We start from the raw sequence: 57,671 nt of genomic DNA on the forward strand, positions 1-57,671 counted from the left end.
TTTTTTTTTTTTTCTTGTTTTTTTTCTTTCTTTCCTTCCCTGGCCCTCACCGGGTGGCCCGCCGGGCCCCCCCCCCCCCCCCCCCCCCCCCACCGGTGTATCCGCTTGAGTTCTCCCGCGGCGGGTCACCGGGCCTACGGCGACCGCCAGGAACGGGAGAACGGGGGTGCCACTCGTGCGGATCGGACTGCTCACCGAAGGTGGTTATCCGTATGCGGCCGGAGAGGCGGGGCTCTGGTGCGACCGGCTCGTGCGCGGACTCCCGCAGCACGAGTTCGAGCTCTACGCGCTGAGCCGCAGCGCCGAACAGGAGGAGCGCGGCCGGGTCCCGCTCCCCCCGCACGTCACACGCGTGCGCACCGCCCCGCTGTGGGCCCCCGCGGACGACGGCCGGACCCACTCCCGGCGCGAGCGGCGGCGCTTCGCCGACTGCTTCCGGGAGCTGGTGCGCGGCATCTGCGACGGGGGCGCGCCCCCCGCCGGCCCCGCGCCGGCCGAAGCCTTCGCGGCCGGGCTGTACGGGCTCGCCGAACTCGCCCGCGAACAGGGCGGGATGTACGCGGCCCTGCGCTCGGAGACGGCGGTACGGGCCCTGGAGGCCGGCTGCCGGGCCCCCGGCGCGGGCCGGACCCTACGGCAGGCGCGGGTCCCCGACCTGCTGGAGTTCGCCGACGGACTGGAGCGGCTGCTGCGCCCCCTGTCCCTCGACTGGTACGGGGAGCCCGGGCTCGGCGCCGTCGACGTCTGCCACGCCGCCGCCGGCGGGGTGGCCGCCCTGCCCGGGCTGGTGGCCAAACGCTTCTGCGGGGTCCCGCTGCTGGTCACCGAGTACGGGGTGCGGCTGCGCGCCCACTACCTCGGCCAGGGGCCCGACGCCAGGCCCGCCGTCCGGGCCCTGCTCGCGGCCTTCCACGTCCGGCTGGCCGGGGAGATCTACGCCCGCGCCGACCTGCTGACCCCCGGCAACGCGCACGCCCGCCGCTGGCAGGAGCGCTGCGGGGCGCCCCGGGAGCGGGTGCGGACCGTGTACCCCGGGATGGAGGCGGACCGATTCGCCGCCGTCGGCGAGGACACCGGCTGCGGGGACCCCGACACCCTGGTGTGGGTCGGGCGGGTGGAGCCGGCCAAGGACCTGATCGGCCTGCTGCACGCCTTCGCGGAGGTCCGCCGGGCCGCCCCGCGCACCCGGCTGCGGATCTTCGCCACGGCCGCCGCGCCCGGCTACCTGGCCGACTGCCGCTCGCTGGCGGCGCAGCTCTTCCCCGACGAGGCCGCCGACGCGCGGACGGTGGGGGAGAACCCCGTCGGCTTCGACGAGGTCGGCGGGCCCGAGGCGCCCTCGGTGGCCGACGCGTACGCCGCCGGGCGGATCGTGCTGCTGTCGTCGGTGATCGAGGGGTTCCCCATCACCCTCGTCGAGGCGATGCTGTGCGGCCGGGCCACGGTGTCCACGGACGTCGGGGCCGTCTGCGAGGTCATCGGCGGCACCGGTCTCGTCGTACCCCCGCGCAACCCGCGTGCCCTGGCCGACGCGTGCGTGGCCCTGCTGGGGGACCCGGAGCGGGCCCAGCGGCTGGGGGCGGCGGCGCGGGCGCGGGCGCTGGAGCTGTTCACGGTGGAGCAGAACGTGTCCGCCTTCCGGGAGAGCTATCTATGGCTGCTGGCCAGGGGCTCCGCCCGGGCGGATGGGGAGGTTCCGTTCGCCCGGCCGGCGGAGGCCGTGGTGCCGGGGCACTGGACGACGCCGACCTGGACCGCCGCCGAGCCGTCCCGAGCCGACCGTGCCGGGGCCGAGGGGGCGACGGTATGACGACGTCGGACGTCGCGGGTGCGGCGCCGTTGCCGGGGGTGCTGCCCCCGGACCCTCCGCCGGCCACCGCTGGGGGTGCCCCCGGCGCCTCGGTCGCCGGCGGGGCCGGAGCCGGCGGAGCCGGTGCGGCGCCGCTGCCCCCGGGCGCCTCGGTCGCCGGCGGGGCCGGGTCCGGGCCGGCTGCGGACGCGGGTGCCCCGAGGGCGGTGGCCGTCGGCCGGCGGGGTGGGGATCCGGTGAAAGCACTGCTGCACCGGCACCGGGAGCTCTGTGAGCGGGCCGTCGACGCGCTGGAGGTCGCCGCCGGGCTGGAGGCGTGCGGGATCAGTGACCGGACCGCCGCGCGGTTCCGGCACCGGGACGTGTTCTCGCTCGCCGAGGAGCTCTACGCGCGGACCCCGCGCGGCGAGGAGCCGGCCGACGGGCCCGCCCCCGCCGCCACGGGGGGCCGGGCGGTGGTGCGCCGGTTCGGGTGCGCGCTGCTGCCCGGCGCCCTCGGCTGCGCGGCGGCCGCCACCGGGATGCCGGGGGCCGGGCTCCTCGCGGGGCTGCTCGCCGCCGCCGCGCTCGTGTGGCCCGGGCGGGCCGCCGGGGGCCGGTTCCCCCTCACCGCCCACCTGCTCGCGGCGGCCGCCGCCGGCTGGGCCGCTCACCGGCACGGCCCCGCCCTCGGCGCGGCCCTCGCCCTGGCCGTGGCCCCCGGCCACCTCACCGCCGTCCTCTACGCCGCCCGCGCCCGGCGCCGGCTCGCCGGGAGCCGGGCCCTCGACGAGTTCGCCGCCCGGGCCCGGCCCCCGCTGGCCGGAGCGGTCCTGCTGTCCACCGCGGCCGCCACGGGGGCCGCCGCGCTCGTCGGAGCCGCCCCGGCCACGGCCGTACCGCTCGCGGTGCTGCTGTTCCTGGCCCGGCTCCTCCTCGGCCACGGCGCCCACCGCGCGCCGGTGGCCGCGGCCCTGGCGCTCGCCCTGGTCCCCGTCCCGGCCGCGGTGTACGCGGCCGTCGCGGGACTCCTCGTACACGCCTTCCTCGCGCTGTCCCGTGCCTCCGCACACGCGCGCACCTGAGCGCCGTACCCCTATGACCGACCCCACCCACCCAAGGAGAAACAGGATGACCGGCCAGCCAGCCAACCGAGGGGCCGCACGATGAGGGTGCTGCTGATCGGAGCCAACGGTTACCTCGGCCGCTACGTCGCGGACCGCCTGCTCGCCGACCCCGCCGTCCAGCTCACCGCGCTGGGCCGGGGCGACGACGCCGACGTCCGCTTCGACCTCGCCACCGGCAGTCCCGGCGCCCTCACCCGGTTCCTGGACGCCGTCCACCCCGGCGTCGTCATCAACTGCGCGGGCGCCACCCGGGGCGGGGCCCGCGAACTCACCCGCCACAACACCGTCGCCGTCGCCACCATCTGCGAGTCCCTGCGCCGCAGCGGCTGCGGGGCCCGGCTCGTCCAGCTCGGCTGCGCCGCCGAGTACGGGCCCAGCCAGCCCGGATCGTCCACGGCCGAGGACGCCGTCCCGAGACCCGGCGGACCGTACGGGGTCAGCAAGCTCGCCGCCACCGAGCTGGTGCTCGGCTCCGGGCTGGACGCCGTCGTCCTGCGGGTGTTCTCACCCGTCGGCCCCGGCACCCCCGCCGGATCCCCGCTCGGCCGGCTCGCCGAGGCCATGCGGCGGGCCATGCAGTCCGGGGACGGGGAGCTCAAGCTCAGCGGGCTCGGCGTACAGCGCGACTTCGTCGACGTACGTGACGTGGCCCGCGCCGTGCACGCCGCCTCCCTGTCCGCCGCCCAGGGCGTCGTCAACATCGGCACCGGCCGCGCGGTCCGGCTGCGCGACGCGGCGGCCGTCCTCGCCCGGGTCGCCGGGTACGGGGGCGCCCTGAACGAGCTCGACGTCCCGCACGGCGGACCGCACAACACCCCCCAGCACGGCCACCCCGGCCGCCCGCAGGGCCTCGCCGGCATCGGCTCGCCCCGCTCCGAGGCCACCGCCGAGCAGCTGACCGGCGGGGCCCCGCAGCCCTACCCGTACCCCGACGGCTGCGGCGCCTGGCAGCAGGCCGACGTCCGCACCGCCCGGGACCGGCTCGGCTGGCGGCCCCGGATCAACCTGGAGGAGTCCCTCGCGGACATCTGGATGGAGGCCGCGTGCCGTATCTGACCACCCCGCCCGGGGCCACGGCGCCCGCCGCCACCGAGTCCGGCCGCCTCGGCCTGGGCATCCCCGGCTACGCGCACCCGCTGCTCGCGCCGGTCGAGTGGGCCGAGCTGACCCGCCCCGGCACCCCGCTGCACTGGGCCGTGCTCAACGTCGCCGACGGCCCCGGCGGGCGCCCCGACCCGCACTGCACCGAGGCGGCCGGGAAGCTGCGCGGCGCGGGCGGCACCGTCCTCGGCCACCTCGCCCTGCGGCGCGGCCACCGGCCCTTCGGCGAGCTGGTCTCCGACGCCCACCGCTTCCGCGACTGGTACGGGGTCGGCGGCTTCTACCTGGCCGAGGCCCCCTCGGACCGCGCCGACCTCGCCGCGGTCCGCCGGCTCACCGACGCCCTGCGCGGGCTCGGCGAGGACCTGCGGATCGTGCTCGGCCACGGCACCCACCCCTGCGAGGGCTACCTGGAGGCGGCCGACCAGCTGGTCACCTTCTCCGGGGCCTGGGCCGACTACCGCTGGTCGCAGGTGGCGGAGTGGACGGCCGACCATCCGCCCGAGCGGTTCTGCCACCTCGTCCACGGCGTGCCCCGCACGCACCTGGAGGAGGCGGTGCGCATCGCCCGCTGGCAGGGGGCCGGAACCATCTGGTTCACCGACCGGCGGGCCACCCCCGACCGGGACCCCTGGGAGTCGATGCCCGGGTACTGGGACGAATTCGTCTCACGGATCGGACCGGGTGTCTCGGAATGAAGAAGGGCGTGGCAGTGTTACGGGAAGAACCACCGTTCAGACTTACCCATCTACGGAGTCCCCGTGTCGCTGCCACCCCTGGTCGAGCCAGCTGCTGAGCTCACCGTTGACGAGGTCCGTCGGTACTCCCGCCACCTGATCATCCCGGATGTCGGGATGGACGGCCAGAAGCGCCTGAAGAACGCCAAGGTGCTGGCCGTGGGCGCGGGCGGCCTCGGCTCGCCCGCCCTCATGTACCTGGCAGCGGCCGGCGTCGGCACGCTGGGCATCGTGGAGTTCGACGAGGTCGACGAGTCGAACCTGCAGCGCCAGATCATCCACAGCCAGTCGGACATCGGCCGCTCCAAGGCCGAGTCCGCCCGCGACAGCGTGCTGGGCATCAACCCGTACGTCAACGTGGTCCTTCACGAAGAGCGGCTCGAGGCCGAGAACGTGATGGAGATCTTCAGCCAGTACGACCTCATCGTCGACGGCACGGACAACTTCGCCACGCGCTACCTGGTCAACGACGCCTGCGTGCTGCTGAACAAGCCGTACGTCTGGGGCTCGATCTACCGCTTCGACGGCCAGGCCTCCGTCTTCTGGTCCGAGCACGGTCCCTGCTACCGCTGCCTCTACCCGGAGCCCCCGCCGCCGGGCATGGTCCCGAGCTGCGCCGAGGGCGGCGTCCTGGGCGTGCTCTGCGCGTCCATCGGCTCCATCCAGGTCACCGAGGCCATCAAGGTCCTCACCGGCGTCGGCGAGCCGCTCGTCGGCCGCCTGATGATCTACGACGCCCTGGAGATGCAGTACCGCCAGGTCAAGGTCCGCAAGGACCCCGACTGCGCGGTCTGCGGTCCGAACGCGACCGTCAAGGAGCTCATCGACTACGAGGCCTTCTGCGGCGTCGTCTCGGAGGAGGCCCAGGAGGCCGCCGCCGGCTCCACGATCACTCCCAAGCAGCTCAAGGAGTGGATCGACGCCGACGAGCCGATCGAGATCATCGACGTCCGTGAGGTCAACGAGTACGAGATCGTCTCGATCCCCGGCGCGAAGCTGATCCCCAAGGGCGAGTTCCTGATGGGCACCGCCCTCCAGGACCTCCCGCAGGACAAGCGGATCGTCTTGCACTGCAAGACGGGTGTCCGCAGTGCGGAAGTCCTCGCGGTCCTCAAGAGCGCGGGCTTCTCCGACGCCGTCCACGTCGGCGGCGGCGTGATCGGCTGGGTCCACCAGATCGAGCCCGAGAAGCCGGTCTACTAGGCCTGCCCCGGAGGGGTCGTACCGCTCGGCGGTACGGCCCCTTCGTCGTTCCCCGTCCCGGGGGTGCACACCGTGTTCGCCGCCGGCACCTTCCCGTCCAGCAGGTAGGCGTTCACCACCCGCTGCACGCAGGGGTCGCCGCTGTTGTAGGCGCCGTGTCCCTGCCCCTTGAACGTGAGCTCCACGCCCACGCCCTTGCCCAGCCGCTCCACCATCTTCCGCGCGCCCTCGTACGGGGTCGCCGGGTCGCCGGTGTTGCCGACCACCAGGATCGGCGCCGACCCGGGCGCGGAGACGTCCGGGGTCTGCCAGGCTCCGGCCACCGGCCAGCCCGTGCAGCTCATCAGCGCCCAGCCCAGGAAGTCCCCGAAGACCGGGGAGGCCTTGCGGAACTCCGGCAGCTTCGCCTTGGTCTCCTCCAGGCTGTAGCGGTCCTTGGAGTCGGCGCAGTTGATGGCCGTGTTGGCGGCGCCGATGTTGCTGTAACGGCCCTGCTGGTCCCGTCCGTTGAGGAGGTCGGACAGGGCCATCAGCAGCTGCCCCTGCCCGCCCTCGGCCTCGTCCAGGCCCTGCTCCAGCAGCGGCCACAGCTCCTTGGAGTACAGGGCCTGCGCGATGCCGTTCGTCGCCATCGTCTCGGTCAGCATCCGGTCGCCCGTGCCGGGGATGGGCTTGGCCGCCAGCTGCTTCTGGAGCTTGACGATGTTCTCCTCGATCTCCTTGGCCGTACTGCCCTGGAGCCGGCACTGGTCACCCCGGTTCACGCAGTCCTGCGCCCAGTTGCCGAGGGCCAGCTGGAAGCCCTTCGCCTGGCCGAGCGCACCCTGCTCGGAGTCCTTGGTCGGGTCCACGACCGCGTCGAAGACGGCCCGGCCGACGTTCTTCGGGAACAGGTGCGCGTAGACCCCGCCGAGTTCGGTGCCGTAGGAGATGCCGAAGTAGTGGAGCTTCGGGTCGCCGAGGGCCTGGCGGATCCGGTCGAGGTCCCGGGCGGCGTTCTCGGTGCCCACGTACGGCAGCACCTTGCCGGATCTGGTCCGGCAGGCCTGTTGGTAGGTGCGCAGGCCGTCGGTGAACGCCTTCTCCTGCTCGGGGGTGGCGGGGGAGGAGTCCTGGGCGTAGTACGCGTCCAGCTGCTTGTCGTTCTCGCACAGCACGGGGGCGCTGCGGCCGACCCCGCGCGGGTCGAAGCTCACCAGGTCGTACCGGGTGCGCAGGGTCGCGTAGTCCTTCGCGGCGCCGGGCAGGGTGGTGATCCCGGAGCCGCCCGGGCCGCCGAAGTTGAAGACGAGGGACCCGAGCCGTTCCTTCGGGTTCCTCGCCTTCGCCCGGATCAGGGCGAGGGGGATCGTCTCCCCCTCGGGCTCGGCGTAGTCGAGCGGGACGTCGAGGGTGGCGCACTGCCAGTCCGCGGGCGGGGCCTGCCCGCCGCCCTCGGCGGCGTCGGGCGCGGCGCACTCCCCCCACTTCAGGGGTTTCGCCTCCACGGCGCCCCCGGCCGGGGCCTTCTTCGTACCGCCGCCGGCGGAACAGGCGCTGCTGGTGAGCAGCGCGGCGGCGAGGGCGGCGGCAGCGGCGGTCCGCAGGGCGATCGTCGGCATACCCCCATCGTGTGCGCCCGGCCCGCCCTCCGCCCGCTGACGGTCCAGGCGGGTGACCCGGCGGCTCAGACGGCCGCCAGGACCTCGCGGGCCGCCGCGCGGCCCGTGGCGACGCAGGCGGCCACGCCGACGCCCTCGTAGGCGGCCCCGCACAGGCCGAGACGGGGGAGCTTCGCGGCGGCCTCGCGGATGCGGGCGACGCGGTCCCGGTGGCCGACGCCGTACTGGGGCAGGCCCCGGTCCCAGCGGGTCACCCGGGCCGCGACCGGTTCGCCCAGCGGGCCCGCCGCCCGGTGCAGTTCGCCGACGGCGCGGCGGACCAGGTCGCGGTCGGACAGCCGCAGCGGGGCCTCCTCGCCGATCCGGCCGACGGAGGCGCGCAGGACGAACAGGTCCGGGGCGGCGGCCCCGAGCCAGGCCCATTTGTTCGACAGGAAGGAGGCCGCCTTCAGCGTCCGTCCGTCCACGGGCGGGACGAGGAAGCCGTTCCCCTCCGGGAGGTGCTGCGCGTGGGCGCGGGAGAAGGCCAGGGTGATCACGGCCGTGGAGGCGTGCGGGATCCCCGCGAGCTCCTCCCCGGCGAGCGGCGCGTGCGGGAGCAGCAGTTCGGCCGCGGCGAACGCGGGCAGAGCCAGGACGACCGCGTCGGCGGTCAGCGTCAGCGGCCCGTCTGCGGTGTCGGCCCGTACGCGCCAGCGGCCGGACGGGCCGGGGGACAACGCCCGCACCGTGGTCCGGGTGAGGATCCGCGCCCCCGACGCCGCCGCGACGGCCTGCGCGAAGCGCCCGGTCCCGCCGACGACGCCCTGCACGGCGACGGCCGGTCCCGCCGGGGGCGTCGTGCCGGCCGGCCCGGCGGCGGGGGCGTCAGCCGCCGGCCGCGCCGGGCCGGCCGGTCCGGCCGACCGCAGGCGGGCCAGGGTTGGGAGGAGGGGGGTGCCGTGTTCGGCGATCGCCGCCAGGCGGGGCATCGTGGCGCGCAGCGAGAGGAGGTCGGCGCGGCCCGCGTAGACCCCGCCGAGCAGGGGTTCGACCAGCCGGTCCACCACCTCCCGGCCGAACCGGTCCGTGAGGTACGCGGCGACCGAGCAGTCCCCGGCCAGGGGCGCGGCGGGCAGCTCCGCCTCCCGGGCCGCCCGCTCCACCCCCTCCGGCGAGAGCAGCCCCGTACCGGCCAGCGCGGCCGGGTCGGCGGGCACGCCCATGACGTGCCCGGCGGGCAGCGGGCGCAGCGCGCCGCCGCTCCACAGGGTGGTGGGGGAGGCCGCGGGATCGCACAGCTCCCCGCCCAGCCCCACCTCCCGCGCCAGCCGGACCGCCTCGGGGCGCAGCGCCATCAGGGACTCGGCGCCCTCGTCCACCGGGACCCCGGCGAAGGCGGTGGTGCGGAGCTTGCCGCCGACCCGGGAGCCGCTCTCCAGGACGGTCACGTCCGCCTCGTCGCGCAGCTCCCAGGCGGCCGCCAGACCGCTGATCCCGCCGCCGACCACGATCACCGAAGGCTTCACAGCTCCCTCTCCGCTTCGTTCCCGGCCCCCGTCAGGGACCGCAGTTCCTCCTGGTACGGGAAGGAGCCCGGCTCGTACCCGCAGTACGGGTCCTCCCCGAGCACGTCCCCGCCTGCCCCGTACGCCCGCGCCCGCGACCCCCCGCACACCGGCTTGAACTCGCACGCCCCGCACCGGCCGCCCAGCAGCGAGGTGTCCCGCAGGGCGGTGAACAGCGGGGAGCCCCGGTAGATCTCCGTCAGCGGGCGGTTCTTGACGTTCCCCGCCGGCACCGGCAGGAAGCCGCTGGGGTGGACCTCACCGGTGTGGGACACGAACACGAACCCGCGCCCCGACGAGACGTCCAGCGGCGGCCGGCGCGCCGCCCGCCGCTCCCCCTCGAAGAGCCGGGCCGACGCGGCGCGGGCGTGCAGCCGCCCGTACAGCGGTCCCAGGACGGGGTGCTCCCCGCGCGCGTCGAGGACGGCGCGCTGGAGTGCGACCCGGCGGAAGTGGTGGCCCTCGGTGGTCTTGACGGCCAGGACCGCGCCGCAGTCGTGGAGGAAGTGCAGGACGTCCTCGATCGCCGCGGGGGTCAGCGGGTCCAGCCGCCGCGCGCGGCCCGTGGGGACCAGGAGGAAGGCCGACCACAGCATGGCGCCCTCGCGGCGCACCAGCGCGGCGATGTCGGCCAGGTCCTCCAGGCCGTCCCGGCTGGCCGTGGTGTTGATCTGCACCTTGAGGCCGAGCGCGCGGGCGGCCCGCCAGCCCTCCAGGGTCCGTTCGAAGACCCCGGGCACGCCCCGGAAGGCGTCGTGCCGGGCGGCCGTGGAGCCGTCCAGGGAGAGGGAGACGGCCACCGCCCCGGCGTCGCGGACCGCGCGCAGGCTCTCCGGGGTGAGGGTGGGGGTGCCCGAGGGGGAGACGGCGACGCGCAGGCCCAGGGCGGTCCCGTACGCGATGAGCTCGGTGAGGTCGGCCCGCTGGAAGGGGTCCCCGCCGGTGATCACGAACAGTGGTGCGGGCCGGCCGAAGTCGGCCACCTGGTCCATCACCCGGCGGGCGCCGGCCCCGTCGAGCTCCTCGGGGTGCCGGGCGGTCCGCGCCTCGGCACGGCAGTGCAGGCAGGCCAGCGGACAGGCCCGGGTGGCCTCCCAGATGACGAGGAAGGGCCGCTCGGAGACGGGGTGCCGGGGCCGGCGCAGGACCCTGGCCGGCTTCACGAGACCCGCTCCCAGCCGCGCCGGTCCGGACGGTTGGACGTCAGCCGGGGGTCACGCCGGCGGTAGACCACGAACGGGCGGAAGAGGTACTTCAGCGGCGCGGAGAACATGTGCACCAGCCGCGAGTACGGGATCAGCGCGAACAGGGTGAACCCGAAGAGGACGTGCAGCCGGAAGGCGAGCGGGGCGGCGGCCATCAGCCGGTAGTCGGGGGAGAGGGCGAACAGGCCGCGGAACCAGACCGAGACGCCCTCGCGGTAGTTGTAGCCGTCCGTCTGCCCGGTCGAGTTGAGGACCGTCGCGGTCAGGCCGAGTGCCAGCGCGCCGAGCAGGACCGCGTACATCAGCCGGTCGCCGCGGACGCGGGCCTTGCGGACGGCGGGGGTGCGCAGGCGGCGCCAGACGAGGACGCCGATCCCGGCGGCGGCGGCCACGCCGGCGACGGCGCCGGTGGAGACGGCCATCAGGTGGTAGGCGTGGTCGTCGAGGCCGACGGCGTCGGTCCAGCTCATCGGGATCAGCAGGCCGACGACGTGCCCCGCGACGACGAAGGCCATGCCGAAGTGGAACAGCGGTGAGCCGATGCGCAGCAGCCGGGACTCGTGCAGCTGGGAGGAGTGGGTGGTCCAGCCGAAGGCGTCGTAGCGGGCGCGCCAGACGAGGCCGGCGAGCAGCAGGGCGACGGAGACGTACGGGAACACGCCCCACAGGAGGAGGTCCATCAGGCCGTCTGCCTTTCGGGGAGGGTGGCCGGCCAGGGGAGGTCGACCGGTACGTCCACCCCGGGACCGCGGGGTTCGAGGGGGTCGAAGGGTTCGAGGGGGGAGCCGAAGCCCACCAGTTCCTGCGGCGGGCCGCCGCGCGCGAGGGCCTTGGCCTCCGCCTTCGTCCGCGGGGAGGCGCCGGGCAGGGTGGTGCAGACCGCCTCCAGCACCCGCGCGTACGGGGATCCGTACTCGGTGAGCGCGAGCCTCAGCAGCTCCAGCCCGGCCCGGTGCTCCTGGAGCAGCTCGGTGCCCGCCTCCTCGCGCAGCGCGGCGAACTCCAGGGCGACGGGCAGGAAGTCGGGCAGTTCCTCGCCGGTGAACTCCAGCCCGAAGTCGCGGTAGATCCGCTTGAGCCGGACCAGCGACAGGCCACGGCGGCGGGTGTCCCCGTCCGCCCACCACGTGAGGTAGAGGCAGCGGCGGTTGCGGGTGTCGAAGGTGGAGGTGTACTCGGCGCACAGCTCGACCGGGCCCAGCGTCTCGGTGTGGTCGAGGAAGGCGCCGAGCAGCGCGGCCGGTTCGGCGGGGGCGCCGGCCAGGGCCCCGCGCAGGCGCGGGAGTTCGTCGTGGAAGCGGTCTCCGGGGTACTGCAGTACGCAGCCCGCGACCAGCCGCACCAGGGCCTCGGGGGTCATGCGCTCCTCCTCGTGGGGCTGATGTTGAGCATGACGCGGGACGGGCCGCCCTCGGCCCCGGCGACGGGGCAGCCGTCCTCCAGCGGGTGCGACGCGGCGAGGGCGTCGGCCTCGGAGCGGGCGGCCGAGGGGATCACGAACCGGTCCTCCTGCTTGGCGACGGCCAGCAGCCGGAACATGTCGTCCAGCTCGGCGCCGGTGAGCCCGACGGCCGCCGCGACGGACTCGTCCGCCGGCTCGCCGAGGTTGATCCGGCGCATGTAGGCGCGCATCGCGGCCATCCGGCGCAGTACGGCCTCGACGGCGTAGGTGTCGCCGGCGGTGAGGATCTCCGCGAGGTACTCGACGGGGATGCGCAGCGCGTCGACGGCCCCGAACAGGTTGCCCGCGTCCTCGCCGTCCCTGCCGGTGGCGGCGACCGCCTCGACGACGGGGGAGAGCGGGGGCACGTACCAGACCATGGGCATCGTCCGGTACTCCGGGTGGAGCGGGAGGGCGACCTGGTAGGTGGCGATCAGGTCGTACACGGGGGAGCGGCGGGCGGCGTCGAGCCACTCGTCGGTGATCCCGGACGCGCGGGCCGCCGCGATCACGGCGGGGTCGGCCGGGTCGAGGAAGCATTCGAGCTGGGCGGGGTAGAGGTCCTGCTCGTCGGCGACGGCGGCGGCCCCGGCGACCCGGTCGGCGTCGTAGAGCATCACGCCGAGGTAGCGCATGCGGCCGACGCAGGTCTCCGAGCAGACGGTCGGCATGCCGACCTCGACGCGCGGGAAGCAGAAGGTGCACTTCTCGGCCTTGCCGGTCTTGTGGTTGAAGTACACCTTCTTGTACGGGCAGCCGGTCACGCACATCCGCCAGCCCCGGCAGCGGTCCTGGTCGACGAGGACGATGCCGTCCTCCTCCCGCTTGTACATCGCGCCGGACGGACAGGAGGAGACGCAGGCCGGGTTGAGGCAGTGCTCGCAGATCCGGGGGAGGTAGAACATGAAGCTCTGCTCGAACTCGAAGCGGATCCGCTCCCCGACCTCCTCGCGGATCTTCTCCACGACGGGGTCCTTCGCGGCGTGCTCGGGGGCGCCGCCGAGGTTGTCGTCCCAGTTCGGACCCCACTCGACGGTGTCGAGGGGTTCGCCGGTGAGTTGGGAGACGGGGCGGGCGGTGGGCAGGTCCTCGCCCGCCGGGGCCTCGGTGAGGTTCTTGTACTCGTAGGTCCAGGGCTGGTAGTAGTCGCCGATCTCGGGGAGGTGGGGGTTGGCGAAGATCCCGCCGAGCTTCTGGAGCCGGCCGCCGGCCCGCAGCCGCAGCCGGCCCGAGCGGGTGCGCTCCCAGCCGCCCTTCCACTTGTCCTGGTCCTCCCAGCGGCGGGGGTAGCCCTGGCCGGGGAGGGTCTCGACGTTGTTGAACCAGACGTACTCGGTGCCCTGCCGGTTGGTCCACGCCTGCTTGCAGGTGACCGAGCAGGTGTGGCAGCCGATGCACTTGTCGAGGTTCATGACCATCGCGACCTGTGCCATGACGCGCATCTGTCTAGTACTCCACCTTCTGGTCGCGGCGGCGGATGACCGTCACCTCGTCGCGCTGGTTGCCGGTCGGGCCGAGGTAGTTGAAGGCCCAGGTCAGCTGGGCGTAGCCGCCGATGAGGTGGGTGGGCTTGAGCATCACCCGGGTCAGCGAGTTGTGGATGCCGCCGCGGCGGCCCGTCTTCTCGGTCTTCGGGACGCCGACCGTGCGCTCCTGCGCGTGGTTCATGTAGACCGTGCCGGGCGGCATCTTGTGGGAGACGATCGCGCGGGCGGTGACCACGCCGTTGCGGTTGACGGCCTCGATCCAGTCGTTGTCGCGGACGCCGATCGCCTCGGCGTCCTGCGGGGACATCCACACCGTCTGGCCGCCGCGCCCCAGCGTCATCATGTACAGGTTGTCCTGGTACTGGCTGTGGATGGCCCACTTGTTGTGCGGGGTGAGGTAGCGGACGGCGACGGTCTTCTCGTCCACCGGCCCGATCCGGGGTTCCCCGTACAGCCGGTGCATGTCCAGCGGCGGCTTGTAGACCGGGAGGGACTCGCCGACCTCGTGCAGCCAGTCGTGGTCGAGGAAGAAGTGCTGGCGGCCGGTGAGGGTGTGCCAGGGCTTGAGGTGCTCGGTGTTGACGGTGAAGGCGGTGTAGCGGCGGCCGCCGGACTCCGAGCCCGACCACTCCGGCGAGGTGATCACCGGGACGGGGCGGGCCTGGGTGTCGGCGAAGGAGATCCGCTTGCCCTCGGCCTCGGCGGCCAGGTGGGCCATGTGCGTGCCCACCTTCTTCTCCAGGGTCTCGAAGCCCTGGACGGCCAGGCGGCCGTTGCTGGTGCCGGAGAGGGAGAGGATCGCCTCGCAGGCCTGCCGGGCGGTCTCCAGGCGGGGCCGGCCGGCGGCGGCGCCCGCGCGGACGGTGCCGTTCTTCGCGCCGAGGTGGGCGACCTCCTCCGCGACGTCGAAGGTGATGGCCTTGGTCGTCACCCCGAGGGTGTCCACGAGCGGGCCCAGCGCGGTGAACTTCTCGCCCACCGCCCCGTAGTCCCGCTCGACGACCGTCAGGCCGTACATGGTCCGGCCGGGTACGGGCTCGCACTCGCCCTTCGACCAGTCCAGCGCCACCCCGCCCGGCTGGGCCATCTCACCGCCCGGGGTGTCGTGCTGGAGGGCGGTGGCCACCAGGTCCCGGCGCACCCCCAGGTGGGTGCGGGCCAGCTCCCCGAAGCGCTCGGCCAGGCCCCGGAAGGCGTCGTAGTCGGAGCGGGCCTGCCAGGGCGGGTCCACGGCCGGGGTGAAGGCGTGCAGGAAGGGGTGCATGTCCGTGGAGGACAGGTCGTGCTTCTCGTACCAGGTGGCCGCGGGGAACACCACGTCCGACAGCAGGGTCGTGGACGTCATCCGGAAGTCCATGGTGGTCAGCAGGTCGAGCTTGCCCTCCACGTCCTCCTCCCGGTAGGCGACGTCCCTCGGGGTGCAGCGGGGGCCGTCCTCGGGGAGGTTGGAGTGGGTGCCGAGGAGGTGCTTGAGGAAGTACTCGTTGCCCTTGGAGCTGGAGCCCAGCAGGTTGGCCCGCCAGACGTTCAGCACGCGCGGCCAGTTGCGCGGGGCGTCCGGGTCCTCGCCGGCGAAGCCGAGCGTGCCGTCCTTCAGCGCGCGGACGGCCTCGCCCACCGGGTCCTCCCCCTCGCCCAGGTCGAGGGGGTTGCGGTCGAAGGTCGGGTAGGACGGCATCCAGCCCATCCGGGCGCTCGCGGCCAGGCAGTCCGCCCCGCTCATGCCCTCGAAGGCGCCGGTGCCGAGCGGGGAGGCCAGCGCCCCGGCGGGCAGGGTGTCGTACCGCCACTGGCCGGTGTGCAGGTAGAACCAGGCGGCGCCGATCATCTGGCGCGGCGGGCGCGACCAGTCGGAGGCGGCGGCGAGGGTGGCCCAGCCGGTCACCGGCCGGCACTTCTCCTGTCCGACGTAGTGGCCCCAGCCGCCGCCGTTGCGGCCCTGGCAGCCGGTGAGGGTGAGCAGGGCGAGGAAGGCGCGGTAGATGGTCTCGGAGTGGAACCAGTGGTTGGTGCCGGCGCCCATCAGGATCATGCAGCGGCCCTGCGACTGCTCGGCGGTCCGCGCGAACTCCCGTGCCACGCGCACCGCCTGGGCGGCGGGCACGGAGGTCAGCGACTCCTGCCAGCCGGGGGTGCCGGGCTGGGACGCGTCCTCGTACCCGGCCGGCCAGGTGCCGGGCAGGCCCGCGCGCGGGACCCCGTACTGGGCCAGCATCAGGTCGAAGACGGTGGTGACGAGCCGGTCGCCGAGGCGGCGCACGGGCACCCCGCGGCGGACGGTCCCGCCGCGCTCGTCGTCCTCGAACCGGGGCAGCACGACCTCGGCGGCCTCACCCTCGTCCAGGAGCGTGAGGCGGGGCACGGTGTCGCCGAGGTCGAGGTTCCACTCCGGCTTCTCGTTCTCGCCCCAGCGGTGGCCGAGGGTCCCGTTCGGCACGACCGGCTCACCGGTCACGTCGTCGACGAGGACCGTCTTCCAGCGCGCGTTCTCGGTCTCCACGCCCAGGTCGGCGGCGGTGACGAACTTCCCCGGAACCAGGCCCTCCGCCGTTTCGCGCAGGGACACCAGGAAGGGGAGGTCGGTGTACGCGCGGACGTAATCGGTGAAGAAGGGGGTCTGCTCCTCGACGAAGAACTCCTTGAGGATGACGTGCCCCATCGCGAGGGCCAGCGCGCCGTCCGTCCCGGGGTGGGGGTGCATCCATTCGTCGGCGAACTTGGTGTTGTCGGCGTAGTCCGGGGAGACGGCCACGACCTTCTGCCCGCGGTAGCGCGCCTCCGCCATCCAGTGTGCGTCGGGGGTGCGGGTGACGGGGACGTTCGAGCCCCACATCATCAGGTACGCGGCGTCCCACCAGTCACCGGACTCGGGTACGTCGGTCTGGTCGCCGAACACCTGCGGGGAGGCCACGGGCAGGTCGGCGTACCAGTCGTAGAAGCTGAGCATCGGCGCGCCGATGAGGGAGTGGAAGCGGGCGCCGGCGGCGTGCGAGGCCATCGACATCGCGGGGATGGGGGAGAAGCCGGCGACCCGGTCCGGGCCGTGCTCCTTGATGGTGTGCACGTGCGCGGCGGCGACCAGCTCGGTCGCCTCCTCCCAGGTGGCCCGCACCAGCCCGCCCTTGCCGCGGGCCTTCTGGTAGCGGCGGCGGCGCTCCGGATCGGCCTGGACGTCGGCCCAGGCCAGCACGGGGTCCTTCAGCCGGGCCTTCGCCTCCCGGTACATCTCCAGCAGCGTCCCGCGCACGTACGGGTAGCGCACGCGGGTCGGCGAGTACGAGTACCAGGAGAACGAGGCACCGCGCGGGCAGCCGCGGGGCTCGTACTCGGGGCGGTCCGGGCCCACGGAGGGGTAGTCGGTGGCCTGGGTCTCCCAGGTGATGATCCCGTCCTTGACGAAGACCTTCCAGCGGCACGAACCGGTGCAGTTCACGCCGTGCGTCGAGTACACGACCTTGTCGTGGCTCCACCGGTCCCGGTAGAAGGCCTCGGCGGCCCGCCCGCCCGTGCGGTGGACGGTGCGGAGGTCCTCGGAGACCTCGGTGTCGGTGAAGAAACCACCGGCGCGCCGGGCACCCTCGACGGCGAGGGAACGGAAGGGACTCTCCTGACGCGCGTCCAAGACGACCTCCAGGGCGGAAAACAGGGGGATGGGGAGGGTCGATTTCCGGCCCGTATCCGACGCTACGCCCGGCGGAAAGCGGAACCCGGTGACAAAGGTCCCCATTGCCCGTGACCTCTTTCCGGTCTTTCGGGGGCCGAGTGGGTGCGAAGCTGGAGTGACCCCAACTGCGTGCCGGCGCCGCTGAATTACGCGCCGGAATTCCACTTTCGGGAAAGGCGACGGACATGACCTACCGCTGGATACCCGACCAGCACGGGGCGTGGGCCATGCTGGCGGTGCCCTTCCTGGCGGGGACGTTCCTCTCCCCGCACCCGGGGTGGGCGCACGCGGCGCTGTTCGCGGCCTGGCTGGCGGGGTACGCGGCGGCCTTCCACGGCCAGCAGTGGCTCCGGCTGCACGCGCGCGGCCTGCGGTCGGCGCGGCGGCACGGGGTCCCGGCGGTGGTGTGCGGTGCGGCGGCGGGGGCGTTCGGCCTGCCCCTGGCGTACGTCCACCCCTGGCTCCTGCTCGCGGCCGCGGCCGCCCTGCCGTTCGTGGCGGTCAACACCCGGTACGCGTGGCGGGGCCGGGAGCGCGCCCTGGTCAACGGCCTGGCGGCGGTGGTCCCGGCCTGCGGGATGCTGCCGGTCGCGGCGTGGCTGGGGGGCCTGGGCCCCGGCGGGTCCTGGCGGGCGGGGGCGGCCTGCCTGCTGTACTTCGCGGGGACGGTGCCGTACGTGAAGACGATGATCCGGGAGCGGAGGTCGGCGGCGTACCGGCGGGGGTCGGTGGCCTACCACGCGGTGGCGCTGGCGCTGGCGGCTTTCCTCTCGCCCTGGCTGGTCCCGGTCTTCGCGGCCTGCCTGGCCCGAGCGGTCCTCCTCCCGGGCCGCGGGCTGCGCCCCGCGAAGGTCGGCGCACTGGAACTGGCCCTCTCGGCGGCCCTGCTGACGACCCTGCTGCTGACCTTCTGAGCGGGGCCGCCGCGCGGGGCCCCCGGGCGGGGCTGGATTTCGGCGCAGCGACATTCCAGCCCGCGCGGCGTTTGAGCGCACCGGGCGCGCAGCGCCCGGACCCGGAAAACCCGCGGAGCTAAATGGCTTCCTTGCGCGTCAGGTAATTGAACGAGATCCAGCCCGGCAGCACCGGCAGCCAGAACGTCATCAACCGGAACAGCAGCACCGCGGAGATGGCGACCTCCTTCTCCAGCCCGGCCGCGATCAGACCCAGCGTCAGCGTCGTCTCCACCGCACCGATGCCGCCGGGCGTCGGCGCCGCCGAGCCCAGGGCGTTGCCCGCGAGGAAGACCACCGCGATGCTCGCGTAGCTCAGCGCCGCCCCGCCCCCGAAGGCGCGGATCGAGGCGTCCAGGCACATCACGAAGCAGCCCGTCAGCAGCAGCATCCCGCCGATGCCCGTCAGCAGCTTCTGCGGCCGCTGGAGCACGTCCAGCATGCGCGGCACCACACCGGCGAACAGCGCCCGCACCCGCGTCACCACGAACTTCCGCAGGAACGGCACCGCCGTGACCACCAGCACCAGCACCGCCACCGTCAGCAGACCCGCGATGACCGTCCTCGACGGGGTCATCTCCGGGGTCTTCTCGGTCCCCGTCAGATAGCCGAACGACAGCAGCAGCAGGATGTGGCTGGCCAGCCCGAACAGCTGCGAGGCACCCACGCTCGCCACCGCCAGCCCCGGCCGCACCCCCGCCCGCTGGAGGAACCGCGTGTTCAGCGCGACCCCGCCGACCGCCGCCGGGGCGACCAGCTTCACGAAGGAGCCCGCCACCTGCGCGATCACCGTCCGCAGGAAGGACACCCGCTCGGGCACGAAGCCCAGCAGGCTCATCGCCGCCGCCACGTACGTGAGCGCCGAGAAGGCCAGCGCGGCCCCCACCCAGCCCCACTGCGCCTCGCCGACGATCGTCGCGAAGTCCACGTGGGCCAGCTGCGTGAGCAGGAAGTACGCGCCGAAGGCGCCCGCGATGAACGACACCAGCGTCCGCGGCCGGATCCGCTCCAGCCGGGCCGGCTCCACCGGGGCCTGGGGGCGGATCAGCAGCACCTGCTTGCGGATCTGGCTGAGCAGGTCCTCCTCCCGGGCCCCCTCCAGCGCGTCGTCCAGCGCCTTCTTCTCCGCCTTGCGCTCCGCCGCCGCCGAGGTCCCCGAGGCCACGCCCGTCCCGGAAGCCGCCTCCCGGGCCGCCTTCGCCGCCCGCGAGGACTCCAGTACGGCCTCCCGCTGCCGGTCGGCCCGCTCCCGGGCCAGCCGGCGCAGCGTGGCCCGGGTGGAGCGGCTCAGCGCGATCGGCTGGAGCAGCGGCAGGCAGTCCGCGACCGTGTCCGGCCCCAGCACCGACACCGCCGAGGCCACCGACCGCTCCGCGCCGACCCGCAGGCCGAGGGTGGTCAGCAGCTGCGCGACGTCCATCCGCAGCACGAGGTCACCGGCCGCGATCTCGCCGCCCCGCAGGTCCGTGAGGACGACCTTGCCGGAACGATCCACCACCAACGCGTCCCCGGTGAGCCGGCGGTGCGCGATCCGGCGCGACTGGAGGGCCCGTACCTGCTCCCACGCGTTGCGGCTCAGCTCGTCGGTGATCTCCTCGTCGGGGAGGGCGTCGAGGGTGCGCCCGCCCAGGTGCTCGTAGACGAGCATCACGGCGTCCGGGCCCAGCTCGGAGGTGGCGATCAGCTTCGGGGCGTTCGCCCCGGCCGCGATCGCCGCGTACGCGAGCAGGGCCTCCTGCTCCAGGGCCTGGCGCAGCGACTGGATGCTGCGCCGGGTGGTGATCCCGCGCAGGGTCAGCCGCCGCCAGACCCGGTAGAAGAACCCCTGCGCCTGCTGCTCGCGGTCCACGACGGTGACGTCCAGCGGCGGGCCGTCCTCCAGCGTGACGTGGTAGCGCCGGCCCCGGTCGCCGGTCTCGGCGGTGTCCCCGTCGGGGGCCTCCGCGCGCATCGCGCTGACCGGCTGGAAGCCGACCCGGCGCAGTCCGGCGAGGAGGTGCTGCCCGGTGGGGCGGACGTTCGGCGAGCCGACCGCGTACAGGGTCCCGTACGCGACGCTCCAGCCGATCAGCACGGTCAGGATGATCGAGAAGGGCGTGGTGTACCCGCCGACCAGCATCGCGAAGGCGTCCAGCAGCAGCACCACCCACAGCGCGACCCGCCAGCGCGGCCGCCGCGTCATCCCGACGGCGGTCATGTACGCGATCACGGGCGCGAGGTACCCGTGCACCGGGTCGGTGAGGGCCCCGTCGCCGGCGGCGCGGGTCAGCGCCTCCTGGATGGTGTCGGCGGCGCCCTGGGAGACCCACAGGTCGGTGGCGAGGGTCACCCCGTGCGCGAGGACGGCGGCGAGGACGCCGTCGGCGATGCGCAGCCCGTCGCGTTTGATCAGCCGCTCGATGGCGAAGGCGACGGGGACCAGGAGCACGGCGATGCTCGACACCAGCCCCGCGACCTTGATCAGCACGTCGGGCGCCTGGCCGGTGCCCTTGCTGATGTCGGCCTCCAGGCCCACCGTCGTACCGTGCGCGAAGGCGGCGATGCCGAGCACGACGGCGATGCCGAGGATGCCGACGAGGAGGCGTACGAGGTCGGAGGGGCGGTGCACGCGGGCGGCGAGCAGCGGCTCGTCCACCTCCACGGTGTCCGCCGCCGTCGGGGTGTGGCCGGGCGGGTCGTCGGGGTGCGGGTCGTGCGGGCGGGGCCGCGCGTGCGCGTCCCCGCCGGCGTCCGCGGCGGGCTCCCCGGGGCGTGTGGCATCCCCGTCGGGCGCGTCGTCGTGCGGGCGGGCACCCTCGCCCGCTCCCGCGCCGTCCGGAGGGCTCACACCCCGCTCCTTCGCCGTCACTTCCGTCTCTTCTTGATCACGTATCACCAGTCACCGCCCGGAAGATGGTGGCACGGACGGGCGCCCCCGCGGGGCATCAGGGTGCGCGCCGGTATGGAACCGAAGCTTCCGGCGAGGGGCCCGCGGCATCCGGCACCATGGGCCGAATGAGCGGAGAACTGCCCGCGTACGCGGAGCGGGTACTGGAGGTGGCCGAGCGGATTCCGCCCGGCCGGGTGATGACGTACGGGGACGTCGCCGAGTGGCTCGGCGAGGGCGGACCCCGCCAAGTCGGGCGCGTCATGGCCCTGTACGGGGGAGCCGTGCCCTGGTGGCGGGTGGTGCGCGCGGACGGCGTACCCCTGCCCGGCCACGAGCGGCGCGCCCTGGAGCACTACCGCGCCGAGGGCACCCCGCTGCGCGAGACCCCCTCCGGCGAGCCGCGGCTGGCGATGCGGCGGGCACGCTGGGACGGGCGCGGGGAGGACGCCGGAGGCGACGAGGGTCACATCTGACAGCTTCGGCCATCCGGAATCCGGACGGGCACCCGGAGGCCCGTACGGGGGACGGCCCGCGGGCTCCCCGGGGCGACGCCCGGTCCCGCCGGGAGGGACTGCGGCGGCCCCGCCGGTTGCCGTAGCGTTGCCTCTTCGGCTGCGGCGCCCGCGCCCGCCGTCCCGCTGACAGCACCCGCAGACCCACCAGGACCGGCACCCCACGTGATCACCTCTCCTCCCGGCCGCACGGAGCGGCGTACGCGTACGCCCGACGCGTACCGCCTGGTGCGCACCGGCCCGCGGCAGGTGGCCCCCCCTGTTCTGGACGCGGCCCAGCGGGCGGTGGTTGATCACACCGGCGGACCCCTGCTCGTCCTCGCCGGCCCCGGCACCGGCAAGACCACCACCCTCGTCGAGGCGGCCGCCGCCCGCGTCGAGGCCGGGACGGACCCCGCCCGCATCCTGATCCTCACCTTCAGCCGCAAGGCCGCCGTCGAACTGCGCGACCGCGCCGCCCTGCGGCTCGGCGGCGCCCGCGCCCCGCAGGCCACCACCTTCCACTCCTTCTGCTACGGCCTGGTCCGCGCCCACCAGGACCACGAACTCTTCGCGGACCCGCTGCGCCTGCTGTCCGGACCCGAGCAGGACGTGATGGTCCGCACCCTGCTGGAGGGCCAGCGCCGGCTGCGCTCCATCCGCTGGCCCGAGGACCTGCGGGCCGCGCTGACCACGCGCGGCTTCGCCGACGAGGTGCGCGCCGTCCTGGCCCGCGCCCGCGAGCTGGGCCTGGGCCCGCGCGCCCTCGCCGCCTTCGCCGACCGCATCGGCCGCCCCGACTGGAAGGCGGCGGCCGCCTTCCTCTCCGAGTACCTCGACGTCCTGGACCTCCAGGGCTCCCTGGACTACGCCGAGCTCGTCCACCGCGCCGTCCTCCTCGCCGAGGAGACCCCGTCCCTGTCCTCCTCCTACGACGTGATCTACGTGGACGAGTACCAGGACACGGACGCCTCCCAGCTGCGGCTGCTGCGCGCGCTGAACGGCCCGGCGGGCACGCTCGTCGCCTTCGGCGACCCGGACCAGTCGATCTACGCCTTCCGGGGCGCCGACATCAACAACACCCTCGACTTCGAGACCTCCTTCCCCGGCGCGCGGGTCCGCGCCCTCACCACGGGCCGCCGCTCCGGTGCGAACCTCCTGGCCGCCACCCGCCTGCTGACCACCCGCATGCCCGTCCCGCGTCTGCCGGCCGCCGCCGTACGGGCCCACCGCGACCTCGCCCCCGCGCGGGACGGCGGCCGGGTCGAGGTGTACACGTACCCCACCGCCGGCGCCGAACTGGACAACATCGCCGACCTGCTGCGCCGGGCCCACCTGGAGGACGGCGTCCCCTGGCGGGACATGGCCGTCCTGGTCCGCTCGGGCGGCCGCACCCTCCCGGCGATGCGCCGCGCCCTGATCGCGGCGGGCGTCCCGGCGGAGACGGACGCCACGGCGACGGCCCTGCGCCACGAACCGGCGATAGCCCCCCTCCTGACGGCCCTCCGCACCACAGCCGAAGCCGCCACCCTCCCGACCGCCCCCGCGCCGCCGGCGGCTGAGCCCGCCCCGGCCACCACCGGGCCGGCCCTCTCCGGGTCGGAGGCCGCCCCCGGCGCCGCCCCCGGCGAAGCCGCCCCCACCGCCGCGACCGCCCCCGCGCCGTCGGCGGCTGAGCCCGCGCTGTCCGAGACCGACACCGCGCCGGCCGCTGCCGCGACGGCCGCCGTCCCGGCCGCCGTCGCGGCTGAGCCCGGAGCGGCCGCCGTGGCGATCGTCGCCCCGGCTGCCGAGGGCGGCGACGGGTCGGTCTCCGCCGTCCCGGACCCGGCCGTGTCCGGGCCCGCCGGGGCCGGACTGCCCGTCCCGGGCGCAGAAACCGCCCCCGGCGCCGCAGGCGCCGCCGACGTGCGCGAGCCCGCTCGCGACTCCGGGACGGGCGGGCAGGACCACCCCGAGGCCGCCCCCACTTCCGCGACCGCCGGAGGCGAAGGGTGGGTGGGGGTCGAGGCCGCCGTCGAGCTGCTCACCTCGCCGCTCGGCGGCATGGACGCCGCCGACCTGCGCCGCCTCGGGCGGGCCCTGCGCGACGAGGAGCGGGCCGCCGGGGTCGCCGTACCCGCGCCCTCCGACGTCCTGCTGGCCCGCGCCCTCGCCGAGCCCGAACGCCTCACCGCGCACGACCCCGCCTACGCCCGCGGCGCGCAGCGCCTCGGCCTGCTCCTGCGCAAGGCCCGCGAGCTCCTCCAGGGCGGCGGCACCGCCGAAGAGGCCCTCTGGACCCTCTGGGACGGCACCCCCTGGCCGCAGCGCCTCGAACGCCGGGCCCGCCGCGGCGGCCCCGCCGGCCGCAACGCCGACCGCGACCTCGACGCCGTCTGTGCCCTCTTCGACAACGCCGCCCGCGCCGAGGAACGCACCGGCGGCCGCGGCGCCCTCAACTTCCTGGAGCAGCTCGAAGCCGAGGACATCGCCGCCGACACCCTCACCGGCAGGACCGTCGGCTCCGACGCGGTCCGCCTGATGACCGCCCACCGCTCCAAGGGCCTGGAGTGGGGACTCGTCGTCGTCGCCGGCGTCCAGGAGGGGATCTGGCCCGACCTGCGCCGCCGCGGCTCCCTGCTGGAGGCCGACCGCATCGGCCGCGACGGCCTCGCCGAGCCCCTCACCCCAGGCGCCCTCCTCGCCGAGGAGCGCCGGCTGTTCTACGTCGCCGCCACCCGCGCCCGTCACCGTCTCGTCGTCACCGCCGTCAAGGCCCCCGCCGAGGACGGCGACCAGCCCTCCCGCTTCCTCACCGAACTCGGCGTCACCCCCAAGGACGTCACCGGCCGCCCCCGCCGCCCCCTCGCCGTCCCCGCGCTCGTCGCCGAGCTCCGCGCCACCACCGTCGACCCCGACGCCTCGCCCGCCCTGCGCGACGCCGCCGCCCGGCGCCTGGCCCGGCTCGCCGCGCTCACCGACGACGAGGACCGCCCCCTGGTCCCCGCCGCGCACCCGCAGCGCTGGTGGGGCCTGTACGAGCCCACCGCCTCCGCCGTCCCGCTCCGCGACCGCGACCGGCCCGTCACCCTCTCCGGCAGCGCCCTGGACCAGCTCGCCAACACCTGCTCCCTCCAGTGGTTCCTGGGCCGCGAGGTCAAGGCCGACGCCCCCTCCACCGCCGCCCAGGGCTTCGGCAACGTCGTCCACGTCCTCGCCGACGAGGTCGCCTCCGGCCGCACCCCCGCCGACCTCGCCGTCCTCATGGAGCGCCTCGACTCCGTCTGGGACGCCCTCGCCTTCGACGCCCCCTGGAAGTCCCGCCAGGAGAAGGACAACGCCCGCGCCGCCCTGGAACGCTTCCTGCGCTGGCACACCACCGACCGCGGCGGCCGCACCGCCGTCGCCACCGAGCACGACTTCGACGTCACCCTCGACGCCGGCGAGTACGCCGTCCGCGTCCGCGGCTCCATGGACCGCGTCGAGGCCGACCCGCAGGGCCGCGCGTACGTCGTCGACTTCAAGACCGGCAAGGGCGCCCCCACCCGCGACGAGGTCGCCCGCCACCCCCAGCTCGCCGTCTACCAGCTCGCCGTCCGCGAGGGAGCCGTCGACGACGTCTTCGACGGCCGGCGCCCCGAACCCGGCGGCGCCGAGCTCGTCCAGCTCCGCCAGGGCGCGGCGAAGCGCGACGGCGGCGACGAGGTCCCCAAGATCCAGGCGCAGGAGGCGCTGCCGGCGGGCAGCTCGGGCGAGTGGGTCGGCGACCTGCTGGCCACCGCCGCCGGCCGGGTCCTGGACGAACGCTTCGCACCCGCCACCGGTGAACACTGCAAGCGCTGCTCCTTCCGCAGCTCCTGCAGCGCCCTCCCCGAGGGCCGCCAGACCGTGGAATGAGACGGCGGCCGGGAGTGTCGGCGCGGGCGGCTAGCCTTTTGAGGTGACCGCGTACGCGTCTGGGCGCGCCCCCGTCCTCGACGATCCCGAGCAGCTCAAGGAGCTCCTCGGGATCCCCTTCACGCCCGAACAGCTGGCCTGCGTCACCGCCCCGCCCGCCCCCCAGGTCATCGTCGCCGGCGCCGGCTCCGGCAAGACGACCGTGATGGCCGCCCGCGTCGTCTGGCTCGTCGGCACCGGCGCCGTCGCCCCCGAACAGGTCCTCGGCCTCACCTTCACCAACAAGGCCGCCGGTGAACTCGCCGAACGCGTACGCAAAGCCCTGGAGCGGGCCGGCGTCACCGACCCGGACCCTTCCCCCGCCGACCCCGGCGCGGCCGGCGGCGAGCCCCGCATCTCCACGTACCACGCCTTCGCCGGCCAGCTCCTCAAGGACCACGGCCTGCGCATCGGCCTGGAACCCAGCGCCCGCCTCCTCGCCGACGCCACCCGCTTCCAGCTCGCCGCGAAGGTGCTCCGCGAGGCCCCCGGCCCCTACCCCGCCCTCACCAAGTCCGTCCCCGACCTGGTCAGCGACCTCCTCGCGCTCGACGGGGAACTCTCCGAGCACCTGGTCGAGCCGGAGGAGCTGCGCGCGTACGACACCGCGCTGCTCGACGTCCTCGCCGGCACCAAGCTGACCAACGAGGACCTGCGCAAGGCCCCCGAGGCGGTCCGCGGCCGCCTGGAGCTGCTGGAGCTCGTCGTCCGCTACCGCGCGGCCAAGCGCTCCCGCGACCTGTTCGACTTCGGCGACCAGATAGCCCTCTCCGCCCGGCTGGCCACCACCCGACCGGAGGTCGGCTCCCTGCTGCGCGAGGAGTTCCGCGTCGTCCTCCTCGACGAGTACCAGGACACCTCCGTCGCCCAGCGGCTCCTGCTGTCCGGCCTCTTCGGAGGCGGCACCGGGCACGCCGTGACCGCCGTCGGCGACCCCTGCCAGGCCATCTACGGCTGGCGCGGCGCCTCCGTCGCCAACCTCGACGACTTCCCCGAGCACTTCCCGCACGCCGACGGCAGCCCCGCGACCCGTCTCTCCCTCAGCGAGAACCGGCGCAGCGGCGGCCGCCTGCTGGACCTCGCCAACGGCCTCGCCGCCCCGCTGCGCGCCCTGCACGAGGGCGTCGAGGCCCTGCGCCCCGCCCCGGGCGCCGAGCGCGACGGCCTGGTCCGCTGCGCCCTGCTGCCCACCCACGCCGAAGAGCTGGAGTGGCTCGGCGACTCGGTGGCGCACCTGGTGCGCACGGGCCGGGAACCGGGCGACATCGCCGTCCTGTGCCGCTCGGCCGCCGACTTCGCGAGCATCCAGGCGGTCCTGGTCGCCCGGGACGTGCCCGTGGAGGTCGTGGGCCTCTCGGGCCTCCTGCACCTCCCCGAGGTCGCCGACCTGGTCTCGGTCTGCGAGGTGCTCCAGGACCCCGGCGCCAACGCCGCCCTGGTCCGGCTCCTGATCGGCCCGCGCTGGCGGATCGGCGCCCGCGACCTGGCCCTGCTGGGGCGCCTCGCCCGGCAGCTGGTCGCCCGCCCCGGCGCCGCCGACGGGCCCGACGGGAGGCTCGCGGCCGCGGTCGAGGGCGTCGACCCGGCCGAGGTGGTCTCCCTGGCCGACGCCCTGGAAACCTTCCTGGACGGCTCGTCCGCCCCCGGCCTCCCGTTCTCCGCGGCCGCCCGGGTCCGCTTCGCGCACCTCGCCCAGGAGCTCCGCGACCTGCGCCGCTCCCTGTCCGACCCGCTGATGGACGTCCTGCACCGGGTCCTGTCCACCACCGGCCTGGACGTGGAGCTCTCCGCCTCCCCGCACGCCCTCTCGGCCCGCCGCCGCGAGACCCTGTCCGGCTTCCTGGACGTCGCGGCCGGCTTCGCCGCGCTGGACGGCGAGGCCACCCTGCTGGCCTTCCTGGGCTTCCTGCGCACGGCCGCCCAGTACGAGAAGGGCCTGGACCACGCCCTGCCCGGCGGGGAGAACACGGTCAAGGTCCTGACCGCCCACAAGTCCAAGGGCCTGGAGTGGGACGTGGTGGTCGTCCCCGACCTGTGCGCGGGCTCCTTCCCGAAGGAGAAGGCCCCCGAGGCCTGGACCTCGTACCCGAAGGTGCTCCCGTACGCCCTGCGCGGCGACGCGGCGACCCTCCCCGCCGACCCCGCGTGGACCTCGGCCGGCCTGAAGTCCTTCAAGGCGGCCCTGAAGTCCCACAAGGAGACGGAGGAGCTCCGCCTCGGCTACGTGACCTTCACCCGCCCCCGCTCCCTCCTCCTCGCCTCGGGCCACTGGTGGGGCCCCACGCAGAAGCGCCGCCGGGGTCCGTCCGCGTTCCTGACGGCCCTCCACGACCACTGCGCGGCCGGCTACGGCGAGATCGAGTCCTGGGCGGACGAACCGGCCCCCGACGCCGAGAACCCGGCCCTCGCCTCCGGCACCGCCCCGGACCACTCCTGGCCCCTGCCCCTGGACCCCACGTCCCTCGCCCTCCGCCGCGAGGCGGCGGCCCTGGTCGAAGCCCACCTCTCGACCCTGGCCGGACCGGCCGCCCCGGACCGGGACCGGGCGCTACCCCGCCCCCCGGCCCCGTCCGACGACCCCTTCCTCTGGCCCCCGGACTGCGAGGACCCGTCCTACGAGGACGAACCGCACCCCGACGACCCCTGGTCCGGCGGGGTTGTGCCCGCCCCCCGCCCGGCCGACGACCTGTGGTCCGGCGAACCCCTGCCCGCCCAGACCCGCCCGGCCGACGGCCTGTGGGCCGGTGAAGCCGTGCCCGCCGACCCGTGGGGCGAAGCCCCGGCCGACCGGGCCGGCGGAGCCCTGGCCGCCCCGCGCCCGGCCGACGATCTGTGGGCCGGTGAAGCCGTGCTGCCCGCCGCCGGGGCCGGTATCCGGTCCGGCGGGGACCCCCTCACCCCCGAAGAGGCCCGGACCATCGCCTCCTGGGACCGGGACCTCGACGCCCTGGAGGGCGAGCTGCTGCGCGCCCGCGCCGCCGTGCGCGACGTCGAGCTGCCCGGCGCCCTCTCCGCGAGCCAGCTGCTGCGCCTCGCCGCCGACGAGGAGGCGTTCGTCCGCGACCTCGCCCGCCCCATGCCCAAGCCCCCGCAGCCCGCCGCCCGCCAGGGCACCCGCTTCCACGCCTGGGTCGAGTCCCGCTTCGACGCCCTGCCCCTGCCCCACCTCGACGTCCTCGACCCCGCCGCCGACCTCCCCGGGACCGACCAGGAGATCGCCGACGCCGCCGACCTCGAAGCCCTCAAGGCCGCCTTCGAGCGCAGCGAGTACGCCGAGCGCACCCCGTACCGGATGGAGGCCCCCGTCCAGATCACCCTCGCCGGCCGGGTCATCCGCGGCCGGATCGACGCCGTCTACCGCGACTCCGACGGCTCCTACGAGGTCGTCGACTGGAAGACCGGCCGCACCACCCAGGCCGACCCCCTCCAGCTCGCCGTCTACCGGCTCGCCTGGGCGGAGGCCACCGGCACCCCCCTCGACCGGGTCGCCGCCGCCTTCCTCCACGTCCGCAGCGGCCGCGTCATCCGCCCCCGCGACCTGCCCGGACGCGAGCGCCTTGAGTGGATCCTCCAAGGCAAAACGGGCACGGACGGTGCCCCCCGGGCGGACGGCTAGGCTCGTGGCCATGAGCGAAACCCCGGACAACGTCGTCCGCACGTACATCGACACCCACCGCACGGCCTTCCTCGACGACCTCGCCGAGTGGCTGCGCATCCCGTCCGTGTCGGCCCAGCCCGAGCACGCGGGCGACGTACGCCGCAGCGCCGAATGGCTCGCCGGGAAGCTCAAGGAGACCGGCTTCCCGGTCACCGCGATCTGGGAGACGGCCGGCGCCCCCGCCGTCTTCGCCCACTGGCCCGCCGCCGACCCGTCGGCGCCCACCGTCCTCGTCTACGGCCACCACGACGTCCAGCCCGCGGCCCTCGCCGACGGCTGGCACACCGAGCCCTTCGAGCCCGTCGTCAAGGACGGCCGGATGTACGGGCGCGGCGCCGCCGACGACAAGGGGCAGGTCTTCTTCCACACCCTGGGCGTCCGCGCCCACCTCGCCGCCACCGGCGCCGAGGCCCCCGCTGTACACCTCAAGCTCCTCATCGAGGGCGAGGAGGAGTCCGGCTCCCCGAACTTCCGCGCGCTCGTCGAGGCCCGCGCCGCCGAGCTCGCCGCCGACGTCGTGATCGTCTCCGACACCGGCATGTGGTCCGAGACCACCCCCACCGTCTGCACCGGCATGCGCGGCGTCGCCGACTGCGAGATCGACTTCCACGGCCCCGACCAGGACATCCACTCGGGCGCCTTCGGCGGGGCCGTGCCCAACCCGGCCACCGTCGCCGCCCGCCTCGTCGCGGCCCTGCACGACGAGGACGAACGGGTCACCATCCCCGGCTTCTACGACAACATCACCGAGCTCACCGACGCCGAACGCCGGCTGATCTCCGAGCTGCCCTTCGACGAGGCCGAGTGGCTGCGCACGGCCAAGTCCCACGCCGCCTCCGGCGAGGCCGGCTACTCCACCCTCGAGCGCGTCTGGGCCCGCCCGACCGCCGAGGTCAACGGCATCGGCGGCGGCTACCAGGGCCCCGGCGGCAAGACCATCGTGCCCGCCTCCGCCCACCTGAAGCTGTCGTTCCGGCTGGTCTCGGGGCAGGACCCGTACGAGGTCGAGGCCGCCGTACGCGACTGGGTCGCGGCCCGCGTCCCGGCCGGGATCCGGCACTCCATCACCTTCGGCGCGCCCACCCGCCCCTGCCTGACCCCGCTGGACCACCCGGCGCTCCAGTCCGTCGTGCGGGCCATGGGCCGCGCCTTCGGGCAGCAGGTCCGCTTCACCCGCGAGGGCGGCTCCGGCCCGGCGGCCGACCTCCAGGACGTCCTGGACGCCCCCGTGCTGTTCCTCGGCATCTCCGTCCCGTCCGACGGCTGGCACTCGCCGAACGAGAAGGTCGAGCTGGATCTGCTCCTCAAGGGCGTCGAGACCGCCGCCCACCTGTGGGGCGACCTCGCCGAGAACTGGGCCCCGCCCACGCCCGCGGCGGCCGCCACCACGGCCTGACCGCCCGCACCCACGTCCGTACGCCTGCCTTGTCCCATCCACCGGGGGAGTTGGAAGTACCTGTGAGCACGCACACCGAGCGCCCACTGTCGCTCACCGCGCCGAGCGACATCGACCGCGCCGCGCACCACCGCCTCGACGAGGCCTGGCTCGCCGCCGCCTGGAGCCACCCGACGACCCGCGTCTTCGTCGTCTCCGGCGGCCAGGTGCTGATCGACGACACCCCCGACGGCGGCACCGGCATCGTGATGACCCCGGCCTTCGAGGCCCCGGCCACCGAGACCCACCGGTACTTCCTGGGCACCGACGAGGACGGCGTACGGTACTTCGCGCTCCAGAAGGACTCCCTGCCGGGCCGCATGGACCAGTCGGCCCGCCCCGCCGGGCTGCGCGAGGCCGGGCTGCTGCTGTCCCCGCGCGACGCTGGGCTGATGGTGCACGCGGTGGCGCTGGAGAACTGGCAGCGCATGCACCGCTTCTGCTCCCGCTGTGGCGAGCGCACGGTCGTCGCGGCCGCCGGGCACATCCGCCGCTGCCCCGGCTGCGGCGCCGAGCACTACCCGCGCACCGACCCCGCGGTGATCATGCTGGTCACCGACGAACAGGACCGCGCGCTGCTGGGCCGCCAGGTGCACTGGCCGGAGGGCCGCTTCTCCACGCTGGCCGGTTTCGTGGAGCCGGGCGAGTCGATAGAGGCGGCCGTGGTCCGCGAGGTGTGGGAGGAGGCGGGCGTGCGGGTCGGCGAGGTCGAGTACGTCGCCAGCCAGCCCTGGCCCTTCCCGTACAGCCTGATGCTGGGCTTCAACGCCCGCGCCGTCAGCTCCGAGATCACCGTCGACGGCGAGGAGATCCAGGAGGCCCGCTGGTTCTCCCGCGAGGAGCTGGCCGAGGCCTTCGAGTCCGGTGCGGTCGTCCCGCCGTCCGGGATCTCGATCGCCGCCCGGCTCGTCGAGCTCTGGTACGGGCGGCCCCTGCCGAAGCCCGCGCCGACGGCGTGAGCTTCGTCATACATGGGAAGGCCCCCGCCTCGGCGGGGGCCTTCCACATGTGCTCCGTGCCCGGAGGATCAGACGGCGAGGGCCTGCTTGACCTGCGCGAGGCTCGGGTTCGTCATCACGGACTCGTTGCCGGCGGCGGACTTCACGAGGACGGTCGGGACGGTCTGGTTGCCGCCGTTGGCCTGCTCCACGAACTGGGCGGACGCCGGGTCGAGCTCGATGTTGATCTCGTTGTACGCGATGCCCTCCCGGTCCAGCTGCGTCTTCAGCCGGCGGCAGTAGCCGCACCAGGTGGTGCTGTACATCGTGACCGTGCCCGTGTCCTGCATGCTCGCTCCTCTGTGAGGTCTGGTCTGTGAGGCCTGGTCTGTGAGGCCCGGGGGACCGGAGCCCGCCCGGTCCGAGTACTCGAACGTACGCCGTCCCCGGGCCATTCCCGGCCCCCGGCCGGTATGACCCATCCGACAACCCGACCGGGCCTGTGGACGGATTTCCCGTCCGCCCCGGCCGACCTGGCAGCATGTTGGGGTGACAGCAGCGACGCACCCCCCCTCGTTCCCGGCCGGCCCGGGCACCGGCCCGGCCGACGCCGACGCCGTGCTCCTGGGCCTCGACCCGGAGCAGCGCGAGGTCGCCACGACCCTGCGCGGCCCGGTGTGCGTGCTGGCCGGAGCCGGTACGGGCAAGACCCGCGCGATCACCCACCGGATCGCGTACGGGGTCCGCTCGGGGCAGCTCATGCCCGCCAGCGTGCTCGCCGTCACCTTCACCAACCGCGCCGCCGGGGAGATGCGCGGCCGCCTCCGCGCCCTGGGCGCCGGCGGGGTCCAGGCCCGCACCTTCCACTCCGCCGCCCTGCGCCAGCTCCAGTACTTCTGGCCCAGGGCCGTCGGCGGGGACGTCCCCCGGCTCCTCGAACGCAAGATCCAGTTCGTGGCCGAGGCCGGGGCGCGCTGCCGCGTCCGCCTCGACCGCAACGAGCTGCGCGACGTCACCGGTGAGATCGAGTGGGCCAAGGTCACCCAGACCGTCCCCGCCGACTATCCCGCCGCCGCCCTCAAGGCGGGCCGCGAGGCCCCCCGCGACACCGCCGAGATCGCCCAGATCTACAGCACCTACGAGCAGCTCAAGCGCGACCGCGGAATGATCGACTTCGAGGACGTGCTGCTCCTCACCGTCGGCATCCTCCAGGACCGGCACGACATCGCCGAGCAGATCCGCACCCAGTACCAGCACTTCGTGGTGGACGAGTACCAGGACGTCAGCCCGCTCCAGCAGCGGCTGCTGGAGCTGTGGCTCGGCGAGCGCGACAACCTCTGCGTCGTCGGCGACGCCAGCCAGACCATCTACTCCTTCACCGGCGCCACCCCCGACCACCTGCTGAACTTCCGCACCCGCCACCCCCACGCCACCGTGGTCAAGCTGGTCCGCGACTACCGCTCCACCCCCCAGGTGGTCCACCTCGCCAACGGGCTGCTGAGCCAGGCCAGGGGCCGGGCCGCCGAGCACCGGCTGGAGCTGCTCTCCCAGCGCGAGCCCGGCCCCGACCCGGTCTACGCCGAGTACCCCGACGAGCCCGCCGAGGCCGAGGGCGTCGCCCGCCGGGTCCGCGACCTGATCGCCGCCGGGGTCCCGGCCGGCGAGATCGCCGTCCTCTTCCGCATCAACGCCCAGTCCGAGGTCTACGAGCAGGCCCTCGCCGACGCCGGGGTCCCCTACCAGCTGCGCGGCGCCGAGCGCTTCTTCGAGCGGGCCGAGGTCCAGAAGGCCGTCCTCGCCCTGCGCGGAGCCGCCCGCTCGGCCGGGAACGACCCGCTGCTCGAAGACGTCGTGGAGCTGGGCTCCCAGGTCCGGGCCGTGCTTAGCTCCACCGGCTGGACCGCCGAGCCGCCCGCCGGCTCCGGGGCCGTGCGCGACCAGTGGGAGTCCCTGGCCGCGCTGGTCCGCCTCGCCGAGGACTTCGCCCGCGCCCGGCCGGGCGCGGGCCTGGCCGAGCTCACCGTCGAACTGGAGGAGCGCAAGGCCGCGCAGCACGCGCCCACCGTCCAGGGCGTCACCCTCGCCTCGCTGCACGCCGCGAAGGGCCTGGAGTGGGACGCCGTGTTCCTCGTCGGCCTCACCGACGGCATGATGCCGATCACCTACGCCAAGACCGACGAGCAGGTCGAGGAGGAGCGCCGGCTCCTGTACGTCGGGGTGACCCGCGCGCGGCAGCACCTGACGCTCTCCTGGGCGCTCTCGCGGACTCCGGGCGGCCGGGCCTCCCGTCGCCCCAGCCGCTTCCTGAACGGCCTGCGGCCGGGCTCCTCGGCCCCCGGGGCGCGGGCGGGTGCGGGCGCGGCGCCGGCCGAGCGCGGGGCGCGCAGGCGCGGCAGCCGGGGACCGGTGCTGTGCCGGGTCTGCGGCCGCACCCTGACCGAGGCCGGGGACATCAAACTGATGCGCTGCGGGGACTGCCCGTCGGACATGGACGAGGGTCTCTACGAGCGGCTGCGCGAGTGGCGGGCCGGCCAGGCGAAGCTCCAGGGGCTGCCCGCGTACTGCGTTTTCACGGACAAGACGCTGATGGCCATCGCGGAGGCCGCGCCCGCCGAGCCGGGCGAGCTCTCGATGATCTCTGGAGTGGGCGCCCGCAAGCTCGACCGGTACGGGGCCGACGTCCTGGCGATCTGCGCAGGTCAGGACCCTGCGGGCGAGGATCCTGACGACGCGTAGAAACTCGTCGGAAAAATAGTTTGCACATGCCCAGCCAATCCCCATAGGTTCTTAGCAACGGAAACGGTGGCTTCTCCGAAGCCCCGGATCCGTGCTGTACTTATCCGAATACGCATGGGACAGGCCCTAGGGCCGGGTCCCCGAGACGCCGAGAGGAGGCGAGACCAGTGACCAGCTTCATGACCTTCACCAAAATGACCGATCGCTCGGTCGACGCTTCCTGCCTGCTCGGTTCCGTCTCCCTCCGGGGCACCGGTCTGTCCGCGATTTCCGCCGGCAAGCCCGCCCTGCTGGCGACCCTTCCGGTCAGCGAGCGCAACGAACGACCGACCAAGGCACTGGTGGCAGTAGCGGGAGCCCGGCAGGCGCACGCCGCCTATGGCCCCGCCGCCGCGGCCGGTGCCGGATTCCAGCAGCAGACGACGACGCAGCACCACCTGATGTGGGCCTTCCGCGGGCTCGAACCCTGGAGTGATCCAGCCTGATCTCACGATCAGGCCGGCGCCTTCAGGGCCGCGGAACCCCACCCGGGATCCGCGGCCCTTCTGTTTGTCCCCGACCGGGGATGACGGAGCGAAGGGGCCTCGGGACTGGCAGGACCAGGTAACAGCCGCCACCCGGCCGACCGGCCGGAACGACTAACCGAACCAGACGAGGAAGAGACAACCGTGCAACTCGAAGCGCACGCCCCGTCCGTACCGCAGACCCAAACGATCTCCCCGCCCGCAGTCCCGGAGGACCCCGCCTTGACCCCCCTCACCGCGCTCACCGCGCTCGACGACGCCATCGAGAACCTCGGCGTCCCCGTACCGTGTCGGACCTTCGACCCCGAGGTCTTCTTCGCCGAGTCCCCGGCGGACGTCGAGTACGCCAAGTCCCTGTGCGGCACCTGCCCGCTGGTCGAGGCCTGCCTCGCCGGCGCCAAGGAGCGCCGCGAGCCCTGGGGCGTCTGGGGCGGAGAGCTCTTCGTCCAGGGCGTGGTCGTGGCCCGCAAGCGGCCCCGTGGCCGCCCGCGCAAGAACCCGGTCACCGCGGCATGACCGCCACCGGAACCATCGACCGCCCTCTGACGCACGACCCCTTGAAGCAGGCCCCCATGTCCCCCCACGCCACCACGAGCGAGCAGCCGAACGGCTCCGCCACCGAAGACTTCATCACCACCGGCGCGATCACCTCGCGTCAGAACAGGACCCGTGAAATGCAACTCATCCCAGAAGCCCTGGCCCGTGCGCATATGGACGACCGGCTGCGCGAGGTGGACGCCCAGCGTCACGCCGTGCGCCTGGTCACCGCGCGGCGCATGCAGCGCAAGGCCGAGCGCGTTTCCCTGCGCGCCCGCCGTGCGCTCGCCATGGCCGTCATGCACTGACCGTCCGCGCGAGGCCGGAGTCCCGGCGCGCGAACGGCTCGACAGCGGCTTGACCACCGCCGGAGCCGGCCGAACCCGGCCGGCGACGGCGCCCCCGGAGGGACCGGTCCGAACGGACCGGTCCCTCCGGTGCGTTGCGGGCCCCGCTGCGGCTCCTCGGGGATATCGTCTGGTGGTGGACCAGCCGACTCCCCACCCCGCCCCCAAGCCGGGGCCCGAGGAACAGTCCGTCGTCTGCGCGCGCTGCGGCGCCCGCTCCCCGAACGGCGCCCCGCCCACCTGGACCTGCTCGGTGGAGAACGGGACCAGACAGTACTTCTGCGTCGACTGCGCGCGCGCCAACCTCCGAGCGATCGAGGGCCGGCTCGACTCCTCCTGGTGGTGACCCGAAGGCTCAGTCCTCGGGCGTGAACCCGGGCAGCCAGGCGTCCAGTTCGTCGCGCAGCCGCACCGTCGCGCCCAGCTGGCACAGCACGCCGATGGTGCTGAGCGTCACCCGGTGGATCAGCAGGTAGGACGGCGGCAGGTTGATCTGCCGTCCCAACTGGTGGGCGGGCGAGCGGGGATCGGCGATCCGTGCCGCCTGGCCGCGCAGCCACGACCGGGTGAAGGTGAACTCGTCCGCCTCGGCCGGCTCGATGATCGGCTTGAGGTAGTCGAGCACCGCGTCCGGGTCGAGTTCGATGGACTCCTTCACGAACCCCTCGGCGCACAGGTGCCCGTAGACCCCCTCGGCGTCCCCCTCCAGGGTCATCCGCAGTGACCGGCCGATGGGCTTGGGCCAGCCGCCGGGCAGCCGGTCCACCGTGCCGAAGTCCAGCACGCCCAGCCGCATCCGGCCGTCCGCCCCGGTTATGAGGCGGAAGTTCCCCGGGTGGGGATCGGCGTGCAGCAGCCCGGTACGTGCGGGGCCGGAGAAGAGGAACCGGGTCAGCAACTGGCCGGCGCGGTCGCGTTCCCCGGCGGTGCCGTCGGCGATGACCTCCGACAGCGGGGTGCCCTCCAGCCACTCGGTCACCAGCACCTGGTCGCCCTGGTGCACCACGTCCGGGACGAGCACGTCGTCGTCCCCGTCGAAGGCGTCCGCGTGGGTCCGCTGGGCCTCGGCCTCCAGCTCGTAGTCCAGTTCCTCCGCGACCCGGTCGCGCAGCTCGGTGATCAGCGGCTTGACGTCCATGCCCGGGATCAGCGGACCCAGCAGCCCGGCGAACCGGCCCAGCTGCTTGAGGTCCGACAGCAGTGCCTCTCCGGCTCCCGGGTACTGGACCTTGACCGCCACCTGCCGCCCGTCGTGCCACACCGCGCGGTGCACCTGCCCGATCGAGGCGGCCGCGGCCGGTTTGTCCTCGAACTCCTCGAACAGCTCGCGCCAGTCCTCGCCGAGCCGCTCCGCCAGCACCTGGTGCACCCGCGCCGCCGGCAGCGGAGGCGCCGCCTCCTGAAGCTTGGTCAGCGCAGCCCGGTAGGGCCCGACGACCTCCTCCGGGAGCGCCGACTCGAACACCGAGAGTGCCTGCCCGAACTTCATGGCACCCCCCTTGAGTTCACCGAGTGTGCGGAACAACTGCTCGGCGGTGCGCTGCTGGAGCTCACGGGCCACGATCTCGGCGGACTTGCCGCCGATCCGCTTCCCCAGCCCCCAGGTGGCCCGCCCCGCGATACCGAGCGGCAGCGCGGCCAGCTTGACGGTCCGGGTGACCGCCTTCCGGGGAAGATCAGACATGCGCCCCTCCAAATCCCAGACAGCCTCGGCGCAAGCGGCGGTTCAGGGGTGCCCTCCCCGCGCCTGCGGTCACCTCGCATCCTGTCATGGCCCTTCCCGGCCGCCGGTCCCGCGTCAGCCTTGCCCGCCGGCAACCGAATCAGGCCAACGGCCACGGCCGTCCCCCCGCATGGGACACCATGGCCGGGCAGCGACCGGGACCCATCGCGCGGGTCCGGGCGCACGCCGGGACGGCCGTGGTGCTCCATGCCCTCGGCCGCGCCGGCCGCCCCGGCCGCGCCGTCGAGGACCGGCTGGTCGCGCTCGAGTGACAGCCGCCTCATGGCCGGGCCTCCAGTTCCGGCCGCACCGCCGGCACCGCCGCCCCGCACGGGCAGTCCTGATGCGGGGCCAGTGCCGAGCGCTCCCAGTGCAGGGTGGGCAGGGCTGCCTCCCAGCGGGCGCCGGTGGAGGCCGGCAGCCGTCCGTCGAGGAAGGCCAGGGCGTGGGCCGCGGCCAGGCCGGCCACCGCCGTGGACAGCCCCAGATCGCAGGCGGCCCCCTCCCCGCGCCGGTGCGCCGACCGCCACTGGACCAGCATCCGCGGCCATGCCGGGTCCCGGCCGACGCGCTCGCGCTCCATGCACCCGGCGCAGGCCGTCACCCCCGGCAGTACCAGCGGCCCGACCAGCCCCGTGCCCTCCAGCACCCCCGCGTACAGGTGCGGGGTGCCGGTCGCCACCCAGTCGGAGGCCGTCGCCGGATCGGGCGCCCACGCCTGAAGGCCGTCCCGGGGCGCGACCACCACCAGCGCGACCTCCGGCCCGGGCCCCCCGGGCTCCCCCTCGCGCGGGGCCCGCCCCGGTGCGGACTCCCGTACGAGCGCCCGGGCCGCCTCGGCCCGCAGCCGGCCCACGCCCCCCGGGCCCAGCCCGCCCGGCGCCACGTCGGCCGGCTCCACCCGGCCCCCGTCGAGCACCTCGACCCGGCCCACCCCGGCCCCCGCCAGCACGGCGGCGATCACCGCCCCCACCCGGCCGGCCCCGCGCACCCGGACCCGTATGGCCCGGCGGGCCGCGACGCCCCGTAAGTCGCCCCCGGGCTCCGGGCGCACCAGCGAGAGCGAACCCCGGTCGGGCGCCAGCCGCTCCAGTACCTCCGGCCGGCCCCGCACGGCCTGGGCGCACGGTCCTCCCGCCGTGGCGTCGTCGAGCAGCCCGGCCCCCGCGAGCCGGCGCACCAGCCCGTCCGCCTGTCCTTCCGGCAGCCCCATGCCCCGGGCCTCCGCGCGCAGCAGCTCCATGCCGCGCGTCCCGTCGATCCGGTCGATGAGCGAGCCGGTGGCCGTGTCCACCGGGCCGAGCACCACCGCGTGCGCCGGGGTCACCCCGAACTGCACCGTCTGCAGGTCCCGCCAGGCCCGTGCCAGCGCGGGCTTCACCTTCGGATACATCGCCGCCTCCTCCTGTCGCGTACCGTCCGTCCGCCGCCGTTCGCGCGGCTTCCTCCGTCACGATGCCCGCCCGCCGGGCCGGGCGCGGAAGGTTGTCCACAGGCAAGGGGTATTAGGCATATGAGATGGATGAAAGGGGTGATTTCGGCGGAGCCCGCGCGGGGATCCTGTTCGAAGCGCGGACGTGCGGGACTTCCGCCGGGGCGAGCGGGTACCGTCGACGCGTGTCCGCCGACCCCACCCAGCACGCCGTCGAAGTACGCCGGAGCGCGCGCCGCCGCAGGACCGTCTCCGCCTACCGCGAGGGTGACCGGACGGTCGTCCTGATCCCCGCCCGCATGTCCGATGCGGAGGAACGGCGCTGGGTCGGCGTCATGCTGGACAAGCTCGCCGCCCAGGAGAGCAAGCGCACCCTCGGCGACACGGAACTCACCGAACGCGCCGTGCGTTTGTCCGAGCAGTACTTCGGCGGCCGGGCCCGCCCGCGCTCGGTCCGCTGGGTCACCAACCAGAACACCCGCTGGGGCTCCTGCACCCCGGCCGAAGGCAGCATCCGGCTCTCCCACCGGCTCCAGGGGATGCCGGAGTACGTCGTCGACTACGTGCTCCTGCACGAGCTGGCGCACCTTCTCGTGCCGGGTCACGGCCCCCGGTTCTGGGAGCTGCTGGAGGCGTACCCGAGGACCGAGCGGGCCCGGGGCTTCCTGGAGGGGGTGGTCGCGGCGGAGCGGCTGCCGAGGATCCCGGCCGCCCGCGAGGAGTGACCCTCCGCGCGGTACGCGGTGTGTACCGGCTTGGTACCGGCTTGCCCGGATGTCGGCCGGAGCCGTTAGCCTGAGCGGCACACGACCGCGGGACACGTCCGGCGGACACGATCAGGCAGGCGAGCAGCCGCGCACTCACACTCGGGACGGGGGACGGTCGGACGTATGGCCAGGGAATTCCAACGCGGCCACAAGGCCAGGATCAGTGACCTGACGGCGGGTACCGATCTGTACGTGGGCGTCCAGATCGCCGGACCCGGACTCACCTTCGACATCAGCTGCTTCGGCCTCGACGCCGACGAGCGCCTGTCGGACGACCGCTACTTCGTCTTCTACAACCAGCCGAAGTCGCCCGAGGAGTCCGTCCAGCAGCTCGGCGCGCAGGCCGGGGACACCGACTCCTTCCGGGTGACCCTCGACCGCGTACCCGCGTCGATCCACAAGCTGTCCTTCACCGCCAGCCTCGACGGCGACGGACAGATGTCGCAGATCGGGCCCGGCTACATCCGGATCGTGGCCGGCGGCGAGGAAGTCGTCCGCTACTCCTTCACCGGCTCGGAGTTCAGCACCGAGCGCGCGCTGATGATCGGCGACTTCTACCGCAAGGACGTCTGGCGCTTCGCCGCCGTCGGCCAGGGCTTCGACGGCGGGCTCGCCGCGCTGCTGGAGAACTTCGGCGGCGAGGTCGCCGAGGAGGAACCGCAGCAGCAGGCCCCGGTCCCGGCCCAGCCGCAGGCCGCCGCCCCGTCGTTCGCCCCGCCGGCCCAGGCCGCCGCCCCGGCGCCGGCCCCGTCCTACGGCGCCCCGGTGCAGCAGCCGCCCGCCCCCGCGCCGTACGCCCCGCCGCAGCAGCCGCAGCAGCCCCAGCAGCAGCCCCCGGCCCAGGCCCCGGTGCACTCGGCCCCGACCATGGTCGGCCCGCTGACCCCGCCCGCGCCCGCGACCCCCTACGGCCAGCCGCCCCACCCGCCGCAGCAGCCCGGCCCGCCCTCCTACGGCGGCCGCCAGCCGCAGCAGCCCTCGTACGGCGGCCAGGTCCCGCCCCCGGGACCGGCCCCCGCCCCCTACGGCCAGCCGCCCCAGCCCTCCCACGGCGGCCAGGTCCCGCCTCAGCAGCAGGGCTACCCTCAGCCGGGCCAGCCCCCGTACGGCCAGCAGGCCCCCTACGGCCAGCAGCCGCCGTACGGTCAGCAGGCTCCCTACGGCCAGCAGCCCCCGGCCCCCTACGGTCAGGCCGCCCCGCAGGGCGGACCGGGCCTCGCCTCCGCGCTCCAGCTGTACAAGGAGGCCCCCACGGGCGCCCGCTGGACCGCGCAGAACCACCAGCTCATGCGGGTCGACCTCGCGGCGGGCGGAGGCCAGCCCGTCCTCGCCCGCCAGGGCAGCATGGTCCTCTACCAGGGCAAGGTCGACTTCAGCTACAAGGGCGCGGGCTTCGCCGGCCGCATCGTGGGCAACGCCACCGGCCAGGAGATGCAGCTGATGCGCTGTACCGGCCGCGGCCAGCTGTTCCTCGCGGAGAACGGCGCCCACCTGCACGCCATCGAGCTCCAGGGCGACGGCATCTGCGTCAACTCCGAGAACGTCCTCGCCTTCGACGAGTCCCTCCAGCACGAGGTCCGCCGCATCGAGGGCCACGGCATCCCCGGCGGAGCCCTGTTCACCATGCTCTTCCACGGCACCGGCACCGTCGTCGTCAAGACGCACGGCACCCCAGTCGTCCTGCCCGTCACGCCGACCACCTTCGCCGACAGCAACGCCATCGTGGCCTGGTCGGCGGCCTCCCAGGTGATCGTTTCCAGCCAGGTCCGGCTGCGCCGCAACGCCTACCCGGGCCACAGCGGGGAGACCGTGAACCTCCAGTTCCGCGGCGCCCCCGGCAACTTCATCGTCGTCCAGCCGTACGAGGTCTGAGGGAGCCCCACATGAATGCCATGAACCCGATGAACCAGCAGCTCGCGGGCTACGCCCCGACCCCCGTCACGGCCCGCATGGAGAACCACGGTTCCTCCATGCTCAAGGTCGCCATGCAGAGCGGCCAGGACCTCTTCGCCCGCACCGGGTCGATGGTCGCCTACGAGGGCTTCGTCCAGTACGAGCCCAACCCGCCGGCCGTGCGCCAGATGGCCTCCCAGTGGCTGACGGGCGAGGGCGCCCCGCTGATGAAGTGCACCGGCGACGGCCTGCTCTACCTCGCCGACTACGGCGCGAACGTCGTCTGCATCAACCTCAACAACGACGCCCTCTCCGTCAACGGCACCAACCTGCTCGCCTTCGACGCCCACCTCCAGTGGGGCGTGGAACGGGTCAAGGGCATGGCCAAGTTCGCCGGCCAGGGCCTGTTCAACGTGCAGGTCTCCGGCACCGGCTGGGTCGCCATCACCTCGCGCGGCACCCCGATCGTCGTCGACTGCGGGCGCGGCGACGACGAGACGTTCGTCGACCCCGACGCGCTCGTCGCCTGGTCCCCGAACCTCAAGGTCAAGGGCAAGAGCAGCTTCAAGGCCTCGTCCCTGATCGGCCGGGGCAGCGGGGAGGCCTACCAGATGGCCTTCTCCGGCCAGGGCATCGTCGTCGTACAGCCCAGCGAGGACAGCACCGACCGGCTCCGGACCCGGGGCTGAGGGGGAGCGGACACACCATGCAGAGCTCACTTTTCGGCCACGCCGAACAGCAGTCCCAGGAGCGGTACGCCGTCCAGAACCCGCAGCTGCTGCGGGTCACCCTGGCCGGCTCCGACGACGTCCTCGCCCGCAAGGGCTCGATGGTCGCCTACCAGGGCATCGTCGACTTCGACGGCGAGTACCAGAGCACCAACCAGCGCGGCGCGCGCCTGCGCACCGGCGAGGGCCTCGACCTGATGCGCTGCTCCGGGCAGGGCACCGTCTACTTCGCCAACCTCGCCCAGCACGTCCACGTCGTCGACGTCGACCACGAGGGCCTGACCGTCGACAGCGGCTACGTCCTGGCCATGGACTCCACCCTGCACACCGAGGTCATCGCGGTGGACAGCCAGTACGGGATCTCCGGCTCCGGCAAGTACCAGCTCAACATCACCGGCCGCGGCAAGGTCGCCCTGATGACCTCCGGACAGCCGCTGATGATGCAGGTCACCCCGGACAAGTACGTCAACGTCGACGCCGACGCCATCGTCGCCTGGTCCACCTCGCTGCGCGTCCAGATGCAGGCCCAGACGCACTCCAGCGGCGTCTGGCGGCGCCGCGGCAACACCGGCGAGGGCTGGGAGCTCAGCTTCCTCGGCACCGGCTTCGCCCTGGTGCAGCCCAGCGAGGTGCTGCCCCCGCAGAACGCCCAGCTCGGCCAGGGCATCGCCGCCCAGTTCGGCATGGGCCAGCACGGCGCGCACGCCCAGAACCAGAACAACGTCTGGAGCTGACCCGGCGCACCCGCCGCACCGGCACGAGGAAGGGGCGGACCCCGCCGGGTCCGCCCCTTCGCCGCGCCCTTACGTGCCCAGCCGCTCCAGGGTCGCCTCCATCAGCCGCACCACCGAGGTGTCGGCCACCGAGGGAACCTCCGCGTACGGGAACCAGCGCAGGTCCAGCGACTCGTCGCTGATCTCCGCCACCACACCGGCCGGAGCCAGCGCCGCGTACTGCACGTCCAGGTGCCAGTTGCACGGCGCCGGGATCGGGTGCCGGTCCAGGCGCACCGGACCGCCCTCCAGCAGCGTCAGCCCGGAGGTGATCCCCGACTCCTCGACGGCCTCGCGCATCGCCGCGCCCGCCAGCGCGGTGTCACCCGGCTCGCAGTGCCCGCCCATCTGGAGCCACAGGCCCAGCTTCTTGTGCAGGGTCAGCAGGACGCGGCCGCCCGCCGGGTCGATCACCAGCGCGCTGCCCGTCACGTGCCCCGCCTCGCAGGGCTTGTACATCCCGTCCGCGTGCTCCGCCAGGTGCTCCAGATACACGTCCCGCAGGGCGCGCTGCTGCTCGTCCCGGCCCTCGTAGCCCTTCAGGACCAGGACGGCGTCTTCGTACAGGCTCACTTCTTCTCGTCACCCTCGCCCTGGTCACGCTTCTCGGCGGCCTCGCCGAGCATCTTGTCGATCTCCGAGAAGTCCAGCTGCTCGCGGTGCACGAACCCGTCCGGGTCGTCCAGGTCGGAGGCCGTCGGCAGCATGTCCGGGTGCTCCCACAGCCCGTCCCGGCCGTCCACCCCGCGCGCGTCCGTGAGCGAGGCCCACAGCCGCGAGGCGTCGCGCAGCCGGCGCGGCCGCAGCTCCAGCCCGATCAGCGTGGCGAAGGTCTGCTCCGCCGGACCGCCCGAGGCGCGTCGGCGGCGCATCGTCTCGCGCATCGCGTCGGCCGAGGCCAGGCGGGGCTTGGCCGCCTCGTGGACCACCGCGTCCACCCAGCCCTCGACCAGCGCGAGCGCCGTCTCCAGGCGGGCCAGCGCGGCCTTCTGCTCCGGGGTGTCCTGCGGCTGGAACATGCCGCCCTGGAGGGCCTCCTGGAGCTCCTCCGGGTTCGACGGGTCGAGCCGGCCGACCACGTCCTCCAGCTTCGAGGTGTCCACCTTGATGCCGCGCGCGTAGCCCTCGACCGCGCCGAACAGGTGCGAGCGCAGCCACGGCACGTGCGCGAAGAGGCGGGCGTGCGCGGCCTCGCGCAGGGCCAGGTACAGGCGCACCTCGTCCGAGGGGACGCCCAGGTCCTTGCCGAAGCTCTCGATGTTCAGCGGCAGCAGCGCCGCCCGCCCGGCCGGGCCCAGCGGCAGCCCGATGTCCGTGGAGCCGACGATCTCGCCCGCGAGCACGCCCACGGCCTGGCCGATCTGCTGGCCGAACATGGCCCCGCCCATGGAGCGCATCATGCCGAGCAGCGGGCCCGCCATGGCCTGCATCTCCTCGGGCAGCACGCCGCCCATGGCCGCCCCGACGCGCTCGGCGACCGGGTCCACCAGCTCCTTCCACACCGGGAGGGTCGCCTCGACCCACTCGGCGCGGCTCCACGCGACGGCCGCGTTGGCGCCCGACGGCAGGGAGGTCACACCGTCCAGCCACAGGTCGGCCAGGCGCACCGCCTCCTCGACCGCCGACTTCTCGGCGAGACCGACGCTGGCGTCCTTCACGCCGTCCGCCGTGCCCTGGGCGACGGTCTGGCGGGCGATGTCCTTGGCCATGTCCCAGTTCACGGGACCGCCCTCGTAGCTGAGCATCTGGCCCAGCTGCTGGAAGGCGGCGCCCAGGTCGTTCGGGTTCATCGCACCGAACATCGCGGCGAACGGATTGTCCGCGCCGCCGGGAAGGCCGCCGGGAAAGCCGCCGGGGAGGCCGCCCGGGCCGAACCCGAACGGATTCGCGGGGCCGCCCTGGCCCCCCTTCTTGCCCTTGTCGCCGTCCTCCGGCTCCTCCGGCGGAAGGCCGAATCCGAATGGGGTGTCGCTCACGGGTTTCCTCGGCTCGTAGGGCCGCCGGCGGACGCCGACGGGCAATGGTCCGACAACACCACCCAGCGTAGACACCACTCCCGCTTCCGGGCTCGGTGCTCCGCCGACTCCTGGGCTGCGGCAGGATGGACATCACCTGGTGGGTACGCGTCACGGCGCGCCCCCACTGAAGACAACCGCTGGAGACGCCCGGTGAGTTCCCCAGATCCGCAGGCTCGCGCGCCGCACGACGCCGAAAACCGCCCTGAGCACGGCGACAGCGCCCCCGGCGTTCGCCAGGCGCGAAACGAGGCCGCCGCCCGCCGGCGCAGCCCGGTGATCGCGGTCACCGGAGCCGCCTCCGGCGTCGGCGCCGCCCTCGTGGCCCGCCTCGCCGCATCCGACGAGGTCAAGCAGGTCATCGCCATCGACGAGCGGCGCGGGGACTGCGCCGACGCCCAGTGGCACGTCCTGGACGTACGCGACCCCGCCATCGCCGACCGGCTGCGCGGGGCCGACGTGGTCGTGCACCTTGCGCTCGACCTGGACCTGGAGACCGACCCCGCGGCCCGTACCGCGTACAACGTACGCGGGACCCAGACCGTGCTGACCGCCGCCGCGGCGGCCGGTGTGCACCGGGTCGTGCTCTGTACCTCGGCCATGGTCTACGGGGCCCTGCCCGACAACGACATCCCGCTCTCGGAGGACTCCGAGCTGCGCGCCACCGCCGAGGCGACCGGCGTCGGCGACCTCCTGGAGATCGAGCGCCTGGGCCGCCGGGCCCCCCGTGCCCACCCCGGCCTGAACGTGACCGTGCTCCGGCCGGCCGTGCTGGTCGGCGGCACGGACACCGCCCTCACCCGTTACTTCGAGTCCCCGCGCCTGCTCGTCGTCGCGGGCTCCCGGCCCACCTGGCAGTTCTGCCACGTCGAGGACCTGGTCAGCGCCCTGGAGTACGCCGCGCTGGAGAAGGTGGAGGGCGAGCTGGCCGTCGGCTGCGAGGGCTGGCTGGAGCAGGAGGAGGTCGAGGAGCTCAGCGGCATCCGCCGCATGGAGCTGCCCTCGGCGGTCGCCCTGGGCGCCGCGGCCCGGCTGCACCGGATCGGCCTGACCCCGTCCCCGGCCGGGGACCTCGCGTACACGATGCACCCCTGGGTGGTCAGCGTCAGCGGGCTGCACGCGGCCGGCTGGCGGCCCCGCTGGACCAACGAGGAGGTGCTGGCCGAGCTGCTCCAGGAGGTGTCCGGCCGGCACACCGTCGCGGGCCGCCGCCTGGGCCGCAAGGACGCCGCCACGGCCGCCGGTGCCGCCGGTGCGACGGTGGCCCTGCTGGGCGCCGCAGCCGCCGTCCGCCGGGCCCGCAGGCGCCGCGGCCTCTGACCCGTCCGCCCGCCCCGCCGGCCCCCACGGGCCCGGACACCGCTCCGGGCCCGGCCGGAACGCGGGCCTCCTGTAGGAGGCTCCCAACCGGCCGGTCACGGCACGGGTGATCCGGCTATTCCGCCACGTCAGCCCCTGAGGCACGATGGATGACATGGCACCGCACTTCGACCACCCCGGCGAGCAGGCCGCCCAGGACCCGATCCGGCTGCTCGAGATCCGTGAGACCCCGCTCTCGCTCGACGAGGTCTTCCAGGCCGTCGGCGATGACGCGACGGGAGGCACCACCCTCTTCGTCGGCACGGTGCGCAACCACGACGGCGGAGCCGACGTCGACTCCCTCGGCTACTCCTGCCACCCGACGGCCCAGGCCGAGATGCGCCGCATCGCCGAGCGCGTCGTGGAGAAGTACCCGGTCCGCGCCCTGGCGGCCGTCCACCGCGTCGGCGACCTGGCCGTGGGCGACCTGGCCGTGATCGTGGCCGTCTCCTGCCCGCACCGCGGCGAGGCCTTCGAGGCCTGCCGGATGCTGATCGACGACCTCAAGCACGAGGTGCCGATCTGGAAGCACCAAACCTTCTCGGACGGCACGGAGGAATGGGTCGGCGCCTGCTGAGCCCGCCCCCGCACACCACGGGCCCCCGGTCGCGCAGGCGCGGCCGGGCGGGAGTAGCCTCACACCCGTTCGGCCGCGCAACACGCCCTCGATTTGCGTAACCCCCCCACGGGCACGAGCGTTGAAGCCACCGACGACACTCGTACTTTCGGGGCAGGGAGGCACGTCCATGGCGTCACTGGCGTGGTTGCTGATTCCGCTGTTCGCCGCGATCGGGGCGGCGATATGGGGCAGCTGGGCAGCGCGCGACCGTACCCAAGGTGACATATCCGAGCTCGCCGGCTACGCGAGGTTCCGGGAGGCCATGGACGCCGACCGGGCGAGGCACAAGGAAAAGGCGCACTCCGGTTCCGACGCCGTCTGACGCGTCCCGGGAGTCCGCGGTGAGCGGGCCCGCAGGCCCCCCGCTGAGAATCGCCTGAGAGTTCCGCCCGCGGGCCCCGTACGGACCGGCCCCACGGGTCGCACGCCCGGACCGTCCCGTACTGTCGATCCATGCCACGCCGTACAGCGACGATGCTCGCCTCCTCCCTCGTGCTGTTCGCGCTGCTCTGCGCGGGGGTGTTCCTCAAGGTCCCGTACTCCGAGATGAGCCCCGGGCCCACCGTCAACACCCTCGGCGAATCGCACGGCGAGCCGGTCCTGAACATCTCCGGCCACAAGACGTACCCGACCACCGGGCACCTCAACATGACGACGGTCCGCGTCACGGGCGCCGACTACGACATGAACCTGCTCGAGGCCGTGTACGGCTGGATCGCGGACGACAACATCGTCGTCCCGCACGAGAACCTCTACCCGGACGGGAAGACGGACAAGGAGTCCACGCAGGAGAACGCCGAGGAGTTCAGCCAGTCGCAGGAGAGCGCCAAGGTGGCCGCCCTCAAGCAGCTCGGCATCCCGGTCAGCGCCCGCGTCGTCGTCGCCAGCGTGGTCAAGGGCAGCCCCTCCGAGGGCAAGCTGCACGCCGGGGACGTCCTCAAGGAGGTCGACGGCACCCCCGTCACCGCGCCCGGCGACGTCGCCAAGCTCGTCACCAAGCACAAGCCGGGCGAGCCCGTCGAGTTCACCATCGTCCCCGCCGCCGCGGCGGCCGAGGCCGAGAAGGCGAACCGCGAGCCCACCGCCACCACCAAGGTGACCGTCACCGCGGGCAAGGCGCAGGACGACGGTCACGCCGTCGTCGGCATCCGGGCCGGGACCGACCACACCTTCCCGTTCCCGATCGACATCAAGCTCGCCGACGTCGGCGGCCCCAGCGCCGGCCTGATGTTCGCGCTGGGCATCGTCGACAAGCTCACCCCCGAGGACCTGACCGGCGGCAAGTTCATCGCCGGCACCGGCACCATCGACGACACGGGCAAGGTCGGCCCGATCGGCGGCATCCAGATGAAGACCATCGGCGCCCGCCAGGCCGGGGCCGAGTACTTCCTCACCCCGGCCGAGAACTGCGCCTCCGCCGCCGCGCAGGTCCCCGACGGCCTGACCCTGGTGAAGGTCTCCACCATCGACGACGCCACCAAGGCCCTGCAGAAGATCAGCAAGGGGGACACGGCCGGGCTGCCGCGCTGCACGAAGTCCTGAGCGCACGGTCCCGGCCGCGTCCCGGCCCCGGTCCTGCGGGGCCTCAGACGAAGGTGGCCGACAGCGCCTCGGCCAGGCCCGGCACCAGGCCCGCGCCGGTCAGCACCTCGCTGGAGGAGTCCTTCTCCCGCAGCCGCACGGCGGACTCCCGCGAACCGTCGCGCAGGACGCCCACCGTCAGGCGCACCTCCTGCCGCTCCGGGTGGCCGGCGACCCACTTGGCCAGCTGCTTGTCGTTGAGCCCCTCGGGTACGGAGGCCTCGGCGGACGGCGGCAGCATCAGCCGCTCCACCGTCAGGGCGCACCCGACGACCGCGTCGGGCCAGGCGATGGTCCCCAGGAACTTGTCCAGCGGGGTCCCGGCCGGCACCTCGTCCTGCTCGATCGGGGTGAGCTGGGCCTTGCCGGCGTCGTCCGTGTCGAGGCCGAGCTGGCTCGCGAGGCCGGGCTCCTGGCGGCGCAGGCGGGCCGTGTCGACCAGGGCGAAGAGGCGGGCCGGCTTGTCCCAGCCGAGGGTGGAGGCGTACTCGTCGATCTCGAGGACGGCGCGGGTCAGCGGACTGGCCGCCATGGGGGTGCCGGGGGAGGGCGAAAGGTTGGACATGGACAACATCCTGCCTCCTTTCTCCCCGATACCGGGAACTGACTAAAGCCTCAGTAAGTTGCATGGGTGGGCCCTACGATCGTGGGCCCACGACCAGACCCAGCGACATTCGAGGTGCGCACCTTGGCTTTCCAGATGCCGGACCGCGGCGGAGGCCCCTCCGGGCCACGGATGAGAGTCGGCCGCCCCTCCCGGCGCGCCCGGACCCTTCTGCTGACCCTGGGCGTCCTGGCCGTTCTGGCCATGGCGTTCATCATGTTCGCCGGCTTCTGGACGGACTGGCTCTGGTTCCGCTCCGTCAAGTACTCCTCGGTCTTCACCACCACCCTGTGGACCAAGATCGGCCTCTTCGCCGTCTTCGGCCTGCTGATGGCGGGTGCCGTCGGGCTGAACGTGTGGCTGGCGTACCGGCTGCGGCCGCCGCTCAGCGCGATGTCGATGGAGCAGCAGAGCCTCGACCGCTACCGCATGAGCGTCGCCCCGTACCGGAAGTGGCTGCTCCTGGGCATCGCCGCGATCGTCGGGCTGATCGCGGGGGCGTCGGCGGCCGGCCAGTGGAAGACCTGGCTGATGTACGTGAACGGGGTGCCCTTCGGCAAGAAGGACCCCCAGTTCCACCTCGACGTGTCCTTCTACACGTTCGACCTGCCCTGGTACCGCTTCCTGCTCGGCTTCGGCTTCGCCGCGGTCGTGCTGTCGGTGATCGCGGCCGTCGTCGTGCACTACCTGTACGGCGGACTGCGCGTGACCAGCCCGGGCGCCCGGGCCACCGCCGCGGCCACCGGGCACCTGTCGGTGCTGCTCGGCCTGTTCGTCACGTTCAAGGCGGTCGCCTACTGGCTCGACCGGTACGGCCTGGCCGTGAAGTCCAGTGACTTCAAGGCCTCCGACAACTGGACCGGCCTGCGCTACGTCGACGCCAACGCCTACCTGCCGGCGAAGACGATCCTCGTCGCCATCGCCGCCATCTGCGCGGTGCTGTTCTTCGCCACCCTGTGGCGGCGCACCTGGCAGCTGCCGGTCATCGGCTTCGGCCTGATGGTCCTCTCGGCGATCCTGATCGGCGGGCTGTACCCGGCGATCGTGCAGAAGTTCCAGGTCCAGCCGAACGAGCAGGCCAAGGAATCCCCGTACGTCGAGAAGAACATCAAGGCCACGCGCGACGCCTACGGGATCGAGGGGGCCGAGGTCAAGGACTACCCGGGCGTCCCGCAGACGGACGACCGGACCAAGCTGCGGTCGGTGGCCGACACCACCGCCAGCCTGCGCCTGCTCGACCCGAACATCGTCTCGCCGGCCTTCCAGCAGCTCCAGCAGGTCAAGGGCTACTACGGCTTCCCGTCCACACTGGCGGTCGACCGGTACAGCGGCCAGGACACGGTCATCGGGCTGCGTGAGCTGAACATCGGCGGCATCCCGAAGAACAACTGGATCAACGACCACTTCAAGTACACCCACGGCTACGGCGTCGTCGCGGCCAAGGGCACCACGGTCAAGGACGGCGCCCCCGACTTCACCCAGTCCGACCTGCCCTCCAAGGGCATGTTCGGCACGGACTTCGAGCAGCGCGTCTACTACGGCGAGCAGACGAAGCAGTACTCGATCGTCGGCGGACCGCAGAAGGAGCTCGACTACTCGGACGACAAGGGCGAGAAGGAGACGAGCTACAAGGGCGACTCCGGCGTCAACCTGAACAACCCGGTCAACCGCGCCGCGTACGCGCTCGCCTTCAGCGAGCCGCAGATCCTCTACTCGGGGGCCATCGGCGAGGGCTCGCGGATCCTCTACAACCGCACGCCCAAGGACCGCGTCGAGGCCGTCGCGCCCTGGCTGACCATCGACGGCGCCCCGTACCCGGCCGTCGTCGACGGGCGGATCAAGTGGATCGTCGACGCCTACACGACGACGAACGGCTACCCCTACGCCTCGCGCACCACGCTCGGCCAGAGCACCGCGGACTCGCTGACCAACAGCCAGCGCGCCGTGGTGGCCCAGGAGAACCGGGTCAACTACATCCGCAACTCGGTGAAGGCCACCGTCGACGCCTACGACGGCACGGTGAACCTCTACCAGTGGGACACCCAGGACCCGGTCCTGAAGACCTGGATGAAGGCCTTCCCGGGCACGGTGAAGCCCAAGAGCGAGATCTCCAAGCCGCTCATGGACCACATGCGCTACCCGCAGGACCTGTTCAAGGTCCAGCGCGAGCTCCTGACCCGCTACCACGTCACGGACCCGCAGACCTTCCTCAGCGGCAGTGAGGCCTGGGCGGTCCCGGACGACCCGACGACCAAGGCCGGTACGGCCGTTCCGCCGTACTACCTGTCGATGAAGATGCCGGGCCAGCCGGAGAAGGACCAGGTCTTCTCGCTCACGACCACCTTCACGCCGAACGAGCGGCCCAACCTGAGCGCCTTCATGGCGGTGAACGCCGATCCCGGGACCCCGGACTACGGCAAGATCCGGATTCTGAAGATGCCGACGAGCAAGCCGCCGGACGGCCCGGGCCAGGTGCAGAGCAAGTTCCAGTCGGAGCCGAAGATCGCCGAGTCGATCCGGCTGCTGCGCGGCGGTGACTCGGAGATCGAGTACGGCAACCTGCTCGCGGTGCCGATGGACGGCGGCATGCTCTACGTGGAGCCGGTGTACGTCCGCAGCTCCGGGCTGAAGTACCCGCTGCTGCGCAAGGTGCTCGTGACCTACGGCGGCCAGACGGCCTTCGAGGACACCCTGGAGAAGGCGCTGAACGTGGTGTTCGGGGCCGAGGCGCCGACCACGCCGGTGCCCCCGGAGACCACGCCGACCAAGCCGGGCGAGACCCCCGCCAACCCGCCGGCCGCACAGGACCCGACGGTCAAGGCGGCCCTCGCCGACGCCCAGAAGGCGGTCGAGGAGGCCGACAAGGCCATGAAGGCCGGCGACTGGACCGCGTACGGCAAGGCCCAGAGCGACCTCCAGGCCGCGCTGAAGCGGGCGATCGACGCGGAGGCGAAGCTGACGGCCCCCAAGCCGGGGGGCTAGGCGGCCCGGCTCGAAAGCGGTAATGGCTCGGTCCCGCGTCGTGATACTGTGGTTTCACCGACGCGGGGTGGAGCAGCTCGGTAGCTCGCTGGGCTCATAACCCAGAGGTCGCAGGTTCAAATCCTGTCCCCGCTACTGAAAAACGAAGGCCCGGATCCCTTGGGATCCGGGCCTTCGTCATGCCCGGAAAGCACCGGGAAGAAGCTGCTGGGGGACATGAGGTCACTGGGGCGGGTGAGTTGGGGCGTGAGCGTGTTTGACTTGTCTCTCTGTGGGCATGTCGACAAAACGGTGTAGCGACCTCACTGGCTGCGACATACCAGGTGTACGCGGGTAGCAGGTGATGCGACGATGGGATTTATGGGGGACAGGTCAACTCTGCTGGAGACAGGGCGGTTTGTGAGGGCGGAGGCCGGGTCGGGTACGGAGGCCGGTAAGGCGGCTCCCGCTGTCAACGCGCAGACCGCACTGACCGATGCGGATTTCGCGGAAGAGGCCTTCGGCGACGCCGAGGGGGCGACCGACGCCGAACTGGAGGCGCGCCACCGCGTGGCCGCCGACCGGGGCGATGCGGGTGCCATGAGCGTGCTCGGCGCCCTGCTGCTGCGCCGCGGCGACCTGGCGGGGGCCGAGCCCTACCTGCGCGGCGCCACCGGCGCGGGAGACCGCGCCGCCGCCAACAACCTGGGCGTCCTCCTCCTCCAGCGCGGCTACCCCGACGAGGCCGCCGGCTGGTGGCGGGTCGCCGCCGTCGCCGGATCCGCCCCCGCCGCGCACGCCCTGGGCCGCCACTACCGCGAGCGCGGGGACGAGCCCGCCGCCGAGTACTGGCTGCGCCAGGCCGCGGAGTCCGGCCACGCCCTCGGCGCGTACGGCCTGGCCGACCTGCTGGAGCACCGCGGCGACAAGGGCACCGAGCGCTGGTTCCGGGCCGCCGCCGAACAGGGTCACCGCGAGGCCGCCTACCGCCTGGCCCGGCACCTGCGCAAGGGCGACCCCGCCGAGGCCGAGCAGTGGTACCGGCAGGCCGCCGCCCGGGGCCACCGGCGCGCCGGACTGCACCTGGGCGCCCTCCTGGAGGCGCGCGGCGAGCTGAAGGAGGCCGGCCGCTGGTACCTCAGCTCGGCCAAGCAGGGCGAGGCCCGCGCCGCGTGCGCGCTCGGCTTCCTGCTGCGCGACGCCGGGGACGAGGACAGCGCGGCCGCCTGGTGGCACCGCGCCGCTCAGGACGGCGACGGCAACGCGGCGAACGCCCTCGGCGCCCTGCACGCGGCCCGCGGCGAGACCGAGACGGCCGAGAAGTGGTACCGGGTCGCCATGGACGCCGGCGACCACAACGGCGCCTACAACCTCGCCCTGCTGTGCGCCGCCCAGGAGCGGACCGCCCAGGCCGAGCAGTGGTACCGCCGCGCCGCCTACGCGGGTCACCGCGAGGCCGCCAACGCGCTGGCGATCATGCTGCTCCAGGCCGGGGACGCGGCGGGGGCCGAGCCCTGGTTCTCCAAGGCGGCCGAGGCCGGCAGCGTGGACGCCGCCTTCAACCTCGGGATCCTCTTCGCCAGCCGTGACGAGGACCGCTCCGCCCTGAAGTGGTACGAGCGGGCCGCCGCGGCCGGTCACACCGACGCGGCCCTCCAGGTCGGCATCGCCCTCGTGCGCGACGGCGAGGAGCGCGCCGCCGAGCGGCACCTGCGCTGCGCCGCGAGCGGCGGCAGCGCGGAGGCGGCCTTCCGGCTGGCCGCGCTGCTGGAGTCGCTGGCCCCGCCGCCCGAGCCGGTGGCGCTGGGCGAGCCCGTCGGCGGCGCCGCGCGCAGCGAGAGCGAGGACTGGTACGAGCGCGCCGCCGAGCAGGGCCACCGCCGGGCCCAGGTGCGGGTCGGGATGCTGGCCGCGGCCCGGGGTGACCTGACCGTGGCAGCCCGCTGGTACCGGGAGGCGGCCGAGGCCGGCTCCCGCAACGGCGCCTTCAACCTCGGGCTGCTGCTGGCCCGCGAGGGCAACGAGCCGGAGGCCGCCCTGTGGTGGACCCGGGCGGCGGTGGCCGGGCACGGCCGGGCCGCCCTGCGCCTGGGGCTGCTCGCGGCCCGGCACGGGGACCTCGCGGAGGCGCAGAAGTGGTGCGTACGGGCCATGGAGCTGGGCCCGGCGGAGGTCGCCGAGCGGGCCGCGCGGCTGCGCGACGCGCTCGCGGAGGAACTCTCCGTATGAGGCCCGCCGGGGCAGCGGTTAACTGATTTGCATCTGCCGGGTGGACTCCCGTAGAGTCGTGTTTACCGACGCGGGGTGGAGCAGCTCGGTAGCTCGCTGGGCTCATAACCCAGAGGTCGCAGGTTCAAATCCTGTCCCCGCTACTGAAGGCCCAAGGCCCGGATCCCATGGATCCGGGCCTTGAGTCGTTTCTGAACGTGAACGCGGGACCCGGGTGCGCCCGGGAAACGGAAAGGCCGGGGGCCCCAGCCCCCGGCCTTCTCCGTTGTCCGTCGGTCACGCGCCGGCGCAGTTCGGGCACACCCCGCGGTAGGTCACCTCGACCCCCGAGACCACGAAGCCGAAGCGCTCGCCGTCCGGCAGGTCGGCCAGCGGGTCGCCCGCCGGGTGGACGTCACGGATGGCGCCGCACTGGGCGCAGACCAGGTGGTGGTGGGGGCGGTGCGCGTTCGGGTCGTAGCGCTTGGCCCGCCGGTCCGTCGAGACCTCGAGCACCTCGCCGAGCGAAACCAGCTCGCCCAAGGTGTTGTACACCGTCGCTCGAGAAATCTCGGGCAGTTTGGTGACGGCGCGTGCGTGCACTTCGTCTGCCGTGAGGTGAACGTGGTCACCGTCGAGTACTTCGGCCACGACACGCCGCTGGGCCGTCATGCGCCAGCCGCGTCCGCGAAGTCGTTCCAGCAGGTCACTCATACACGCCAGCCTAACAGTGGGGATTCGGTGCAGATCCCGAACCGATGTGGACTTGGATGCTTACTTGACTTAGACAAAGTCCATCGTAGGATCGGATACGGCAAACGCCAAGGACAGGACTTGCAGGAATGACGCAGGAGGCGCACGTGACGCAGGGACCGCTCACCACGGAGGCCGGAGCTCCGGTCGCCGACAACCAGAACAGCGAGACCGCTGGGGTCGGCGGGCCGGTCCTCGTCCAGGACCAGCTCCTCCTGGAGAAGCTCGCCCACTTCAACCGCGAGCGCATCCCGGAGCGCGTGGTGCACGCCCGCGGCGCCGGCGCCTACGGCACCTTCACGGTGACCGCGGACGTCACGCGGTACACCCGGGCGAAGTTCCTCTCCGAGGTCGGCAAGCAGACCGAGACCTTCCTGCGCTTCTCCACCGTCGCGGACAGCCTCGGCGGCGCCGACGCGCGCCGTGACCCGCGCGGCTGGGCGCTGAAGTTCTACACCGAAGAGGGCAACTACGACCTCGTCGGCAACAACACGCCGGTGTTCTTCATACGCGACGCCATCAAGTTCCCGGACTTCATCCACACCCAGAAGCGCGACCCGTACACGGGCTCGCAGGAGGCGGACAACGTCTGGGACTTCTGGGGTCTGTCGCCCGAGTCCACGCACCAGGTGACCTGGCTGTTCGGCGACCGCGGCATCCCGGCGTCCTACCGCCACATGAACGGCTACGGCTCGCACACGTTCCAGTGGAACAACGAGGCCGGCGAGGTCTTCTGGGTCAAGTACCACTTCAAGACCGACCAGGGCATCAAGAACCTCACCCAGGCCGAGGCCAACCGGCTCGCCGGTGAGGACCCGGACTCCCACCAGCGCGACCTGCGCGAGTCCATCGAGCGCGGCGAGTTCCCGAGCTGGACCGTGCAGGTCCAGATCATGCCGGACGCCGACGCGGCGAACTACCGCTTCAACCCGTTCGACCTCACCAAGGTGTGGCCGCACGAGGACTACCCGCCGATCGAGATCGGCAAGCTGGAGCTCAACCGCAACCCGGAGAACATCTTCGCCGAGGTCGAGCAGTCCATCTTCTCCCCGGCGCACTTCGTCCCCGGCATCGGTCCGTCCCCGGACAAGATGCTCCAGGGCCGTCTCTTCGCGTACGGCGACGCCCACCGCTACCGCGTCGGCATCAACGCCGACCACCTGCCGGTGAACCGCCCGCACGCCACCGAGGCGCGCACCAACTCCCGTGACGGCTACCTGTACGACGGCCGCCACAAGGGTGCGAAGAACTACGAGCCCAACAGCTTCGGCGGCCCCTTCCAGACGGACCGCCCGCTGTGGCAGTCCACCCCGGTCACCGGCGGCACGGGCAACCACGCGACCCCCTCGCACGCCGAGGACAACGACTTCGTCCAGGCGGGCAACCTCTACCGCCTGATGTCCGAGGACGAGAAGGCCCGTCTGATCGAGAACCTGTCCGGCTTCATCGCCAAGGTCTCCCGTGACGACATCGCCGAGCGCGCGATCAGCAACTTCCGCCAGGCGGACGGCGACTTCGGCAAGCGGCTGGAAGCCGCGGTCCAGGCCCTCCGCGGCTAGTACGGACCGCTCGCCGTAGCGCGGTGGCGGGCCGGGACCCCTCGGGGTTCCGGCCCGCCGCCGTTTCACGCCGCCGCGACGGCGCGCCGCGTGCGTACCTGGGAGCGGATGACGTCGCGGACGGAGACGATGCCCACCGGGCCGCCGTCCTCCAGCACGATCAGGTGCCGGAAGCCGCCGACGGCCATCGCCTCGGCGGCTTCCGCCACGGTGGCCTCGGGCGTGCAGAAGACGACGTTGTTGGTGGTGTGCGCGCCCACCGACTCCCGGTCGGGGTCATGGCCCGCGCCGATCGAGTTCAGGATGTCGCGCTCGGTCAGGATGCCGATGCCGCTGTGGTCGGGGTCGAGGACGACGGCCGCTCCGACGCGCCGGCCCGACATCAGGCAGGCCGCCTGACGCAGGGTGTGGGCGGGTCCGAGGGTCAGGATCACGGTGCTCATGGCGTCACGGACGAGCATGAAGAGAACCACCTCCTGGGTGTGTCCCGCTTCGAGAACCGCTTCACAAGCGCACAAGCGGGGGAGTCTCAGATTCCCACGAGCACGCAGCGTCATCAAGGGGGCGCGCTGAGCGCACGCCCCCGCGCGCCGGGATCAGGCGGAGGGGCGCAGGAAGCCCAGCATCTCCTCGTGGAGCAGCCCGTTCGAGGCGGCCGCGTTGCCGCCGTGCACCCCGTCCACGCCGTCGATGCTCGTGAAGCGGCCGCCCGCCTCCTGGACGACGACCGCGAGGGCCGCCATGTCCCACAGGTTCAGCTCGGGCTCGGCGCACAGGTCCAGGGAGCCCTCGGCGACCATCATGTACGGCCAGAAGTCCCCGTAGCCCCGGGTCCGCCAGCAGGCGCGGGTCAGGTCCAGGAAGCCGGGCAGGCGTCCCAGCTCCTCCCAGCCGCTCAGCGAGGAGAACGCGAAGGAGGCGTCCGCCAGGGTGGCCACCCGGGACACGCCGATCGGGCCCGCGGGCTCGCCCAGCGCGCCGCCCGCGAAGGCGCCCCCGCCCTGCGCGGCCCACCAGCGTCGGCCCAGCGCCGGAGCCGAGACCACGCCGACGACCGGGCGGAACACCCCGTCCGGGCCCTCCTCCGTCAGGGAGATCAGGGTCGCCCACACGGGCACGCCGCGCACGTAGTTCTTCGTGCCGTCGATCGGGTCCACGACCCAGCGGCGCGGGCCCTCGCCCTTGAGCCCGTACTCCTCGCCGAGGATCGCGTCGTGCGGCCGTGCGGCCAGGATCCCGGCCCGGATGATCTCCTCGGCGGCCTGGTCGGCCTCGCTCACCGGAGTCATGTCCGGCTTGGTCTCCACCTTCAGGTCGAGGGCCCGGAACCGCTGCATGGTGGCGGCGTCCGCCGCGTCGGCGAGTTCGAGGGCGAGGCGCAGGTCGTC

The 57,671-nt window shown here is 73.7% G+C and carries 45 protein-coding genes and 2 tRNA genes (1 of these 47 running past the window's edge); 30 read left to right on the plus strand and 17 right to left on the minus strand.

Annotated elements, in window-relative coordinates; translation table 11 throughout:
- Positions 1 to 175: 175 nt before the first annotated feature.
- From ABT403_RS29190 to moeZ, 5 genes are all read left to right on the plus strand, one after another.
- The gene (locus ABT403_RS29190; RefSeq protein ID WP_344164666.1) at positions 176 to 1,810 is read left to right on the plus strand and encodes a DUF3492 domain-containing protein; all 1,635 of its coding nucleotides are present in this window, start codon (positions 176 to 178) and stop codon (positions 1,808 to 1,810) included.
- The gene (locus tag ABT403_RS29195) at positions 1,807 to 2,874 is read left to right on the plus strand and encodes a hypothetical protein (protein WP_344164669.1); all 1,068 of its coding nucleotides are present in this window, start codon (positions 1,807 to 1,809) and stop codon (positions 2,872 to 2,874) included. Before ABT403_RS29190 ends, ABT403_RS29195 begins: the two co-directional genes overlap by 4 nt.
- 81 nt (positions 2,875 to 2,955) lie before the next feature.
- The gene (locus ABT403_RS29200; RefSeq protein WP_344164672.1) at positions 2,956 to 3,972 is read left to right on the plus strand and encodes an NAD-dependent epimerase/dehydratase; all 1,017 of its coding nucleotides are present in this window, start codon (positions 2,956 to 2,958) and stop codon (positions 3,970 to 3,972) included.
- A complete protein-coding gene (locus ABT403_RS29205; RefSeq protein WP_344164675.1) occupies positions 3,960 to 4,715 on the plus strand; it encodes a spherulation-specific family 4 protein in 756 nt (251 codons plus the stop codon). Before ABT403_RS29200 ends, ABT403_RS29205 begins: the two co-directional genes overlap by 13 nt.
- 63 nt (positions 4,716 to 4,778) lie before the next feature.
- A complete protein-coding gene (gene moeZ, locus ABT403_RS29210) occupies positions 4,779 to 5,957 on the plus strand; it encodes an adenylyltransferase/sulfurtransferase MoeZ (RefSeq protein ID WP_344164678.1) in 1,179 nt (392 codons plus the stop codon).
- Here the strand turns inward: moeZ and ABT403_RS29215 are convergent.
- The 7 genes from ABT403_RS29215 to ABT403_RS29245 all read right to left on the minus strand — a co-directional run bounded on the left by ABT403_RS29215 (position 5,954) and on the right by ABT403_RS29245 (position 16,860).
- Entirely contained in the window at positions 5,954 to 7,558 is a 1,605-nt protein-coding gene (locus ABT403_RS29215; protein ID WP_344164681.1) for an alpha/beta hydrolase, read from the minus strand. The two genes, moeZ and ABT403_RS29215, sit on opposite strands and share 4 nt — an antisense overlap.
- A 65-nt stretch (positions 7,559 to 7,623) precedes the next feature.
- Positions 7,624 to 9,066 carry a protoporphyrinogen oxidase gene (hemG, locus tag ABT403_RS29220; RefSeq protein ID WP_344164684.1) on the minus strand — a complete coding sequence of 481 codons (1,443 nt, stop codon included), beginning with the start codon at positions 9,064 to 9,066 and terminating at the stop codon, positions 7,624 to 7,626.
- Positions 9,063 to 10,268: a TIGR04053 family radical SAM/SPASM domain-containing protein gene (locus tag ABT403_RS29225; RefSeq protein WP_344164687.1), complete on the minus strand. Its 1,206-nt coding sequence runs from the start codon at positions 10,266 to 10,268 to the stop codon at positions 9,063 to 9,065. Before ABT403_RS29225 ends, hemG begins: the two co-directional genes overlap by 4 nt.
- Positions 10,265 to 10,990 carry a respiratory nitrate reductase subunit gamma gene (narI, locus tag ABT403_RS29230; RefSeq protein ID WP_344164690.1) on the minus strand — a complete coding sequence of 242 codons (726 nt, stop codon included), beginning with the start codon at positions 10,988 to 10,990 and terminating at the stop codon, positions 10,265 to 10,267. The genes ABT403_RS29225 and narI overlap by 4 nt, the downstream gene beginning before the upstream one ends.
- On the minus strand, positions 10,990 to 11,670 hold the full coding sequence (gene narJ / locus ABT403_RS29235) for a nitrate reductase molybdenum cofactor assembly chaperone (RefSeq protein WP_344164693.1): 681 nt from the start codon (positions 11,668 to 11,670) through the stop codon (positions 10,990 to 10,992). Before narJ ends, narI begins: the two co-directional genes overlap by 1 nt.
- Positions 11,667 to 13,193, minus strand: coding sequence for a nitrate reductase subunit beta (gene narH, locus ABT403_RS29240; protein WP_344164696.1), 1,527 nt, complete (start codon positions 13,191 to 13,193; stop codon positions 11,667 to 11,669). Before narH ends, narJ begins: the two co-directional genes overlap by 4 nt.
- Positions 13,194 to 13,197: 4 nt before the next feature.
- Positions 13,198 to 16,860, minus strand: coding sequence for a nitrate reductase subunit alpha (locus tag ABT403_RS29245; RefSeq protein WP_344164699.1), 3,663 nt, complete (start codon positions 16,858 to 16,860; stop codon positions 13,198 to 13,200).
- A gap of 227 nt (positions 16,861 to 17,087) precedes the next feature.
- On the opposite strand from ABT403_RS29245, the gene ABT403_RS29250 reads away from it, so the two are divergent.
- Complete coding sequence (locus tag ABT403_RS29250) at positions 17,088 to 17,816, plus strand: YwiC-like family protein (RefSeq protein WP_344164702.1); 729 nt, start codon at positions 17,088 to 17,090, stop codon at positions 17,814 to 17,816.
- 118 nt (positions 17,817 to 17,934) lie between these two features.
- On the opposite strand, the gene ABT403_RS29255 is transcribed toward ABT403_RS29250, so the two are convergent.
- Positions 17,935 to 20,730, minus strand: a complete 2,796-nt coding sequence (locus ABT403_RS29255) for a lysylphosphatidylglycerol synthase transmembrane domain-containing protein (RefSeq protein WP_344164705.1) — start codon at positions 20,728 to 20,730, stop codon at positions 17,935 to 17,937.
- A 119-nt stretch (positions 20,731 to 20,849) separates the two neighbouring features.
- Here ABT403_RS29255 and ABT403_RS29260 point away from each other — a divergent pair, with 119 nt between their 5' ends.
- The 5 genes from ABT403_RS29260 (at position 20,850) to nudC (ending at position 31,185) form a co-directional block, all read left to right on the plus strand.
- A complete protein-coding gene (locus tag ABT403_RS29260; protein ID WP_344164708.1) occupies positions 20,850 to 21,197 on the plus strand; it encodes an MGMT family protein in 348 nt (115 codons plus the stop codon).
- A gap of 207 nt (positions 21,198 to 21,404) precedes the next feature.
- Positions 21,405 to 25,094, plus strand: a complete 3,690-nt coding sequence (locus ABT403_RS29265; protein WP_344165861.1) for an ATP-dependent helicase — start codon at positions 21,405 to 21,407, stop codon at positions 25,092 to 25,094.
- Between the two features lie 43 nt (positions 25,095 to 25,137).
- On the plus strand, positions 25,138 to 28,749 hold the full coding sequence (locus tag ABT403_RS29270; protein WP_344164711.1) for a UvrD-helicase domain-containing protein: 3,612 nt from the start codon (positions 25,138 to 25,140) through the stop codon (positions 28,747 to 28,749).
- A gap of 10 nt (positions 28,750 to 28,759) precedes the next feature.
- Entirely contained in the window at positions 28,760 to 30,187 is a 1,428-nt protein-coding gene (locus ABT403_RS29275; RefSeq protein ID WP_344164714.1) for a dipeptidase, read from the plus strand.
- A gap of 50 nt (positions 30,188 to 30,237) precedes the next feature.
- The gene (nudC, locus tag ABT403_RS29280; RefSeq protein WP_344164717.1) at positions 30,238 to 31,185 is read left to right on the plus strand and encodes an NAD(+) diphosphatase; all 948 of its coding nucleotides are present in this window, start codon (positions 30,238 to 30,240) and stop codon (positions 31,183 to 31,185) included.
- A 68-nt stretch (positions 31,186 to 31,253) separates the two neighbouring features.
- On the opposite strand, the gene ABT403_RS29285 is transcribed toward nudC, so the two are convergent.
- The gene (locus ABT403_RS29285; protein ID WP_344164720.1) at positions 31,254 to 31,514 is read right to left on the minus strand and encodes a mycoredoxin; all 261 of its coding nucleotides are present in this window, start codon (positions 31,512 to 31,514) and stop codon (positions 31,254 to 31,256) included.
- A 199-nt stretch (positions 31,515 to 31,713) separates the two neighbouring features.
- On the opposite strand from ABT403_RS29285, the gene ABT403_RS29290 reads away from it, so the two are divergent.
- From ABT403_RS29290 to ABT403_RS29310, 5 genes are all read left to right on the plus strand, one after another.
- Positions 31,714 to 33,900, plus strand: a complete 2,187-nt coding sequence (locus tag ABT403_RS29290; protein WP_344164723.1) for an ATP-dependent DNA helicase UvrD2 — start codon at positions 31,714 to 31,716, stop codon at positions 33,898 to 33,900.
- A gap of 179 nt (positions 33,901 to 34,079) precedes the next feature.
- Complete coding sequence (locus ABT403_RS29295; protein WP_344165864.1) at positions 34,080 to 34,385, plus strand: hypothetical protein; 306 nt, start codon at positions 34,080 to 34,082, stop codon at positions 34,383 to 34,385.
- A gap of 183 nt (positions 34,386 to 34,568) precedes the next feature.
- Positions 34,569 to 34,940 (plus strand): WhiB family transcriptional regulator, encoded by a 372-nt coding sequence (locus ABT403_RS29300; protein WP_344164726.1) that lies wholly within the window; start codon positions 34,569 to 34,571, stop codon positions 34,938 to 34,940.
- Positions 34,937 to 35,269 carry a putative WhiB-interacting protein gene (locus ABT403_RS29305; protein WP_344164729.1) on the plus strand — a complete coding sequence of 111 codons (333 nt, stop codon included), beginning with the start codon at positions 34,937 to 34,939 and terminating at the stop codon, positions 35,267 to 35,269. Before ABT403_RS29300 ends, ABT403_RS29305 begins: the two co-directional genes overlap by 4 nt.
- 172 nt (positions 35,270 to 35,441) lie before the next feature.
- Positions 35,442 to 35,654 (plus strand): hypothetical protein, encoded by a 213-nt coding sequence (locus ABT403_RS29310; protein ID WP_425580257.1) that lies wholly within the window; start codon positions 35,442 to 35,444, stop codon positions 35,652 to 35,654.
- A 9-nt stretch (positions 35,655 to 35,663) separates the two neighbouring features.
- On the opposite strand, the gene ABT403_RS29315 is transcribed toward ABT403_RS29310, so the two are convergent.
- Entirely contained in the window at positions 35,664 to 36,992 is a 1,329-nt protein-coding gene (locus ABT403_RS29315; RefSeq protein ID WP_344164735.1) for an ABC1 kinase family protein, read from the minus strand.
- 179 nt (positions 36,993 to 37,171) lie between these two features.
- Between ABT403_RS29315 and ABT403_RS29320 the strand changes: the two genes are divergently transcribed.
- On the plus strand, positions 37,172 to 37,303 hold the full coding sequence (locus ABT403_RS29320; protein ID WP_344164738.1) for a hypothetical protein: 132 nt from the start codon (positions 37,172 to 37,174) through the stop codon (positions 37,301 to 37,303).
- A gap of 8 nt (positions 37,304 to 37,311) precedes the next feature.
- Here the strand turns inward: ABT403_RS29320 and ABT403_RS29325 are convergent, their stop codons facing one another.
- On the minus strand, positions 37,312 to 38,424 hold the full coding sequence (locus ABT403_RS29325) for a ThiF family adenylyltransferase (protein WP_344164741.1): 1,113 nt from the start codon (positions 38,422 to 38,424) through the stop codon (positions 37,312 to 37,314).
- Between the two features lie 224 nt (positions 38,425 to 38,648).
- On the opposite strand from ABT403_RS29325, the gene ABT403_RS29330 reads away from it, so the two are divergent.
- The 4 genes from ABT403_RS29330 (at position 38,649) to ABT403_RS29345 (ending at position 42,585) form a co-directional block, all read left to right on the plus strand.
- Entirely contained in the window at positions 38,649 to 39,188 is a 540-nt protein-coding gene (locus ABT403_RS29330; protein WP_344164744.1) for a M48 metallopeptidase family protein, read from the plus strand.
- Positions 39,189 to 39,353: 165 nt separating this feature from the next.
- Positions 39,354 to 41,102, plus strand: coding sequence for a TerD family protein (locus ABT403_RS29335; RefSeq protein ID WP_344164747.1), 1,749 nt, complete (start codon positions 39,354 to 39,356; stop codon positions 41,100 to 41,102).
- A gap of 29 nt (positions 41,103 to 41,131) precedes the next feature.
- The gene (locus ABT403_RS29340) at positions 41,132 to 41,812 is read left to right on the plus strand and encodes an AIM24 family protein (RefSeq protein WP_344165867.1); all 681 of its coding nucleotides are present in this window, start codon (positions 41,132 to 41,134) and stop codon (positions 41,810 to 41,812) included.
- A gap of 17 nt (positions 41,813 to 41,829) precedes the next feature.
- Entirely contained in the window at positions 41,830 to 42,585 is a 756-nt protein-coding gene (locus ABT403_RS29345) for an AIM24 family protein (RefSeq protein ID WP_344164750.1), read from the plus strand.
- 69 nt (positions 42,586 to 42,654) lie between these two features.
- On the opposite strand, the gene ABT403_RS29350 is transcribed toward ABT403_RS29345, so the two are convergent.
- Positions 42,655 to 43,197, minus strand: coding sequence for an NUDIX hydrolase (locus tag ABT403_RS29350; protein WP_344164753.1), 543 nt, complete (start codon positions 43,195 to 43,197; stop codon positions 42,655 to 42,657).
- The gene (locus tag ABT403_RS29355) at positions 43,194 to 44,600 is read right to left on the minus strand and encodes a zinc-dependent metalloprotease (RefSeq protein ID WP_344164756.1); all 1,407 of its coding nucleotides are present in this window, start codon (positions 44,598 to 44,600) and stop codon (positions 43,194 to 43,196) included. The genes ABT403_RS29350 and ABT403_RS29355 overlap by 4 nt, the downstream gene beginning before the upstream one ends.
- A 315-nt stretch (positions 44,601 to 44,915) precedes the next feature.
- On the opposite strand from ABT403_RS29355, the gene ABT403_RS29360 reads away from it, so the two are divergent.
- The 4 genes from ABT403_RS29360 (at position 44,916) to ABT403_RS29375 (ending at position 48,159) form a co-directional block, all read left to right on the plus strand.
- Positions 44,916 to 45,959, plus strand: a complete 1,044-nt coding sequence (locus tag ABT403_RS29360; protein ID WP_425580275.1) for an SDR family oxidoreductase — start codon at positions 44,916 to 44,918, stop codon at positions 45,957 to 45,959.
- Positions 45,960 to 46,113: 154 nt separating this feature from the next.
- Complete coding sequence (locus ABT403_RS29365) at positions 46,114 to 46,575, plus strand: molybdenum cofactor biosynthesis protein MoaE (protein WP_344164762.1); 462 nt, start codon at positions 46,114 to 46,116, stop codon at positions 46,573 to 46,575.
- A gap of 169 nt (positions 46,576 to 46,744) precedes the next feature.
- Positions 46,745 to 46,939: a hypothetical protein gene (locus ABT403_RS29370; protein WP_344164765.1), complete on the plus strand. Its 195-nt coding sequence runs from the start codon at positions 46,745 to 46,747 to the stop codon at positions 46,937 to 46,939.
- A gap of 131 nt (positions 46,940 to 47,070) precedes the next feature.
- A complete protein-coding gene (locus tag ABT403_RS29375) occupies positions 47,071 to 48,159 on the plus strand; it encodes a YlbL family protein (RefSeq protein WP_344164768.1) in 1,089 nt (362 codons plus the stop codon).
- A 43-nt stretch (positions 48,160 to 48,202) separates the two neighbouring features.
- Here the strand turns inward: ABT403_RS29375 and ABT403_RS29380 are convergent, their stop codons facing one another.
- Positions 48,203 to 48,772, minus strand: a complete 570-nt coding sequence (locus ABT403_RS29380) for a PPA1309 family protein (RefSeq protein WP_344164771.1) — start codon at positions 48,770 to 48,772, stop codon at positions 48,203 to 48,205.
- A gap of 126 nt (positions 48,773 to 48,898) precedes the next feature.
- Between ABT403_RS29380 and ABT403_RS29385 the strand changes: the two genes are divergently transcribed.
- The 4 genes from ABT403_RS29385 (at position 48,899) to ABT403_RS29400 (ending at position 54,135) form a co-directional block, all read left to right on the plus strand.
- A complete protein-coding gene (locus ABT403_RS29385) occupies positions 48,899 to 51,784 on the plus strand; it encodes a UPF0182 family membrane protein (protein WP_344165870.1) in 2,886 nt (961 codons plus the stop codon).
- A gap of 61 nt (positions 51,785 to 51,845) precedes the next feature.
- Positions 51,846 to 51,919: transfer RNA gene (locus tag ABT403_RS29390), tRNA-Met, on the plus strand.
- 216 nt (positions 51,920 to 52,135) lie between these two features.
- Complete coding sequence (locus ABT403_RS29395) at positions 52,136 to 53,992, plus strand: tetratricopeptide repeat protein (RefSeq protein ID WP_344164774.1); 1,857 nt, start codon at positions 52,136 to 52,138, stop codon at positions 53,990 to 53,992.
- A 69-nt stretch (positions 53,993 to 54,061) separates the two neighbouring features.
- Positions 54,062 to 54,135: transfer RNA gene (locus ABT403_RS29400), tRNA-Met, on the plus strand.
- Positions 54,136 to 54,268: 133 nt separating this feature from the next.
- On the opposite strand, the gene ABT403_RS29405 is transcribed toward ABT403_RS29400, so the two are convergent.
- Positions 54,269 to 54,685 carry a Fur family transcriptional regulator gene (locus tag ABT403_RS29405; RefSeq protein WP_344164777.1) on the minus strand — a complete coding sequence of 139 codons (417 nt, stop codon included), beginning with the start codon at positions 54,683 to 54,685 and terminating at the stop codon, positions 54,269 to 54,271.
- A 128-nt stretch (positions 54,686 to 54,813) separates the two neighbouring features.
- Between ABT403_RS29405 and ABT403_RS29410 the strand changes: the two genes are divergently transcribed.
- The gene (locus ABT403_RS29410; RefSeq protein ID WP_344164780.1) at positions 54,814 to 56,283 is read left to right on the plus strand and encodes a catalase; all 1,470 of its coding nucleotides are present in this window, start codon (positions 54,814 to 54,816) and stop codon (positions 56,281 to 56,283) included.
- A 65-nt stretch (positions 56,284 to 56,348) separates the two neighbouring features.
- On the opposite strand, the gene ABT403_RS29415 is transcribed toward ABT403_RS29410, so the two are convergent.
- Positions 56,349 to 56,744 (minus strand): CBS domain-containing protein, encoded by a 396-nt coding sequence (locus tag ABT403_RS29415; protein ID WP_344164784.1) that lies wholly within the window; start codon positions 56,742 to 56,744, stop codon positions 56,349 to 56,351.
- 135 nt (positions 56,745 to 56,879) lie between these two features.
- Positions 56,880 to 57,671: the 3' portion of a histidinol-phosphatase gene (hisN, locus tag ABT403_RS29420; RefSeq protein WP_344164787.1), read on the minus strand. Its footprint extends 15 nt past the window's final position; only the last 792 of its 807 coding nucleotides appear in the window; its start codon lies beyond the right edge, outside the window; the stop codon is at positions 56,880 to 56,882.

Origin of the sequence: Streptomyces sp. NPDC000075 (genome assembly GCF_040301925.1) — a bacterium.
Taxonomy (GTDB): Bacteria; Actinomycetota; Actinomycetes; order Streptomycetales; family Streptomycetaceae; genus Streptomyces; species Streptomyces polychromogenes.

Coding starts and splice junctions, on each gene's coding strand:
- ABT403_RS29195 (WP_344164669.1), top strand. CDS start 1,807: ATGACGACGTCGGACGTCGCGGGTGCGGCGCCGTTGCCGGGGGTGCTG.
- ABT403_RS29200 (WP_344164672.1), top strand. CDS start 2,956: ATGAGGGTGCTGCTGATCGGAGCCAACGGTTACCTCGGCCGCTACGTC.
- ABT403_RS29215 (WP_344164681.1), bottom strand. CDS start 7,558: ATGCCGACGATCGCCCTGCGGACCGCCGCTGCCGCCGCCCTCGCCGCC.
- narI (WP_344164690.1), bottom strand. CDS start 10,990: ATGGACCTCCTCCTGTGGGGCGTGTTCCCGTACGTCTCCGTCGCCCTG.
- narJ (WP_344164693.1), bottom strand. CDS start 11,670: ATGACCCCCGAGGCCCTGGTGCGGCTGGTCGCGGGCTGCGTACTGCAG.
- narH (WP_344164696.1), bottom strand. CDS start 13,193: ATGCGCGTCATGGCACAGGTCGCGATGGTCATGAACCTCGACAAGTGC.
- ABT403_RS29250 (WP_344164702.1), top strand. CDS start 17,088: ATGACCTACCGCTGGATACCCGACCAGCACGGGGCGTGGGCCATGCTG.
- ABT403_RS29260 (WP_344164708.1), top strand. CDS start 20,850: ATGAGCGGAGAACTGCCCGCGTACGCGGAGCGGGTACTGGAGGTGGCC.
- ABT403_RS29275 (WP_344164714.1), top strand. CDS start 28,760: ATGAGCGAAACCCCGGACAACGTCGTCCGCACGTACATCGACACCCAC.
- ABT403_RS29285 (WP_344164720.1), bottom strand. CDS start 31,514: ATGCAGGACACGGGCACGGTCACGATGTACAGCACCACCTGGTGCGGC.
- ABT403_RS29295 (WP_344165864.1), top strand. CDS start 34,080: ATGACCTTCACCAAAATGACCGATCGCTCGGTCGACGCTTCCTGCCTG.
- ABT403_RS29305 (WP_344164729.1), top strand. CDS start 34,937: ATGACCGCCACCGGAACCATCGACCGCCCTCTGACGCACGACCCCTTG.
- ABT403_RS29315 (WP_344164735.1), bottom strand. CDS start 36,992: ATGTCTGATCTTCCCCGGAAGGCGGTCACCCGGACCGTCAAGCTGGCC.
- ABT403_RS29320 (WP_344164738.1), top strand. CDS start 37,172: ATGGCCGGGCAGCGACCGGGACCCATCGCGCGGGTCCGGGCGCACGCC.
- ABT403_RS29325 (WP_344164741.1), bottom strand. CDS start 38,424: ATGTATCCGAAGGTGAAGCCCGCGCTGGCACGGGCCTGGCGGGACCTG.
- ABT403_RS29335 (WP_344164747.1), top strand. CDS start 39,354: ATGGCCAGGGAATTCCAACGCGGCCACAAGGCCAGGATCAGTGACCTG.
- ABT403_RS29340 (WP_344165867.1), top strand. CDS start 41,132: ATGAACCAGCAGCTCGCGGGCTACGCCCCGACCCCCGTCACGGCCCGC.
- ABT403_RS29345 (WP_344164750.1), top strand. CDS start 41,830: ATGCAGAGCTCACTTTTCGGCCACGCCGAACAGCAGTCCCAGGAGCGG.
- ABT403_RS29365 (WP_344164762.1), top strand. CDS start 46,114: ATGGCACCGCACTTCGACCACCCCGGCGAGCAGGCCGCCCAGGACCCG.
- ABT403_RS29370 (WP_344164765.1), top strand. CDS start 46,745: ATGGCGTCACTGGCGTGGTTGCTGATTCCGCTGTTCGCCGCGATCGGG.
- ABT403_RS29375 (WP_344164768.1), top strand. CDS start 47,071: ATGCCACGCCGTACAGCGACGATGCTCGCCTCCTCCCTCGTGCTGTTC.
- ABT403_RS29380 (WP_344164771.1), bottom strand. CDS start 48,772: ATGTTGTCCATGTCCAACCTTTCGCCCTCCCCCGGCACCCCCATGGCG.
- ABT403_RS29385 (WP_344165870.1), top strand. CDS start 48,899: ATGCCGGACCGCGGCGGAGGCCCCTCCGGGCCACGGATGAGAGTCGGC.
- ABT403_RS29395 (WP_344164774.1), top strand. CDS start 52,136: ATGGGATTTATGGGGGACAGGTCAACTCTGCTGGAGACAGGGCGGTTT.
- ABT403_RS29405 (WP_344164777.1), bottom strand. CDS start 54,685: ATGAGTGACCTGCTGGAACGACTTCGCGGACGCGGCTGGCGCATGACG.
- ABT403_RS29410 (WP_344164780.1), top strand. CDS start 54,814: ATGACGCAGGAGGCGCACGTGACGCAGGGACCGCTCACCACGGAGGCC.
- ABT403_RS29415 (WP_344164784.1), bottom strand. CDS start 56,744: ATGCTCGTCCGTGACGCCATGAGCACCGTGATCCTGACCCTCGGACCC.